The 41,598-nt window shown below is 66.8% G+C and carries 39 protein-coding genes, 2 tRNA genes and 1 pseudogene; 26 read left to right on the top strand and 16 right to left on the bottom strand.

The annotated features are described in order from the left end of the window. The first annotated feature begins 195 nt into the window (after positions 1-195). Together ACFQPD_RS07620 and ACFQPD_RS07615 are read left to right on the top strand one after the other, a co-directional pair. A tRNA-Gln gene (locus tag ACFQPD_RS07620) sits at positions 196-267 on the top strand. 29 nt (positions 268-296) lie between these two features. Further along, positions 297-369: transfer RNA gene (locus tag ACFQPD_RS07615), tRNA-Glu, on the top strand. A 76-nt stretch (positions 370-445) separates the two neighbouring features. Here ACFQPD_RS07615 and ACFQPD_RS07610 read toward each other — a convergent pair. Continuing rightward, positions 446-1,171: an IclR family transcriptional regulator gene (locus tag ACFQPD_RS07610; protein WP_068750238.1), complete on the bottom strand. Its 726-nt coding sequence runs from the start codon at positions 1,169-1,171 to the stop codon at positions 446-448. 108 nt (positions 1,172-1,279) lie between these two features. Between ACFQPD_RS07610 and leuC the strand changes: the two genes are divergently transcribed. From leuC to ACFQPD_RS07595, 3 genes are all read left to right on the top strand, one after another. Then, positions 1,280-2,683, top strand: coding sequence for a 3-isopropylmalate dehydratase large subunit (gene leuC / locus ACFQPD_RS07605; RefSeq protein ID WP_385899854.1), 1,404 nt, complete (start codon positions 1,280-1,282; stop codon positions 2,681-2,683). Positions 2,684-2,696: 13 nt separating this feature from the next. Then, positions 2,697-3,314, top strand: a complete 618-nt coding sequence (gene leuD, locus ACFQPD_RS07600) for a 3-isopropylmalate dehydratase small subunit (RefSeq protein ID WP_385899853.1) — start codon at positions 2,697-2,699, stop codon at positions 3,312-3,314. Positions 3,315-3,398: 84 nt separating this feature from the next. After that, the gene (locus ACFQPD_RS07595; protein WP_385899852.1) at positions 3,399-4,664 is read left to right on the top strand and encodes an MFS transporter; all 1,266 of its coding nucleotides are present in this window, start codon (positions 3,399-3,401) and stop codon (positions 4,662-4,664) included. A gap of 510 nt (positions 4,665-5,174) precedes the next feature. Here ACFQPD_RS07595 and ACFQPD_RS07590 read toward each other — a convergent pair. Further along, the gene (locus tag ACFQPD_RS07590; protein ID WP_385899850.1) at positions 5,175-6,173 is read right to left on the bottom strand and encodes a YeiH family protein; all 999 of its coding nucleotides are present in this window, start codon (positions 6,171-6,173) and stop codon (positions 5,175-5,177) included. A gap of 70 nt (positions 6,174-6,243) precedes the next feature. Here ACFQPD_RS07590 and ACFQPD_RS07585 point away from each other — a divergent pair, with 70 nt between their 5' ends. Further along, positions 6,244-7,167, top strand: coding sequence for a LysR family transcriptional regulator (locus tag ACFQPD_RS07585; protein WP_385899849.1), 924 nt, complete (start codon positions 6,244-6,246; stop codon positions 7,165-7,167). Between the two features lie 645 nt (positions 7,168-7,812). On the opposite strand, the gene ACFQPD_RS07580 is transcribed toward ACFQPD_RS07585, so the two are convergent. The 5 genes from ACFQPD_RS07580 to ACFQPD_RS07560 all read right to left on the bottom strand — a co-directional run bounded on the left by ACFQPD_RS07580 (position 7,813) and on the right by ACFQPD_RS07560 (position 10,536). Beyond that, positions 7,813-7,947, bottom strand: a complete 135-nt coding sequence (locus tag ACFQPD_RS07580) for a hypothetical protein (protein WP_385899848.1) — start codon at positions 7,945-7,947, stop codon at positions 7,813-7,815. A gap of 536 nt (positions 7,948-8,483) precedes the next feature. Continuing rightward, positions 8,484-8,741 (bottom strand): Txe/YoeB family addiction module toxin, encoded by a 258-nt coding sequence (locus ACFQPD_RS07575; RefSeq protein ID WP_385899847.1) that lies wholly within the window; start codon positions 8,739-8,741, stop codon positions 8,484-8,486. Between the two features lies 1 nt (position 8,742). Next, the gene (locus ACFQPD_RS07570; protein WP_182784931.1) at positions 8,743-9,000 is read right to left on the bottom strand and encodes a type II toxin-antitoxin system Phd/YefM family antitoxin; all 258 of its coding nucleotides are present in this window, start codon (positions 8,998-9,000) and stop codon (positions 8,743-8,745) included. Between the two features lie 60 nt (positions 9,001-9,060). Beyond that, the gene (locus ACFQPD_RS07565) at positions 9,061-9,960 is read right to left on the bottom strand and encodes a hypothetical protein (protein ID WP_385899846.1); all 900 of its coding nucleotides are present in this window, start codon (positions 9,958-9,960) and stop codon (positions 9,061-9,063) included. Between the two features lie 216 nt (positions 9,961-10,176). Next, positions 10,177-10,536 carry a DsrE family protein gene (locus tag ACFQPD_RS07560; RefSeq protein WP_385899844.1) on the bottom strand — a complete coding sequence of 120 codons (360 nt, stop codon included), beginning with the start codon at positions 10,534-10,536 and terminating at the stop codon, positions 10,177-10,179. Between ACFQPD_RS07560 and ACFQPD_RS07555 the strand changes: the two genes are divergently transcribed. Next, positions 10,520-11,236: a TetR/AcrR family transcriptional regulator gene (locus tag ACFQPD_RS07555; RefSeq protein ID WP_385899842.1), complete on the top strand. Its 717-nt coding sequence runs from the start codon at positions 10,520-10,522 to the stop codon at positions 11,234-11,236. The genes ACFQPD_RS07560 and ACFQPD_RS07555 overlap by 17 nt on opposite strands. A 340-nt stretch (positions 11,237-11,576) precedes the next feature. Here the strand turns inward: ACFQPD_RS07555 and dhaK are convergent, their stop codons facing one another. The 5 genes from dhaK to ACFQPD_RS07530 all read right to left on the bottom strand — a co-directional run bounded on the left by dhaK (position 11,577) and on the right by ACFQPD_RS07530 (position 16,755). Beyond that, positions 11,577-12,572, bottom strand: a complete 996-nt coding sequence (dhaK, locus tag ACFQPD_RS07550; protein ID WP_385899841.1) for a dihydroxyacetone kinase subunit DhaK — start codon at positions 12,570-12,572, stop codon at positions 11,577-11,579. Between the two features lie 45 nt (positions 12,573-12,617). Next, entirely contained in the window at positions 12,618-13,253 is a 636-nt protein-coding gene (gene dhaL / locus ACFQPD_RS07545; RefSeq protein ID WP_385899839.1) for a dihydroxyacetone kinase subunit DhaL, read from the bottom strand. 2 nt (positions 13,254-13,255) lie between these two features. Then, positions 13,256-14,029, bottom strand: coding sequence for an HAD-IA family hydrolase (locus ACFQPD_RS07540; protein ID WP_385899838.1), 774 nt, complete (start codon positions 14,027-14,029; stop codon positions 13,256-13,258). A gap of 3 nt (positions 14,030-14,032) precedes the next feature. Next, on the bottom strand, positions 14,033-14,890 hold the full coding sequence (locus ACFQPD_RS07535; protein ID WP_385899837.1) for a class II fructose-bisphosphate aldolase: 858 nt from the start codon (positions 14,888-14,890) through the stop codon (positions 14,033-14,035). Between the two features lie 101 nt (positions 14,891-14,991). Next, positions 14,992-16,755, bottom strand: a complete 1,764-nt coding sequence (locus tag ACFQPD_RS07530; protein WP_385899836.1) for a LuxR C-terminal-related transcriptional regulator — start codon at positions 16,753-16,755, stop codon at positions 14,992-14,994. A 218-nt stretch (positions 16,756-16,973) separates the two neighbouring features. Here ACFQPD_RS07530 and ACFQPD_RS07525 point away from each other — a divergent pair. From ACFQPD_RS07525 to ACFQPD_RS07475, 11 genes and pseudogenes are all read left to right on the top strand, one after another. Next, positions 16,974-17,720, top strand: a pseudogene (locus ACFQPD_RS07525) (SNF2-related protein); the annotation flags it as partial. A gap of 11 nt (positions 17,721-17,731) precedes the next feature. Beyond that, a complete protein-coding gene (locus tag ACFQPD_RS07520) occupies positions 17,732-20,629 on the top strand; it encodes an SNF2-related protein (protein WP_385899834.1) in 2,898 nt (965 codons plus the stop codon). A 60-nt stretch (positions 20,630-20,689) separates the two neighbouring features. After that, a complete protein-coding gene (locus ACFQPD_RS07515) occupies positions 20,690-22,516 on the top strand; it encodes a site-specific DNA-methyltransferase (RefSeq protein ID WP_385899832.1) in 1,827 nt (608 codons plus the stop codon). A gap of 206 nt (positions 22,517-22,722) precedes the next feature. Next, positions 22,723-25,500, top strand: a complete 2,778-nt coding sequence (locus ACFQPD_RS07510; protein ID WP_385899830.1) for a DEAD/DEAH box helicase family protein — start codon at positions 22,723-22,725, stop codon at positions 25,498-25,500. Next, positions 25,497-27,383, top strand: a complete 1,887-nt coding sequence (locus ACFQPD_RS07505; protein WP_385899829.1) for a P-loop NTPase fold protein — start codon at positions 25,497-25,499, stop codon at positions 27,381-27,383. Before ACFQPD_RS07510 ends, ACFQPD_RS07505 begins: the two co-directional genes overlap by 4 nt. Then, entirely contained in the window at positions 27,373-28,212 is an 840-nt protein-coding gene (locus ACFQPD_RS07500) for a hypothetical protein (RefSeq protein ID WP_385899827.1), read from the top strand. Before ACFQPD_RS07505 ends, ACFQPD_RS07500 begins: the two co-directional genes overlap by 11 nt. Then, a complete protein-coding gene (locus ACFQPD_RS07495; protein ID WP_385899825.1) occupies positions 28,209-29,507 on the top strand; it encodes a hypothetical protein in 1,299 nt (432 codons plus the stop codon). Before ACFQPD_RS07500 ends, ACFQPD_RS07495 begins: the two co-directional genes overlap by 4 nt. Continuing rightward, positions 29,507-30,295, top strand: coding sequence for a TatD family hydrolase (locus tag ACFQPD_RS07490; RefSeq protein WP_385899824.1), 789 nt, complete (start codon positions 29,507-29,509; stop codon positions 30,293-30,295). Before ACFQPD_RS07495 ends, ACFQPD_RS07490 begins: the two co-directional genes overlap by 1 nt. Continuing rightward, positions 30,292-31,749 (top strand): hypothetical protein, encoded by a 1,458-nt coding sequence (locus tag ACFQPD_RS07485; protein ID WP_385899823.1) that lies wholly within the window; start codon positions 30,292-30,294, stop codon positions 31,747-31,749. The genes ACFQPD_RS07490 and ACFQPD_RS07485 overlap by 4 nt, the downstream gene beginning before the upstream one ends. A 305-nt stretch (positions 31,750-32,054) precedes the next feature. Beyond that, positions 32,055-32,936 (top strand): 3'-5' exonuclease, encoded by an 882-nt coding sequence (locus ACFQPD_RS07480; RefSeq protein WP_385899822.1) that lies wholly within the window; start codon positions 32,055-32,057, stop codon positions 32,934-32,936. A gap of 222 nt (positions 32,937-33,158) precedes the next feature. Then, positions 33,159-34,385: an ATP-binding protein gene (locus ACFQPD_RS07475; protein ID WP_385899821.1), complete on the top strand. Its 1,227-nt coding sequence runs from the start codon at positions 33,159-33,161 to the stop codon at positions 34,383-34,385. 85 nt (positions 34,386-34,470) lie between these two features. Here the strand turns inward: ACFQPD_RS07475 and ACFQPD_RS07470 are convergent, their stop codons facing one another. Further along, entirely contained in the window at positions 34,471-34,938 is a 468-nt protein-coding gene (locus tag ACFQPD_RS07470; RefSeq protein ID WP_385899855.1) for an isochorismatase family protein, read from the bottom strand. Between the two features lie 220 nt (positions 34,939-35,158). Here ACFQPD_RS07470 and ACFQPD_RS07465 point away from each other — a divergent pair, with 220 nt between their 5' ends. Next, the gene (locus ACFQPD_RS07465) at positions 35,159-35,338 is read left to right on the top strand and encodes an AraC family transcriptional regulator (RefSeq protein WP_385899819.1); all 180 of its coding nucleotides are present in this window, start codon (positions 35,159-35,161) and stop codon (positions 35,336-35,338) included. A gap of 170 nt (positions 35,339-35,508) precedes the next feature. Next, positions 35,509-36,108, top strand: a complete 600-nt coding sequence (locus tag ACFQPD_RS07460) for an AAA family ATPase (RefSeq protein ID WP_385899817.1) — start codon at positions 35,509-35,511, stop codon at positions 36,106-36,108. On the opposite strand, the gene ACFQPD_RS07455 is transcribed toward ACFQPD_RS07460, so the two are convergent. Further along, positions 36,087-37,670 carry an SDR family NAD(P)-dependent oxidoreductase gene (locus ACFQPD_RS07455; protein ID WP_385899815.1) on the bottom strand — a complete coding sequence of 528 codons (1,584 nt, stop codon included), beginning with the start codon at positions 37,668-37,670 and terminating at the stop codon, positions 36,087-36,089. The two genes, ACFQPD_RS07460 and ACFQPD_RS07455, sit on opposite strands and share 22 nt — an antisense overlap. Before the next feature lie 275 nt (positions 37,671-37,945). Here ACFQPD_RS07455 and ACFQPD_RS07450 point away from each other — a divergent pair, with 275 nt between their 5' ends. Beyond that, a complete protein-coding gene (locus ACFQPD_RS07450) occupies positions 37,946-38,176 on the top strand; it encodes a hypothetical protein (protein ID WP_385899813.1) in 231 nt (76 codons plus the stop codon). Then, positions 38,163-38,564, top strand: a complete 402-nt coding sequence (locus ACFQPD_RS07445) for a type II toxin-antitoxin system VapC family toxin (RefSeq protein WP_385899811.1) — start codon at positions 38,163-38,165, stop codon at positions 38,562-38,564. The genes ACFQPD_RS07450 and ACFQPD_RS07445 overlap by 14 nt, the downstream gene beginning before the upstream one ends. Before the next feature lie 42 nt (positions 38,565-38,606). Here ACFQPD_RS07445 and ACFQPD_RS07440 read toward each other — a convergent pair whose 3' ends face one another. Then, the gene (locus ACFQPD_RS07440) at positions 38,607-39,260 is read right to left on the bottom strand and encodes a hypothetical protein (RefSeq protein WP_385899810.1); all 654 of its coding nucleotides are present in this window, start codon (positions 39,258-39,260) and stop codon (positions 38,607-38,609) included. 188 nt (positions 39,261-39,448) lie between these two features. On the opposite strand from ACFQPD_RS07440, the gene ACFQPD_RS07435 reads away from it, so the two are divergent. The 3 genes from ACFQPD_RS07435 to ACFQPD_RS07425 all read left to right on the top strand — a co-directional run bounded on the left by ACFQPD_RS07435 (position 39,449) and on the right by ACFQPD_RS07425 (position 40,519). Further along, the gene (locus ACFQPD_RS07435) at positions 39,449-39,727 is read left to right on the top strand and encodes a type II toxin-antitoxin system RelE/ParE family toxin (protein WP_129459402.1); all 279 of its coding nucleotides are present in this window, start codon (positions 39,449-39,451) and stop codon (positions 39,725-39,727) included. Positions 39,728-39,743: 16 nt separating this feature from the next. Continuing rightward, positions 39,744-40,031 carry a HigA family addiction module antitoxin gene (locus tag ACFQPD_RS07430; protein ID WP_385899808.1) on the top strand — a complete coding sequence of 96 codons (288 nt, stop codon included), beginning with the start codon at positions 39,744-39,746 and terminating at the stop codon, positions 40,029-40,031. A 122-nt stretch (positions 40,032-40,153) separates the two neighbouring features. Next, complete coding sequence (locus tag ACFQPD_RS07425) at positions 40,154-40,519, top strand: hypothetical protein (RefSeq protein ID WP_385899806.1); 366 nt, start codon at positions 40,154-40,156, stop codon at positions 40,517-40,519. Positions 40,520-40,558: 39 nt separating this feature from the next. On the opposite strand, the gene ACFQPD_RS07420 is transcribed toward ACFQPD_RS07425, so the two are convergent. Beyond that, entirely contained in the window at positions 40,559-41,074 is a 516-nt protein-coding gene (locus ACFQPD_RS07420; protein WP_385899805.1) for a hypothetical protein, read from the bottom strand. A 145-nt stretch (positions 41,075-41,219) separates the two neighbouring features. Here ACFQPD_RS07420 and ACFQPD_RS07415 point away from each other — a divergent pair, with 145 nt between their 5' ends. Beyond that, the gene (locus ACFQPD_RS07415) at positions 41,220-41,354 is read left to right on the top strand and encodes a hypothetical protein (RefSeq protein WP_385899803.1); all 135 of its coding nucleotides are present in this window, start codon (positions 41,220-41,222) and stop codon (positions 41,352-41,354) included. Positions 41,355-41,598: the final 244 nt, after the last annotated feature.

Below are 41,598 nucleotides of genomic sequence, written 5' to 3'. Positions count from 1 at the left end.
CGCCAGCTGAGCCTGCGTGACCGCTCTACGTGTCGCCATCGTCAACTCCATCCCCGAGTCTGACCCACGCGGGCATCTTCAGATGAGTCAACGACTCCAGCTACGCGGGCATCTTCGATGAGTCAACTCGCCGGTTTGCGGGCCGTGAGCGCGATCGTGTACTGTTCCTACTCGTGCCCGGCTCGCCGGTAGCACAGGGGTATGGGGTAATTGGCAGCCCGCCGGATTCTGGTTCCGTCAGTCTAGGTTCGAGTCCTAGTACCCCTGCGGAAGGTGTTAAGCTTTCCACTCGCTAGGGCCCCGTTGTGTAGCGGCCTAGCACGCCGCCCTCTCAAGGCGGTAGCGCGGGTTCGAATCCCGTCGGGGCTACAAACAGAAGGTCCCCCAGTCGATATCGGCTGGGGGACCTTCGCTGTTGTCGGCCGGTCGGCCGGTCAGCGCGACATCACTCGGGCGCCCCGCTGCGGCGCAGCACCTCGCTCAGCCGCTCGGCAGCCGCGAGCACCGCCGGAGCGTGCAGCCGGCCGGGGGAGCGCGTCAACCGCTCGATGGGCCCGGACACGGACACCGCCGCGATGAGCTTGCCCGACGGCGCCAGCACCGGCGCCGACACCGACGCCACGCCCGCCTCCCGCTCCGCGACCGACTGCGCCCAACCGCGACGCCGCACGCTCTGCAGTGTCGACATCGTGAACGACGCGTGCTCCAGCAGCTTCTCAAGCTTCTCCGGCTCCTCCCATGCGAGGAGCACCTGCGCCGCCGACCCGGCCGTCATCGACAGCTGCGCGCCGACGGGGACGGTGTCGCGCAGGCCCGTGGGGCGCTCGACGGAGGCCACGCAGATGCGGATGTCGCCCTGGCGGCGGAACATCTGCACCGACTCGCCCGTGATGTCGCGCAGGCGCGTCAGGATGGGGCCGGCCGTCGCCAGGAGCGGATCCTCGCCGGCCGACTCGGCCAGCTCGATGAGCCGCGGTCCGAGCACGAACCGGCCCTGCAGGTCGCGCCCGACCAGCCGGTGATGCTCGAGGGCCACCGCCAGGCGGTGAGCGGTGGGGCGGGCGAGGCCGGTGGCCGAGACCAGCCCCGCGAGGGTCAGGGGATTGCGCTCCAGGGCGGCCAGCACGGCGGCCGCTTTGTCGAGTACGCCGACGCCACTTGTATCGTCCATATCGTGAGATTAACAATCCACATTGTGGACATGCAAACTGGATCCGCGCGTGTCCTCGGACATACTTGACGCAGCTTTTGAAGGCATCGTTTGTCGAGAAGAGGACCCATGGGCAAGACCCTGAGCGAGAAGGTATGGGACGCGCACGTCGTCCGCACGGCCGAGGGAGAGCCTGATCTGCTCTACATCGACCTGCATCTGGTCCACGAGGTGACCAGCCCGCAGGCGTTCGAGGGGCTGCGGCTCGCGGGCCGCCCCGTCCGCCGGCCGGACCTGACCCTGGCCACCGAGGACCACAACACCCCCACCCTCGACATCCTCAAGCCCATCGCCGAGCCCACCTCGCGCAAGCAGGTTGAGACGCTGCGGCAGAACGCCAAGGACTTCGGGGTCCGCATCCACTCGCTGGGTGACCGCGACCAGGGCGTCGTGCACATCATCGGCCCCCAGCTGGGCGTCACCCAGCCGGGCATGACGATCGTCTGCGGCGACTCGCACACCTCCACCCACGGCGCGTTCGGCGCGCTGGCCTTCGGCATCGGCACCTCCGAGGTGGAGCACGTGCTGGCCACCCAGACGCTGCCGCAGAAGAAGCCCAAGACCATGGCGGTCAACATCAACGGCGAGCTGCCCGACGGCGTCACCGCCAAGGACGTCGTGCTGGCGCTGATCGCGAAGGTCGGCACCGGCGGCGGCCAGGGCTACATCGTCGAGTACCGCGGCTCCACCGTCGAGGCGCTCTCGATGGAGGGCCGCATGACGATCTGCAACATGTCCATCGAGTGGGGCGCCAAGGCGGGCATGATGGCCCCCGACGAGACGACCTTCGCCTACCTCAAGGGCCGGCCGCACGCGCCGGAGGGCGAGGAGTGGGACGCCGCCGTCGAGTACTGGAAGACGCTGCGCACCGACGACGACGCGACGTTCGACGTCGAGGTCGACATCGACGCCACTCAGCTCACCCCCTTCGTCACCTGGGGCACCAACCCGGGCCACGGCGTGCCGCTGGGCGCCGTCGTCCCGAACCCGGAGGACTTCGAGTCCGACGTCGAGCAGGCCACGGCCCGCCGCGCGCTGGAGTACATGGACCTGACGCCGGGCACCCCGATGCGCGACATCAAGGTCGACACCGTCTTCCTGGGCTCCTGCACCAACGGCCGCATCGAGGACCTGCGCCTGGCCGCGTCGGTGCTCAAGGGCCGCCGCATCGCCGACGGCGTGCGCATGCTGGTCGTGCCGGGCTCGGCCCGGGTGCGGCTCCAGGCGGAGTCCGAGGGCCTGGACAAGGTGTTCCTGGACTTCGGCGCCGAGTGGCGCGCCGCCGGCTGCTCGATGTGCCTCGGCATGAACCCCGACCAGCTGCAGCCGGGTGAGCGGGCGGCGTCGACGTCGAACCGCAACTTCGAAGGCCGCCAGGGCAAGGGCGGCCGCACGCACCTGGTGTCGCCGCCGGTCGCCGCCGCCACCGCCATCACCGGCCACCTGTCCGCCCCCGCCGACCTCTCAGCCTGAGGAGACCCGCATCATGGAGAAGTTTTCCCGTCACGTCGGCGTGCCCGTGCCGCTGCGCCGCAGCAACGTCGACACCGACCAGATCATCCCCGCCGTCTACCTCAAGCGGATCACCCGCACCGGCTTCGAGGACGGCCTGTTCGCCGCCTGGCGCAACGACCCCGAGTTCGTGCTGAACCAGGACGCGTTCCGCAACGGTTCCATCCTGGTGCCGGGCCCGGACTTCGGCACCGGCTCGTCGCGTGAGCACGCCGTGTGGGCGCTGCAGAACTACGGCTTCAAGGCGATCATCGGGGCCCGCTTCGGCGACATCTTCCGCAACAACGCCGGCAAGGCCGGCCTCGTCGTCGGTGTCGTCTCCGAGGAGACGGTGGACCAGATCTGGGACTACATCGACGCGAACCCGGGCCAGGAGATCGAGGTCGACCTCGTCGAGCGCCGGGTCGTCCTCGGCGACGGCACGCAGATCCCGTTCGAGATCGACGACTTCACTCGCCACCGCCTGCTGGAGGGCCTCGACGACATCTCGATGACGCTGCAGCACGAGGGCGACATCGCGGCCTACGAGGCCACCCGGCCGTCGTTCAAGCCGAAGACGCTGCCGGCCAGGACGGCCGACACCGTCGCCTGACGAGTCACCCACAACGCGCGGCGCGGGCATCAGCGAGACTGGTGCCCGCGCCGCGTCGCTGTCGGCGGTCCCTACACTTCGACTGTGACCCTCCCGGATGACGTGCCGACCGCCCTCGCGAGCGCGACAGAGCCCCGCCGGTTCGACCGCTTCAGCCTGGGCATGTACGGCGCGTTCCTGCTCTGGGGATGGCTGCTCTACGCGTTCGGACCGGTGATCCAGATCCTGGGCCGCGAGGTGGGATTCACCGCAGCCCAGATCGGGCTGCACGGCACGGCCATGGCCGCGGGCACGGCCCTGGCGGGTGGGGCGCTGGCCGCCGTCGTCGGGGTGCTCGGGCGGCGTGGGGCGCTGGTGCTGGGCGCCGCGCTCGTGGCGGTGGGCGCGGCGGGGTTGGCGCTGCTGTCGTCGCTGCCGGGGACGCTGACCGCGACGGTGGTGCTGGCCGTCGGCGGGAACATGGCCATCGCGGCGGCGCAGACCGGGCTCGTGGTGCATCACTCGCCGCGCCCGGCGGACGCCGTGACCACCGCGAACGGCCTGGGCACCCTGGTGGGGCTGCTGGGGCCGGTGGCGATCGGCGCGAGTGTCGCGGCGGGCTTCGGTTGGCGGCCGGTGGTGCTGTCGACCGTCCCGCTCGGTGTCGCCGCGATCGTGATCTGGCTGCGGATGCCGGCGTCGCGCGGCATGACTCCCCGGGGTCCGCGGACGGCGGCGGCCGGGCCCGGCCCCGCGGAGGCAGGACCGGCGGGTGGGGGAGTGCTGCGGCGCGCCATGCGGCAGCTGCCGCCGTCGGGCTGGTGGTTCCTGCTGGCGGCGCTGCTCGGCGTGGCCATCGAGAGCGCCACGACGTTCTGGGCGCTCACCCTCATCACGGAGCGCACGTCGGCGGGCACGGCCGTCGCGGCGGCCGCGACGGCGGCCTTCGTCGGCGGGATGGCGACGTCGCGGCTGGTTTCCTGGTGGTTCACGGCGAGGTGGGCGCCGGCCAGGCTGGTGGTCGCGGCCTTCGGGGTCAACGCGCTCGGCTGGCTCGTGTTGTGGCTGGCGACCGCCCCGACGGTCGCGGTGCTGGGGCTCGCCGTCGCCGGGATGGGCTGCGGCCTGCTGTATCCGTTCGCGGCCAGCCTGATGCTCTCCACGGCGAGCGGGTCGAAGGACTCGGCGCAGGGGCTGATCATGGTGTCCCTCGGTGTCGCGGTGGCGGTGGTGCCGTTCGTGCTGGGCGTGCTGGCGGACGCCGTCGGGGTGCACCTGGCGTTCACGCTCATCCCCGCGTTGGCGGCGGTGGGCGCGGTCGCGGCCGCACTCGGCGCGGCGACCCACCGGCCGTCCGCCCCCGGGGCGTGACGAGGCGGCTCAGCGCTTCGGGCTCCTGATCGCCAGCATGAACAGCGACGAGAAGCGTGGAGCTTCCGGAGGCCGACCTGGATCTGGCGGAGGTGGCCCGCTTCGTGCCTCCCGAGGCGTCCCTCTGAGCCGGTGCGCCCCCGCCGGCGCGGTGTCGAGGCATGTCAAGCGACACTCCGGACAGGGTAAGAAAATCTCAGGAGATTCTTCTGTTCCGCCTCTTGTGCCGGTGCCGCGGGAGGCGTCTAATGGTGGGTACGCAGAAGCCAACGAAGCAGATCCGCTGGGAGATGTAGAGATGGACGAAGCGGTCGAGTGGTTTCCAGATGTATTGCCGACGATCATCGCCGACACCCGCCGAGACGGACGGGTAGGTCTCAGAGCCATTCGAGTCCGGGAGCCGTCCTCCCCCGAACACATTGCGGAGGCCGGGCATTGAATCAATCAATGCTCGGCCTTCGTTCGTGTCCGCAGGCGTTCGGTCCCGGGCGGGCTCCCCGCTTCGACCAGCTAGGCGATCGCGACGGCGCCGGCGAGCCCGATCGAGCCGATGAGGAGCGTGGCAGTCGCGCCGAGCAGGAGCGGACGTCGCCCCACGGTCGCCAACGCGCGCAGGTCCACCCCCAGCCCGAGGGCGAACATCGCCGCGGCCAGCAGGAGCTGCTGGACCTGGCCCAGGACCGTGAGCGCGGACTCCGGCACGAGCCCGACGGTCCGTGCGGCCATGGCCGCCAGAAACCCCACGACGAAGAGCGGGACGACGGGCGGCAGCCGCAGGTCGCGGGCACCGGCGCCCGGCAGGGTGCGCAGCCGGCGCCGCTCCCGGCCCGCGAGGACCCCCATGACCGGCGCCAGCAGCGCCACCCGGGCGAGCTTGACCGTCACCGCCACGCCGAGGGACTCCGCCCCCACGAGGCCCGCGGCCGCGACCACCTGCGCCACCTCGTGCGTGGAGGCGCCGATCCACAGCCCGGCTGCCGTCGGAGTCAACTCCAGGACCGCGGCGAGCAGCGGCAGCGCGACGATCATCCCCGTCCCGAAGACCACCACCAGGGCGACGGCGGTGGCCACCTCCTCCTTGTCGGAGTCGGTCACGCCCTCCGCGGCCGCGACCGCAGCCGCCCCGCAGATCGAGAAGCCCGCGGCCACCAACAGCGACTGCTCGGCGCCAAGCCCGAGGCGTCGCCCCAGCCAGGCGGTGGCGGCGAAGGTGACGCCCACCGCCGTCGCGACGAGCACCAGTGTCGCGGGGCCGAGCCCGGCCACGGTCAGCAGCGACACCTGCAGCCCCAGCAGCACGATCCCCACCCGCAGGAGCTGCCGCCCGGCCACGCCCACCCCCGAGGCCCAGGACGCCGTCGTGCCCCGGGCCGTCCGCCACGCGATCCCGGCGAGGATCGCCACCAGCAGCGGACTGGCGAGCGGGACGACCCTGCTCACCGCGACGGATGCGACGGCGGCCGCCAGACAGGCGGCGAGGCCAGGGATGGCGGCGCGGAAGCTGGTCACGCACCTACCGTGCGCCCGATCGCCGCGCGGCCGGTAACCCGATCAGCGCAGCAGGTCATATGATCGCGATATGACCATCTTTCCCGATGAGCCCGGCCTCCCGGCGCTGCGCCTGCTGGTCGCCGTCGCCGAGCACGGATCGCTGGGCGCGGCGGCGCGGGAGATCGGCATGGCGCAGTCCAACGCCAGCCGCGCCCTGGCCGGGCTGGAGCGGCGGCTGGGCTTCGCCGTCGTGCGGCGCAGCGCGGCCGGCTCCGACGTCACCCCCGAGGGCGCGCTGGTGGTGGGCTGGGCGCGGGAGGTGGTCGAAGCCATGGACCGGCTCATGGCGGGCGCCGGCGCGGTGACGGCCACCGCCGGGGGAGCGGTGACGGTGGCGGCGAGCATGACGATCGCCGAGTACCTCGCGCCCGTGTGGCTCGCCGCGCTGCGGCGCGCACACCCCGACGCCGCCGTCTCACTCGAGATCCTCAACTCCGACGCGGTGATCGAGGCAGTCCGTCACGCGCGGGTGACGGTCGGCTTCGTCGAGTCGCCGGATGTGCCCGACGACGTGTCGAGCCGGCTGGTGGGCCGCGACCGGCTGATGGTGATCATCCCGCCGGAGCACCCGTGGGCCGAGCGTCGCGGGGCGGTGACGGTCTCGGAGTTGGCCGCCATTCCGCTGGTCGAGCGGGAGCCCGGCTCGGGGACCCGTCGCTTCCTGGACCGGGCGGCCGCGTCCGCGGGGGTGTCGGCGCGCGCCACCCCTGTGGCGCAGTTGTCGAGCAACGCCGCCATCGTGGCTGCGGTTGCCGCTGGGCTCGGCCCCGCCGTGTTGAGCAACCACGCCGTCCGCGGCGCGCTCATGGACGGCCGGGTGCTCGCGGTCCCCGTCGAGGGTGGGCAGATCGAGCGGGAGCTGCGCGCGGTGTGGATGGGCCAGGACCCGCGCGGCGTCGCCGGGCGCCTGGTCGACGTGGCCGCGTCAACGCAGACCTCCACCGGTCCCTGAGGAGGGCCGTCCCCCCGGTCCCTGAGGAGGGCCGTCCGCGCAGCGGCGTTGTCCGTGTTGCCGTTCCCTGAGGAGGGCCGCCCGCGCAGCGGCGCGGCTCGTTTCCCGTTCCCTGAGGAGGGCCGCCCGCGCAGCGGCGCGGCTCGTTTCCCGTTCCCTGAGGAGGGCCGCCCGCGCAGCGGCGCGGCCCGTCTCGAAGGGTCGTGACCGGCACCTTCGAGTGCGACCGCGTGTCAGGCTGGGTTACGACCCTTCGAGACGCCCACGCGCCTTCGGCGGTGGGGCCCTCAGGGAGCGGGGGGACGCCGCCCACGCGCCTTCGGCGGCGGGCCCTCAGGGAGCGGTAACCGACGCCCGACAACCTGGGCGGCGCGGCCCGTCCATCGCTCCCTGAGGACGGCCGTCCGCGGAGCGGCGTGGTCCGTTTCCCGCTCCCTGAGGAGGGCCGTCCGCGGAGCGGCGCGGCCCGTCTCGAAGGGTCGTGGCCTACTCCTTCGAGCGAGGGGTCACCACCATCCTGTCAGGCGCGGTACTCGTCGTCGGTGACATGCTCCAGCCCTAGATTTTGTTTAGTTCATTTTCCTGTTCGTCGAGTGAACAAAGTCAGGAGGCGATGGCCCGAGGTCGCCCGTCGCGGGCCACTGTCTATGCCCGGCTCACGGTCTCGCCCTGGTCGTCGGCCTCGTGGATGGCGACGTGCGCCATGAACCGGTCAGCGGTGGCGCCGTGCCAGTGCTCCTCGTTCGGCTGCCGACAACTACTCTCGTCGCATGAGACCACTGGCACCAGGGGAGCCCGCTTCATGAGCCACACAGCGGAGGTGTCTCGCCGCCGGCGACCCGTCGTCGTTGCGGTCGTCGGCACCGTCGTGGTGGTCGCGTACGCGCTGCTCGCGGCCGTCCAGATCCTGGTGCTCAACCCGCTGGCGGCGGTGCCCGGTGCCGAGCTCTCCCAGATCTACGCCGACGTCTCCGCGGCGGGGGAGTCCATGGGCGCGCCGCTGGTCCTGGCCGGCCTGGCGGTTGGTCCCGTCGTCGCGGTCGGCCTGCTGTTGCGCACACGGAGGCGGCCCGACGGTGAGGCTCGGATTGTCGCGGTGCAGTACCTGGCGCTTGTGGCGCTGGGGGCGTTCGGCTACTTCTGGGCCAGCTTCGGACCCGGCATGGCGCTAGCCGACACGTATGGGATCAGTGGCGGAGACCACGCCACGGACTCTCTCGGACGACCGGTGTCATGCGACCACAGAATGCGCCTGCAGAGACGCGTTGAACCCGTCCATGACCCCCAGACAGGCACGTGGATCGCCTCGTGCTGCGCTACCCGTAGTGGTAGCGGCAGGCGGCGATCCGGACCTCGTCGCCGGCGATCTTGTAGACGAGGCGGTGCTCGTCGGTGATTCGTCTGGACCGGTAGCCAGCGAAATCGTGCTTGAGCGCCTCCGGTTTACCGATGCCTTCGTTGCCGTTGCGTTGGATGTCAGCAAGGAGCGCATTGATCCGCTTGAGGAGCTTCCGGTCCTGCTCCTGCCACCAGAGGTAGTCGTCCCAGGCGTTCTCATCCCAGACGAGCAGCACGTCAGTCGGTCTCGATCAGATCGTGGGCCTCACCGCGCCCGGCTTCGAGCCGCTCCATGGCGTCCAGCAGCCGGCGGGCGTTCGCGGGGGAACGCATGAGGTAGGCGGTCTCGCGCAACGACTCGTAGTCGTCGAGCGACACGATCACCACGGGGTCGTGCCCGGCGCGGGTGATGACCACCTCTTCGCGGTCGTTGACGACCGAGTCGAGTACCTCTGCGTATCGTGCTCGGGATTCTGTGTAGCTCATTGTCTTCATGGCAGCCTCCTGTACAGAAAAATGTACGTCCCTCCCGGAGGTCAGGCAACCAGTGCCAGGTCAGTGGCTCGTCGACGAGCGGCGAAGGTCGTACGTGGACAGCGGCTCGGGTCCCGCCACCACCCGGCGGGTCACCTGCAGGATCGCATCCTCGTTGGGGTCCACACGCCACCGGACGAGTGCGATGGAGCCGTTCTCGATCTCCAGCGCCGTGATGTGCGACGGGTAGACGCAGCTGCCGGAGTTGAAGTAGGGCATCTGGCCCGGGCGCGGGAACTTCTCGCGATGGGTGTGGCCGCAGATCAGCGCGATGCCGCTCTGGCGGATCCACTTCACGTAGTTGCGCTCCACCTTGTGTCGCTTGTCGGTGTTGGCCACGGGGCTCGTGGGGCTGTGGAACCCGAACGCGTGGGCATACCTCCAGAACGCGCGCATCATGAACCGGCTGAACCGCCAGACCTGGTCGTTGGGGAAGTCGCCCTGGTGGCCGTGCACGAGCAGGACATCCTGCCCGGTGTCCCGGTGCCGGAACACGACCGCCTCCACGGGCTCCAAGCCGTCGAAGAACGGCTCGATCTCGCCGCTCTCCGCGTTCTTGGCCGTCCACAGAAATCGGCGGACGTAGCTGGGCTCTCTCAGGTCGAGGTCGTGGTTGCCCCACATCCGGATCATCCTGCCCGAGTGGTGGAACCGGAGCAGGTGCTCCCACACGGCGCGGTTGGCTCGGATGATGTGCTTGAAGTCGTGCTCCCAGAGTTCGTCGCCGTCGCCGGCCTCCACGTAGGTGAAGTTGTTCTTCCAGTAGTAGTCGAGTGCGGCGGTGAACGAGTTCTTGTTCTTAAGGAACTCGTCGGATTTGGAGCCGTCCCCGCGGTGGCAGTCGCTCATGATGACGTAGCGGGAGGTGTCGTCGATGAGCTCGACGCGGGCATCTCGGTAGGCCTCTGTCAGCCGTGTCATCGTCTTCACAGCAATCACCGCCATGCACAGTCGTGTGTCTTCCGAGCATAGGTCGGTGTCGCCAGGGGCGTCCGCTAATCGCCTGACACGACGACATCCCGCGGGGCGGCGGTTCGGTCCGCTCGCCCCGGACGGCAGAGCTCTGGGCCGCGCGGTCTGACCGGCGACGCCCGCCTGGTACTAGGGGCAAGGGGATGGTTTCGTCCCCCCGCCCAACTAGAAGCTGAAGGTGGTGGCGCCCTCGCCGATCCATTCCCACAGCTGCACCGTTCCTGCCACTTCTGCGTTGGGCAGCAGCGTGCCGGCGTCGATGGCCTTGGCTTTTACGCACACATCGCACGCGATGTAGCGACCGCCAGCTGCGGCGTAGCGGTCCATGAGATCGGTCAGCGGAGGGCAGCCGTCGCAGGCGGTGGCTCGGGCGAACCCTGACACCGCCAGCCGGACCGCTTCCTTGGTGAGGAACATCAGGGTCTCCCGGCCGGCTTCTGCGGCTCCGACGGCGACGAGGAATGCCACAGTGACCTTCTCGGCGTCCTCCAGCCCCGTGGTCAGGGAGATGGCTGCCTTGTTCATGAGCGCCTCCTTTGGCGACGTGTCCCGGGAAAAAAGTACGATCGTTCGTGCTAACTTGTCAAGGGTGAACCCAGAGTCGTCCCCCCCGCCGGTCCGTGCACTCCGCGCTGACGGGCGTCGCACCAGAGCCGCAATCCTGCAGACCGCAGCGCGGCTGGCATCGGTCGAGGGGATCGACGGCCTCACCATCGGCGGCTTGGCCGCTGAGCTGCACATGAGCAAGAGCGGGTTGTATGCGCACTTCGGCTCCAAGGTGGAGCTCCAGCTCGCCACCGTGGCGGAGGCCGCAAGAATCTTCGACGACGTGGTGGTGACCCCGGCGATGTCCGCGCCCTCCGCGCACGAGAAGCTCCTGGCGCTCTGCGATCGGTACCTCCAGCATCTGCGCGATCGGGTCTTCCCGGGCGGCTGCTTCTTCGCCAGCGCCGCCCTTGAGATGGGGAGCCGGCCCGGGCCAGTGCGAAAGGCGATTGCCGATTTCCAGCGGCGCCTCACCGGACTCTTCGCCGAGCTCGTCATCGCCGCCCAGGGCGAGGGCCACCTCCGGGGCGAGGACCCCAGGGCGCTGGCCTTCGAAATCAACGGGCAGTTCCTCGCCGCCAGCGCGGGCTTCGTGCTGACGGGCGACGCCGGGGTCCTCGACCTCGCCGAGCACGTGCTGTTTCGCCGGCTGGGCCATGGTGTGGCGCCCCAAGCCTGACTCATCGGCTGACCGGACGCGTCCAGACGACCCGGTCATTGCAGGGTCAGGGTCCCTCGGGAGCTGGGCGGCGTCGATGTGAAGTCACCTTGAGCGCACCGTCGGTGGTGGTCTCCGCCAAGGGTGGTGCGACGGAGCCGTGTCTGTTCACGGTTGACGGCAAGCCCTGCACTTCCGAGTAGGGCCGACGTACTGAGGAGGGGCACCAGAGGATGTCTGGTGCCCCTCCTTCGTGGTCTCAGGTGGCGGTCATTGTCGCGGCATGCGCCCGTTCCTCGCGTGGCTGCCTTGCTGGGCAGCCCGCGAGGAACGAACGGCGGCTAGAGGCGAGCCAGGGGGATCAGAAGATTCGGTTCACAATCTCCGCTGGTGCGTCTAGCAGGCGCTCGATCTCATCGTCGAGCTTCACCAGGGTGATCGATGCGCCGGCCATCTCCAGGGAGGTGCAGTACTCGCCGACGTAGTTGCGGGCAATGGTCAGGCCCTTGGCCTGGAGCTTCTCCGCGGCGATGCCGTAGAGCAGGTACAGCTCGCTGATCGGGGTGCCGCCCAGGCCGTTGACCATCAACGCGACGCGGTCGCCGGACTCGTAGGGCAGGTCGGGCACGATTGCATCCAGCATCTCCTCGACGATCTCATCGGCAGAGACGAGCTTCGCGCGACGACGGCCCGGCTCGCCGTGGATGCCGACACCGAGTTCCATCTCGTCGTCTCCGAGCTGGAACAGCGGCTCACCCTTGGCCGGCGGGGTGCACGCGGTGAGCGCGACGCCCATCGTGCGTGTCACGGCGTTGACCTTCTCACCGATCGCCTTCACCTCGGCCAGGCTCGCGCCCTCCTCGGCCAGCGCACCGCACGCCTTCATGACGAAGAAGTTGCCGGCCACGCCGCGCCGTCCGACGGTGTAGAGCGAGTCCTGCACGGCGACGTCGTCGTCGATGAACAAGGTGTCGCAGGTCACGCCGTCGGCCTCGGCCATTTCCTGTGCCATCTCGAAGGCCATCCGGTCACCGGTGTAGTTGTTGACCAACAGCAGGACGCCCTTGTCAGAGGCGAGGAGCTTGGCGGTCTCGTAGACGTAGTCGGCCGGTGGGGCCGAGAACACGTCACCGGGGCACGCGGCGTCGAGCATTCCCTTGCCCACCACCATCACGTGCGCGGGCTCGTGGCCGGAGCCGGAGCCCTGGACGATGCTGACCTTATTGTTGGTGGGCGCGTCAGCGCGCATGATCAGGTTGTACTCAGGTACGTACTTGATCGTGTCCGGGTTGGCGAGCGCGATTCCCTTGAGCATCTCGGGAACGAACTGCTTCGGATCGTTGACGAACTTCTTCATTGTCTCCCCTTTGCTGGTGGCTGCTGGTGGTGGTGTGGTTCTGAGTCAGTCGGTGGGCCAGGTGTCGGCGAGCCGCTCGGCGAGGACGGCGATAGCCATCGCCCCCGCGTCCACGGATCCGATGCTGCGTTCTCCGGTGTAGCTGGCGCGGCCGCGGCGGGCCTGCAGTTGCGCGGTGGCTTCGGCCTCGCGTCGTGCGGTGTCGGCGAACGCACGCATCGCCGCGGCGGCCGTGGCCCCCTTCTCGATCTCGGCCTCCAACGTGTCGATGGCGGGGGACAGGGCGTCGAGGAGGGTCTTCTCTCCTAGCTCAGCGTGGCCTCTGGCCTTGATCCCTTCGACGGCGGCGCGCAGCCCGCGCACCACGTCGGCGGCGGTGAACTCGTCGGAGCCTTTCAGGGCGCTTCCCATCCGGAGGAAGGCAGTGCCCCAGATCGGTCCGGAGGTGCCCCCGACACGCGCCGAGAATGCCATCGCGACCTTGGTGATGAGCACTCCGGGGTCGGTCCGGTCGAACTCGTCCCACTTCTCCAGGACGATCTCGAATCCGCGGGCGAGTGAGTAGCCGAAGTCGCCGTCGCCGACGACCGCGTCCAGTTCACCGAAATACTTCTCGTTCTCACAGATGGCTTCCGCGAGGGTGTGGACGACGCGCTCGACGTCGGCGATGGTGCCCGGCATTGCTACTCCTTCTCGGTGGTGGGGATGAGGCGGACGATGTCGGAGAGCTCGACGATGCGCCCCCCGAGATCGCCCGCCGAGTTGGTGGCGGGGACCGGGTTACCCGGATCCCCAAGGTGCTCCACCACGCGGACCGCTCCGGTGAAGTCGTCGCTGTGGGTGTAGGTGCTGATGGTGACCAGCGTGGTGAGGCCGGCGGCGAGTGCCGACGCGCAGCCGATGCCGCTGTCCTCGACCACCAGGCAGTCGGCCGGGTCCAACGCCAGGTCATTGAGGACCTTCAGGTAGATGTCCGGCGCCGGCTTCTTGTGAGCGACGATGTCGCCGGCGAAGACGTGACACTTCGCAGCTGCCTCCGCGCCGACGGCGTGCTCCAGCACGGCACGCACCGACGGCTCAGCGGAGGTGGAGGCGACGGCGACAGTCCAGCCCTCGGCGAGCGCTTCCGTGATGATGCGGTGGATCCCCGGCCGGGCGGGCAGCTCACCCGCGCGGGCCCGTTCCTGGAAGAGGGCCGACTTGCGCTTGTGGAGCTGACCGATCAGCTCAGCGCGGGCCTCCTCGCCGGCGCGGCCGTGTTCCGCGGCGAACTCGGGGGTGATCTCGCTGGCCATGCGTTCCTTCCCGCCGCCGATCTCGAGGAGTTCGCCGTAGCGCTCCTGGGACCAGGTGATCGGGAGGCCGAACTCCCGGAAGGTCTGGTTGAACGCGGGCAGGTGTCCGTCGCGCTCGGTGTCGGCGAGCACGCCGTCGCAGTCGAAGATGAGGGCGGTCATCGCTCAGGCCTTCCCGGCGCTTCCGAAGATGGTGGCCATGTCGATGGCGAGCTTGCGCATGGCGTCGGCCTGCACGTCGAAGAGCTTGACGGGTTCCCACTTGTCCTTGCTCTCGCACTCCTTCAGGTACTCCAGGCCGGACTTCATGAACGCGTGCTTGAGAGCGGTGGAGATGTTCACCTTCGCGCACCCGCGCGCGATCATCTCCCGGAACTGATCGTCAGAGAGCCCGCTGCCGCCGTGCAGCGCGATCGGCACCGGGTGGGCTTCGACGATGGCGCTGACGCGTTCGAAGTCCAGGACCGGGGCTGTCTTGTAGGCGCCGTGCGCATTCCCCAGCGCGGGCGCGAACACGTCCACTCCCGTCGCCTCGAGGTAGCGCAGCTGCACGTCTAGGGTCTGCCGTTCGCTGGGGGCATCACTGCCGAGCCCGTCCTCGACGCCCATGATGGCTTCGATCTCGCCTTCGACGGCGGCCCCGTGACGCCGCGCCTCGGCCACCACCTCGATTGTCTGGCGCTGGTTCTCCTCCACCGGCAACTCGTGCGCGTCGAACAGCACCGCGTCCCACCCCGTCTCCAGGCACTCGGTGATCACTGCGCGGTCCGGGCAGTGGTCGAGGTGCAGCGCCACAGGGATGTCGATGTTCCTCGTGAGCGACTCCCAGATCGCGAACAGCACCGGCGCGCCGACCTGTTTGACCGTCTTGACCGACGTCTGCACGATCAGCGGGGAACGCGCTTCCACCGCACCGGCCAGCACGCTGGCCATGCTCAGCTCGTTGAACACGTTGATGGCGGGCACGCCGTAGCGCTCCTTGAAGGCCGGCGCAAGGATCTCGGGCAGAGAAGTGGTGGGCATCGTTGCTCCTGGGTAGAACAGGCGGTCCTCTCACCCTAGGCAGCGGCGCGGCTAGGCGATATGGGGAGTTCCCCCACCCCTGTATGGGGGGCCTGGTGGGGTCAGGCCTGCACCAGGAGCTCGGTGCGGCTGTGCACGCCGTTCTTGCGCAGCACCGAACCGACGTGTTTCTCCACGGTCTTCACCGAGATCTGCAGCCGAGTGGCGATCTGCTTGTCCGCGAGCCCTTCGCGCAGCAACTCCAACACCTCGTGTTCCCGCGCGGTCAGGCGGTTGGGCCTCGCCGGCGTGGGCCGCTGGTCCAGTTGCTCGAGGATGCCGCTGAACACCAGCACGTCGCCCTGAGCGGCGGCCACGACGGCCCTGCCGAGCGCGGTGCCGTCCGCGTCGCGGGGCACTATGCACTTCACCCCGTCGGCGCTGAACTCGCGCATTGCCTGGTCTCCGTCGTCGTCGAGCAGCACCACCACCGGAAGTTCGGGGTCCACCTGGCGCAGCTCCGTGATCAGCCCCGCGCCGTCGGTGCGGCAGACACGGCTCCCGGCCAGCACGACGTCGGGCGCCAGCAACCTCACCGCATCGGCCGCGGCGCGGGGCTCGGCGATCTCCGCCACCACTTGGACACCGGGCTCGCCGAGGTCGAGAAGCCGCACGACGCCGGCCCGGAGCGCCGGCTGGTCATGGACCACCACCACCCGCAGCCTGGCGGCATCGGCCACCTCGGGGGCGGCGCGGTAGGGCAGGTCCGCCCGGACGCGGGTGCCCCAGCCGGGCGTCGAGTCAAGGTGCACGCGCCCGCCCATCTGGGTGGCGCGGGAGACCAGCCCGGACAGGCCCATGCCGGTGCCGCTGCGGTCATGGGGATCGAACCCTCGGCCGTCGTCCTCGACGATGACGGCCACTCCCTCGCTCAGGTAGACCAGCCCGAGCCGGACGGTGCGAGCATCGGCGTGCTGGGCGACGTTGGTGAGGCTCTCCTTGACGATCCGCACCAGCTGAGTGGCCACCTCGGGGCGCAGTGGCTGCGGGTCGCCGAAGGTGCGGAACGACGTCGCCACCCCGGCGATGGCCTCGGTCCACTCCAGTTCCAGCGCCAACGCCTCCTCGACCGAGCGGCCGTCGAACGAATCTGGCAGTCCCCAGACCGCGCGCCGACCGTCGCGCAGCACCCACTCCACCTCTCGCCGCACCGCCTTCAGGGCGGCGCCCACCGGTTGCTCCGCGAGGGCCAGCTCTTCCGCGTGGGCCAACTCCAGCAGCACCGTGGCGAGCCCGCGCCCGAGGGCGTCGTGGACGTCGAGCATCGAGCGCTCCCGCTCGGCCCACACCGCGGCCGCCTTCGCGCGGTCCGCCGCCTCGGCGTGTAGGCGGGCATTGGCCATGGCGATGGCCGCGTGGGTGGCGAAGCGTTGCAGGAGTTGGGCGTCGGCTTCGCCGAAGCAGTGCTCATCGTCTGGGGCGAAGACGACGAGGGAGCCGAGCAGGTCCGATCTGAGGCGGATGGGGACGCCGATCACCGACCTGTTGTACAGCGGGCTGTCGGCGGACACGTGGCCACCGGGTACGTCGGCGTAGTGGCGGAAGGTGACCGGCCGTCCCGCGCGAGCGACGGCGCCCGTCACTCCCTCGTCGAGCGGGAACACCCGCCCTGCTTGGCATCCCGCCTGCATGTCGATCTGCTTGCGGTAGGTGTGGGTGTGCGGCTCCACGAGGCAGAGGGAGCCGCTCTCACATCCCAACAGCGTGACCGAACTGCGCAGGATGAGTTCCAGCAGTGGCTCCAGCCGGAACTCGCCAGCCAGGTCGTTGGCGACGCGGCTGAGGGTGTCCAGCGACGCCAGGTCACGCTGCTCCGGGTGCCTCATTGCGCTCCTGGTGATCAGGGGATCGTGTCAGTCTACGCGGGTCCGCTGCACGTAGGGGCGTTCGCCGACGGCTGGTGGACCATGGTGCCGCTCGCTCGTCATGACGGCCGGTCCTCAATCGTGGAGGAGTCAGACCGCTTCAGTGATCCCGCAAGGCGGGCGATCTCCTGACCCGCTCTACTTGTGCGGACCCCGAGGCCGATAGGCTCCATCCCACGATGAGTAGCACGAACACCTTCGCACCCGGCAACGTCGTCGTGGTGCGCGACGAGGACTGGCTGGTCACGTCAGTCGACGAGTCGTCCGACGGACCTGTCCTCAACGCCCAGGGCCTCTCGGACCTGGTCCGCGGCCAGGACGCCGTCTTCTACCCCTCGCTGGACCGGATCAAGCTCAACGACCCCCGCGACACTCAAGTCCGCGCCGACGACTCACCCAAGTACCGGCGCTCCCGCCTCTGGGTGGAGTCCACGCTCCGCAAGACCGCCGTCCCCCTGAGCGACGACTCGCTCACCGTCTCGCCCCGCATGCTCGCCCGCCAGCTCGGCTACCAGCACAAGGCCGTCGCCAAGGCCCTCGACCCCGCGACGCTGCGGCCCCGCATCCTGCTGGCCGACGCCGTCGGCCTCGGCAAGACGCTCGAGATCGGCATGATCCTCTCTGAGCTCATCCGCCGCGGTCGCGGCGAGCGGATCCTGGTGGTCACCCCGCGGCACGTGCTGGAGCAGATGCAGCACGAGATGTGGAGCCGTTTCGCCATCCCGTTCGTGCGCCTCGACTCCCAGGGCGTGGCCCGCGTCAAGCAGAAGCTGCCCGCCAACCGCAACCCGTTTTCCTACTTCCGCCGCGTCATCATCTCCATCGACACGCTGAAGCAGGAGCGCTTCGTCCATGACCTGCGCCGCCACCACTGGGACGCCGTCGTCATCGACGAGTCGCACAACGTCACCAGAATCGCGACGCAGGCGAGAGCGGCATGACCCCGCATCTCACCGACTACCAGGCCAAGTACTTCGCCTATGAGTTGCAGCGCAGCTACGCGAACGACCACGTTGGCAAGCTAGCCGGTCTCCTGTTCGACGCCCAGGTGGAGCCTAAGCCGCATCAGATCGATGCTGCCCTGTTCGCACTGCAGACACCCTTCCTGCCGGGCGTGATCCTCGCTGACGAGGTAGGCCTCGGAAAGACTATCGAGGCGGGCATAGTCATCACGCAGTACTGGGCGGAGCGACGTCGCAGCATCCTGATTGTCGCCCCGTCGAGCCTGCGCCAGCAGTGGCAGCAGGAGCTGTACGAAAAGTTCCTCATCCCGTCCGCCATCCTCGATCCGAAATCGAAGGACTCGCTGCTTGCTACAGCAGGCGGACGCTCGGCGCAGGTGTTGATCTGCTCGTATGAGTTCGCGCTCCGGCACGAGACGTCGCTGCTCAAGGCGTGGGATCTCGTGGTCGCGGACGAGGCGCACCGGCTACGGAACTACTGGACGGGGAAGACCAAGGCCGCGGAGGCGGTGGCGCACATCGTGGCGGGCACGCATAAGTCCGTACTACTGACGGCGACGCCGCTGCAGAACAAGCTCGAGGAGCTGTATGGGCTGGTGTCGATCTTCGACCCGGACTATTTCTATTCCCTTGATGCGTTCCGGGAGCGGTACGTCAAGAACCGAGACCTGGGCGGTGACGACCTGGTGGAGCGTGTCGCGACAGTCTCGAAGCGCACCTTGCGGCGTGACGCGGACAAGTACATCCACTTCACCAAGCGCCTGCCGCTGACCGTTGAGTTCACCCCGTCGCCGGACGAGGCGCGGCTCTACGACCTGGTGAATGACTACCTGCAGCGCGACGAGCTGTTCGCCTTCGCCGGGAGCCAGCGCCACCTCTCTGCCCTGATCATCCGCAAGCGTCTCGGCTCGTCGACCTACGCGGTCGCGAGCACGTTGGAGAACATCGCGAATCGTCTGGCCGATGAGGTTGCCGCTGGGCAGCGCCGCGACGGCCGCGGCGGTCTGGTGGCGGCGGACTTCGCTGTCGACGACGAGATCACCAGCGAGGAGCTGGAGGAGGCCGACGAGATCGACGGCACGGATACCGGTGCCCGTGCGTCGTCGTTGCCACTGGACGAGCCGTTGCTGGAGGCGATGCGCGCCGAGGTTGCGGAGCTGCGCGAGTATGCGGCGCTGGCCCGTTCGATCACCGAGAACCAGAAGGCGGTCAAGCTCGGAGAGGCGCTCGACCTCGGCTTCGAGCGGCTCCGTGAGCTGGGCGCTCCCGAGAAGGCCATCATCTTCACGGACTCGACGAAGACGCAGGAGTACATCGCGCGCTCACTGCGGGAGGCCGGTCGTGGCGCGGGCCTCGTCCTGTTCAACGGCTCGAACAACGGGCCGGAGCAGACCGCGATCTACCAGGCGTGGCTGGAGAAGAACAGAGACGGCGACCTGATCACCGGCATCGCCGCCGTGGATCGGCGCAAGGCGCTTGTGGACTACTTCCGCATTGAGGGCACGATCATGATCGCGACCGAGGCGGCTGCCGAGGGCATCAACCTGCAGTTCTGCTCGATGCTCGTCAACTATGACCTGCCCTGGAACCCGCAGCGCGTCGAGCAGCGCATCGGACGTGTGCATCGCTTCGGGCAGAAGCACAACGTCGTGGTCGTGAACTTCTCGAATAAAGGCAACATCGCCGAGCAGCGCATCCTGGAGTTGCTGACGAACAAGTTCCAACTGTTCTCCAGCGTCTTTGGCGCCAGCGACGAGGTGCTCGGCGCGATCGAGGACGGGCTGGACTTCGAGAAGACGATCAGCGACATCCTCACCCGCTGCAGAACCGCTGACGAACTGGACTCCGCGTTCAAGGAGCTGGAGGCGCAGTACGCGGGCGAGATCTCGCGCGAGATGGCCAGCGCCAAGGCGAAGGTCTTCGACAATCTCGACCCCCACGTCCAGGATCGCCTCAAGGCCTACGACACGCAGTCCGGCGAGGTGCTCAACAAGTTCGAGCGCTTGCTGCTCGCGGTAACCCGGCACGAACTCGACCAGCACGCCACCTTCGAGGGCGACGGGCGCACCTTCGTGCTGAACCGGACCCCGGTGAAGGACGCGCCGACCGGGCGCTACTTCTTCAAGTCCCAGCCGCTGGAGAACGCCCACCAGTACCGTTACGCGAGCCCGCTGGCCCAGCACGTCGTTGAGACCGCCAAGACCCACGACACCCCGGCACGCGAGCTGACGTTCTCTCTCGGCCAGTCGGAGCGTGTGAGCAGCGCGATTCGTGCGCTGGAGGGCACCAGCGGCGAACTCACCGTCAGCGTTGCGACCTTCCGTATGAGGGCGCGCGACGAGGATGTCTCCGAGTCCTACATGCTCGCCGGCGCCCTGACCGATGACGGCCAGTGGCTCGACGAGGAATACGTCGCAGACATCCTCGAGCTCGCCTGCATCGAAATTGGCGAGACGCGGGACGCGATCGACGCGGCACGCTTCACGCCGCACCTGGACACTCGACGGGCGGAGCTGGAGAAGGAAGTCCAGGGCCGCAACTCCCGCTACTACGACCAGCAGGAGGAACTGCTCTACCGCAATCAGCAGGATCGCAAGGCCGAGCACGAAGGCAAGATCCGCGAGTACCGAGCCAAGGAAAAGGAAGCCCGCAAGCTCGCCCGGCAGGCCGACGACCCGATGGAGCAGCTACGACTCAAGAAAGAGGCCCGCAAGTGGGAGCAGCGTGCCGAGGAGGCCGACGAGGACTTCCGGGACGCGCGCAAGAAGCTCCGCGCCGAGGCCGACAAGTACCTCGAACTGATTGAACAGTCGCTCCAGGGCACCCAGGAGACCGAGCACCTGTTCACGATCCGATGGCGGATCGCCACATAGACCACCGGGCATTCACAAACCCGACGCAAATTGTTAAAATCATGAAAGAGAATCACCCGAATGACTGACGAGATCTACGAAACACCATCCACCACACCGAACTTCCAGACCGAGCTGGCAGCGCAGCTTGCCGATCTGATTCCCGAGGCTATCGCCGACGGCAAGGTGGATGTCGAGAAACTCAAGGAACTGCTCGACGGCGACGTAGCCGATAGCACCGAGCGTTTCGGACTGTTCTGGCCCGGCAAGAAGCGCGCCCTGCGAGCAGCGCAGGAACCGACAACGGCGACGCTGAAGCCGGACTTCGAGAACTCGAAGGACTGGGACACGACGAAGAACATCTTCATCGAGGGTGACAACCTCGAGGTGCTCAAGATCCTGCAGAAGCACTACCACGCCAAGATCAAGATGATCTACATCGATCCGCCGTACAACACCGGCAAAGACTTCGTCTATCCGGACAACTACAAGGAAGGCCTCGACACCTACCTCGAGTGGACGCGCCAGGTCAACGAGGAGGGCAAGAAGCTCTCGACCAACGCCGACACCGAGGGGCGCTACCACTCCAACTGGCTCAACATGATGTACCCGCGGCTCAAGCTCGCGCGGAACTTGTTGACCCAGGACGGCATTATTTTCGTTTCGATCGACGACAACGAACAAGACAACCTGCGAAAGCTCTGCAACGAAGTGTTTGGTGAGAGCAACTTCATTGCCTCCTTTATGTGGAAGCGAAAGAAGGAGATCTCGAGCGACACGAAGAACGTCGCTGTCCAAGGAGAGTACATCCTTGCGTACGGCAGAAGCTCAGATGCGCTCGTGAACCCTGAGCCAATCTCTGAAGAGTATGTGAAGTCCGCGTACAAGGAACCTACCGCTGAATTTCCTGAAGGTCGGTGGCGACCTGTGCCGATCACGGTGTCGAAGGGGCTCAAAGGCGGGGGCTATGAGTACGATATCCATACGCCTGGCGGCACCGTGCATCGTCGGCTTTTTGCGTACCCCAAGAAGAGTTATGAGGAGCTCGTCGCGCGCGGGCGCGTCTACTTTGGAAAGAATGGGGATGGCGTGCCTCAGCGAGTCATTTATGCGCACGAGAGCAGAGGGCAGCCAACGACAAACTATTGGGCGGATGTTGCAACGAATAAGGAGGGGAAGAAGGAGATAATTGACCTATTCGGCGATAATGTTTTTGACACGCCAAAGCCGACGGCATTGGTGCAGAAGATGCTCTCACTTGCGGTGGGCCCGGAGGACATTATCCTCGACTTCTTCGCAGGATCGGGAACAACTGCTCATGCCGTGATGCTCGCAAACGCTGCGGACGCTGGTCATCGGAGCTTCATCTCAGTCCAACTCCCTGAGCCCACGCCTGAAGGGTCTGTGGCCCGTCGAGAGGGTTACGCGACGGTTGCTGATATCGCGCGGGACCGTATTCTGCGTGTTGGTCAAACGATGTCGGGAGACAGCGGATTCCGCTCGTACCGGCTCGCTGACACCAACTTTTCGAAGTGGAAGCTCTCGAGTGACGTCGACCGGACCGAGCTCGAGCAGCACCTGTTTGACCTGCGCGAGTCGAGCAGCTCAGACGACGCTTCGGCAGACGATCTCCTCGCGGAGATTCTGCTCAGGCAGGGCTACTCCCTGACGGAGCGGATCGCTTCGGTTGACGTGGCCGGCCTTGACCTTCGCTCGGTGGGTGATGGCATCGTGCTCGCCTACCTGAACGAGCACGTCAAGCCGACGCTCGAGCAGTTGCGTGCCGTGGTCGACGAGGACCCTGCCCGTCTGATCGTCCTAGAGGACGCGTTCCAGGGTGACGATCAGTTGAAGACCAACCTGGCTCAGCTCTGTAAGAGCAAGGGCATCGAGCTCTGGACGGCGTGATGAGCAGCGGGTTCAAGTTTGACGCGAGCCAGCCCTACCAGCTCGACGCGATCAAGTCTGTCGTCGATCTGTTCGACGGCCAGCCGAAGGACGCCGAGAAGCTGGAGACGACGCTGCGCGGCCAGGTGGCCGCGTTCGACGAGACGGAGAACGCCGCGCTCGACCTCGACCTCTCGCAGGAGGTCGGCGCCGTCGGAAACCGCCTGGTGCTCGACCGCGACACGGTGCTTGCCAACTTGCAGCGCGTGCAGGACAAGAATGGCCTCGAGGTTGCCTCGAAGCTGTTCGATGACTCCGGCCTGGACTTCGATATCGAGATGGAGACGGGTACGGGTAAGACCTACGTGTACCTCCGCACCATCTTCGAGCTGGCCGCACAGTACAACTTCACGAAGTTCGTCATCCTGGTGCCGAGCGTGGCGATCCGTGAAGGTGTGAACACGAGCATCCGGCTCATGCGCTCGCATTTCGAAGATCTCTACAAGAAGCGCAACATTACCTTCGACTCGTCGGTCTATAGCGGTAAGACGGCTGAGGAGGTGCAGTCGTTCGCGACGTCGACCAACGTGCAGATCATGGTGATGACGATCGACTCGATCCGTGGCAACGCGAATACGCGCATCATCCACCAGACGCGGGACAAACTGAACGGTCTCAAGCCGATCGACTACCTGAAGGCGACGCACCCGGTCGTCATCATGGACGAGCCGCAGAACATGGAGTCCCTGCTCTCTCAGTCGGCCGTGAGCGAGCTCGACCCGGTGTTCACGCTGCGCTGCAGCGCGACCCACAAGAAGCAGCGCAACGTCGTCTACCGGCTCGACCCCGTTGACGCTCATGACCTTGGGCTTGTGAAGCAGATCGTTGTAGCCGAGGTGGCCCAGCAGGGTGCCGATGCGACGCCGTATATCAAGCTGGTCGAGGTGCGGCGTGAGCCGTCGTGGTCGGCCCGTCTGGAGCTTTCCTGCCGCAAGGCCGATGGCTCGCTCGAGCGGCGCATCGTGAGCGTGAAGCAGCACCAGGAACTGTCGGATGCACGCCTGACCAACAACCCCATCTACGAGGGCTGGCGCATCAACGAGATGAGCATCGAGCCCGCCTACGTGGACCTCACCTCGCACGGCTTCCTCTATGAGGGGGAGAGCATCGGTGCCTCGGCCGGCGCGATCTACAAGGAGATGATCCGCGAGACCGTTCGCGAGCACCTGCGCAAGGAGTCGATGCTGCGCGCTAAGGGCATCAAGGTGCTCAGCCTCTTCTTCGTCGATAAGGTCGCCAGCTACTTGGGTGATGGCACGAACAATGACGATGCCAGCGGTGACTTCGTGCAGTGGTTCGACGAGGTCTTCGTCGAAGAGCGCGCCAAGTCAGCGCGCTACCAGGAGCTGCTGCCGCAGGCGCCGAGTGAACTTCGCCGTGCGTACTTCTCCCAGATCAAGCGCGGAAAAACGACCACCTTCCAGGATTCGTCCGGCACGACGAAAGCCGATGACGACGCCTATGAACTGATCATGCAAGACAAGGAACGGCTGCTCGACGAAAACGAGCCCGTGCGCTTCATCTTCAGCCACTCTGCCCTGCGCGAGGGCTGGGACAACCCGAACGTCTTCCAGATCTGCACCCTTCGTGAGATGGGTGCAGAAACCGAACGGCGCCAGACCCTCGGCCGTGGACTGCGCCTCCCCGTCGCCAAGACCGAGGACGGCTACACCCGCGTGGCTGACCGGGGCGTCGCGACGCTGACGGTCGTGGCGAACGAGTCTTACACGAAGTTCGCGGATGCGCTCCAGCGCGAGTACAAGGACGCAGGTGTCGAGATCGGACGGGTGCGCCGGGCCGAGTTCTCGAAGATCCCGCTGCAGGACGAGAACGGTGCGCTCACCGACGACCAGTTCGGCTACCAGCGCTCCGTCCTCGTGTGGGAGCACCTCAAGGACAAGGGCTTCATCGACAAGGACGGCGCGGTCACCTCGAAGTTCCAGCCGAACCAGCTCGGCTTCGACCTGGGCCTCCCCGTCGACTTCGTCTGGGCTGAGTCGATCATCATCGAGCTGGTCGAGCGCGCGAACATCGGCCAGTACGTCAAGCCGGTCAGCAAGCGTCAGCCGCGCGTGCTCAACAAGCAGCTCTACTCCACCCCGGAGTTCGAGGAGTTCTGGGAGACGATCAGCCAGAAGACCACATACCGCGTCCGGGTCGACCGCGACCAGCTGATCGAGGACGCTATCCGGGCGATCCGTGAGGCACCAAAGATCGACGCGCTGCGCATCCAGGTCACCCGCGCGGGAGTCAAAGTGCTGCGGGGCGGTGCCAAGGGCCAAGAACTCGGCACCCGCTCGGCCGATCTCAAGGGCAGCTACGACCTGCCAGACATCATCACGGAACTACAGGAGGCGACCTCCCTCACTCGCAAGACCATCGTCGACATCCTGATTGGCAGCGAGCGGCTGGGCGAGTTCATCGGCAACCCGAACGATTTCATCGCCATGACCAAACGTGCCCTGCAGAGCGAGCTGGCGAAGATCGTGGTCGAGGGCATCCAGTATGAGCGGATCGCAGGTTCGGTCTACGAGCTGCGCGAGTTGCAGAAGGATGGCGAGGAGGAGAAGGAGCGCTTCCTCGACCAGATGTACAAGGTGCAGCACGCCCAGAAGACCGACTTCGATTACGTCGTCTTCGACTCGGACGTGGAGCGTCAGTTCGCGGAGCTGCTTGACTCTCGCGAGGACATCAAGCTGTTCATGAAGCTGCCCGCCAAGTTCAAGATCGACACCCCGGTCGGCCCGTACAACCCCGACTGGGCGATCATCAAGCAGGAGGACGGCGAGGACCGGATCTACATGATCCGCGAGACGAAGAGCACCCTCGACGACTCGAGGCTCCGCCCCACCGAGCTCGCCAAGATCAAGTCCGCCAAGCGCCACTTCGAGGCCATCGGCATCGACAACTACGCACGAGCTGTACCGGGAGCGTGGAAGCTATGACCTCCTCCTACCCGCTCTGGTCAGACGAGCCCGCGACCCAGGATCTGCTGGCCTTTCGTGCCGTGGCGGAGACTGCCGCAGACGCCATCTTCGACGATGGACTCGACCCTGTGGCGATTGGCCTGTCCGGCGCTTGGGGCAGCGGTAAGACCAGTGTGCTGGAGCTGATCAAGTCCGAGATCACGGAGCGCTCCAGGAACGCAGATGCTGGCAAAGTTCTAGTCATCCCGACACAGCCGTGGCTCTATGACCCGGCGGTTGGCCCGAAGGAGAGCCTCATTGCTGAGGTGCTCGGCGCACTCAGCAATGAGTTCAAAGAGTTAGATCCGGTTGGCAAGGCTGGCCTCGAAGCCTTCAAGAAGCTCGTTCGCAAGGTGAACTGGTCGAAGGCGGTCAAGATGGCCGCGAAGACCGCCATAACGATGCAGCTGCCGAGCATGGATGACCTCTTCGGGCTGGTGAGCGACGAACCCGATAGCCTCGACAGCGAGAAAGGCATGGCCGCTTTCCGTGAAGAGTTCGAGACGTTGTTGGCCGATCCCGCGCTGGCCCACCTGTCGCGTGTGGTGGTGCTCGTCGATGATCTCGACCGCTGTCTGCCCGACACCGTGGTCGAGACGCTCGAGGCGATCAGGCTGTTCCTCTCAGCCAAGGGCATGTCCTTCGTCATCGCGGCCGATGAGGATCGCGTCGCCGAGGCGATCCAGCATAAGCTCAAGACTGCGGTTCCGAAAAACGAGGATGAGGATCCGGCCAAGCTCTACCTGCACAAGATCGTCCAGACAACCATTCCCCTTCCTGCGCTGAGCCGATTCGACACCGAGGCGTATCTTTTCCTCTTGCTCGCTAAGTCCGAGCTGAGCGGAGAGGAGGCGGCGTATGCGTCCTTCGTCACGAAGTGCGACGAGCTGCGCATAGGTGGCGGCAGCCTGGACGATCTAGAGGTCGAGGATGGCAGCCTGCTGGCGGAGCACCTTGTCACGGCTATACGCCTGACTCCAATCCTTTATGAGAAGTTCCACGGCAATCCGCGCCGTATCAAGCGGTTCCTCAACGACCTGAACGTACGCCAGGCCGTTGCCCGGCGTCGTGGGTTCGAACTGGAGCCGGATGAGGTTGCCAAGCTGATGGTGCTGGAGCGCATCCTCACCGATGACTTCGAAACCGTGCTCGGCTGGCTCGCGTCGAACCAGTTGCGCGACAAGCTCGACGCGCTCGACGTTGCAGCGAATGGCCGCGTAGAGACGACTGAGAAACCAGCGTCTGAGACCTCCGAGGATGAGGCGCCGAAGGAGCGGGGCGCCAGGAAGAAGCCCGTCGTTACCGAGGCGGAGCCAGAGCCCGCTCGTGATGACGACTTCAGCGACACTCTCCGGCGCTGGGCCAAACTGCCGCCCGTACTTGATGCATCCGCTATCGCCGGGTACCTCTACCTCGCTGCCTCGTTCGCCAAGATCGAGGTCATCGATGCCGGACTCCCTGAGCGTCTCCGCGACCTCGCGGTTGCGCTGACCTCCAGTCTCAAGCTTGACCGCGCAGGCGTCACCGACGAAACCCTAAAGCTGCTACGAGAGAGTGACGCTCAGATCCTGGTCGGCCATCTCGGACGCCGCACTCGCGATCAGCCCGGGCTGCAGAAGTTCACGGTCGAGAGCCTTCTCCGCCTGGCTGTGCAGCAGCCCACCACCCAGCCGAACGTTGTGGCGGCGCTCAAGAGTCTTCCTGCAGCCCACGTCGAACCGGCGACGATCATCAAGCTTCGACCACTGGATCAGGCGGTCTATCGGCCGGTGCTTGAGACCTGGCGGGCTGGGTCAGACGACCAGCAACTCCAGCAATCTGTGGGCGTTGTCGAGAAGGCGTGGAGCAGCAATGGGAACTAGCGGTTCATTCGGCGGCAGCGGCGGCAAGGACGCACGTGACCTGCGCGACAACATCGCGGCTTGGCTTGATACACCAGGTGGGACAGGCGGCGCCGATGGTGCTGACACGAGCGGCGCGGACGGAGCCGACCACCCTTCTGATCCGCCGCGACCCGGAACGCCGGGGCAGCCGCGAGTAGACCTCGGGCCGGCGCTTCGCGTACTGCTCAACTCGCGCGGACGCGGTGGGCGCAGCGACGGCCCGGGCGGTGGCGGTGGCGGTTCCCGAGGTGGAGGCGGTGGCCGCTCATCGGGTGGCGCCAACCGCTCCGTCGGTCGGGTATCTCGGGCAGCTGGGCGAGCTGGGCGACTTGCGCTTGACTACTCGTCTGGCAACCGGGAGGCCCTGCGCGAAGCTGGCCTCGACTATGACGAGCTGCAGGCGCTTGGTGACCCTGTCGCTATCGGGCTCAGGATCATCGAGACCGCCTTCGAGTCCCAGGCCGACAGCACAGTTGCGGATGCCGAGGAACGCGACATCGTCGCGACCGTCGTCGAGTGGATCCTGGAGCAGCCTGCGGATCATCAGCCAACACCAGAGGATGTCGTTAGGAAGTCGATCGAGACAACGATCGCGGAGACCGCGCTTACCGAGGTGTCAGCAACCATCTACGCCAAGGACGCCAGCTTCGAGAAGCGCCGCAGCCTAGAACGCCAGATCCGTGATGTGGCAGCGGAGTACGCGGCCCAGGCAATCCTGAACCCGGCAGGCGCGACCGAGCAGCAGATGGCGCAGGCCATCGAGAACGGCATCCGCGACATCGGGCAGATCTTCGGAGTCAAGTCATGACCCGGCTACTGCTCACACTCTCCGAGACAACTGCTGATACGGCTCTGCAGAACGGCAGCTTCGACGAGGTCTTCCTCTGGACGCGCAGCGGCCGCACCACCTTCACTGGCGGTGTCGATCCCCACCTGGCGGGCCTTGGAGTGGTGAACCCGCGTAACGTCGACCTCGTCCGGATTGCGCTTGGTGTTCTTGCCGCTGACCGATCAGTGCACCGTGAGGCCGGAGGCTCGAGTTGGAACGCCCGGAACTTCGATCTCACCGTTGAGGTGACCGATCCCGCAGCCTGGGCGCCGCATGCCGAACAGCTGTCCCGCACGGTCGGGTTCCTGTCCGGTGATCACTGGGCATTCTGCTTCATGCAGGCACCCGCAGCCGAGGAGACCGGCTTGCCGATCGAGGAGCAGCACCACGACCGGACGGTGCTTCTGAGCGGAGGTGCTGACTCAGCCGCTGGCGCGCTGTTGTCCGCGGTCGAGCTGGGCGGGGATCATTCCCACTCGCTGGTGTCTCAGTACAGCTCCACCGCGATCTCCCCGGTGCAGCAGGGCATCGTCAGCGCGATCACCGAACTGGTACCCGGCATCCGGCAGGTGCATCATCAGTTCCACCTCCATCGTGGATCGAGACGCTTTGACGGTTCATCGTTCCGCAGCGAGACATCGACGCGCTCGCGCTCACTGCTCTTTCTTGCGCTCGGGCTTGCTGTCGCTGAGCGTGCTGGCTCGCCGCTCTGGATCGCCGAGAACGGCTTCGCATCGCTCAACCCGCCGCTCGGCCCCGATCGCCGAGGCAGCCTGTCGACGCACACCACCCATCCGCGCTTCGTACGCGAACTGTCTGCGCTGATGCAGAGCGTGGGTGGTCATGGCCTTATCGAGAACCCCTTCGAGACGCTCACGAAGGGCGAGATGTTCCGCCGTGTGGCAGATGCCGTTGGCATCGACGCCGCCTCGACGTACCTCAGCAGCACAAACTCCTGTTCACACACCGATGGGCGCTACAGCGGCGCGCCAGCCCGTTCTTCCTGCGGCGTCTGCTTCGGGTGCCTCGTCCGTCGAGCAGCATTCACCGCCGCCGGGATTCCAGATGTCACGACCTATCTCTCCGAAGATGTGGGTGGCAGGTACAGCGCGTTCGTCCGGCAGAAGACGATCGTTGAGCCGCTCCGTGACTTCGTCGACCGGGGTATCCGCCCGTGCGACGTGATGGCGATGTCGCTGCCGGAGGGCTACACCGCGCAGGACGCGCTTGCGCTGTCCCAGCGCGGAGTTGACGAATTGCGGGGACTCTTTTGATGGCACCCCAGCTTCCCCCGCTCGATCTGCATGCGCATATCAACACGAAGACCCGCCCCGCCGACCTCGAGCGGCTCGGCGCGGTCGTATTCGCGGCGACCCGGTCGTTGGATGAGTACGAGTCCGTCAGAGCTCGCCGCGATCAGGTCACGATCTGGGGCGTTGGTTGCCATCCAGGCGTAGGGCAGGCGCAGCACGACTTCGATACCGAAAGGTTTGCCTCGCTACTCACGTCGACAGCTTTCGTGAGTGAGATCGGGCTGGACGGGCGCTCAAATGTGCCCCTTGTGTATCAGGTGAAGGTGCTCACCTCGGTGCTTGGCGCGCTTCAGAGCACGCCCCGCATCACCTCTATCCACAGTTCGGGGATGTCGGGGCGCATTCTTGACGCGCTCGAGCGCACGCCGATCAAGGGTGCTGTGCTCCATTGGTGGCGCGGCAGCGAGGCCGAGACGTTGCGGGCGATCCAACTCGGCTGCTGGTTCTCGATCAACGTGGCAGGTATGAAGTACCCGGCCGACGTCTCGCTGATCCCGCTCGAGCGGATTCTTACCGAGACCGACCATCCGTCTGGCGATCGCGCATCCACTTTGCCGCGACAGCCGGGTTCCGTCGACGATGCCGAACAGGCGTTGGCGAGGATCTACAGCATCGACGCCCGAGCTGTCCGCGGACAGGTCTGGGCGAACCTGGCGCGCCTTGTGGGCGAGACAAACGTTGAAGACCTTCTCCCTGCCGCTGTTCGACGGATGATCGCCTTTGCGCGTGCGAACGGAGCGCCCCGATGAAGCCAGCCAGGGAGACCTCAGCAGTCAAGCTGCCATTTGAGACCGGCGAGTACCTCATCACATGGCAGGTGCCCGATCGTAAGAGCGGACACCTGGCGATCCCGGGACTCCTGACCGTCGAGCCGGGGAAGTACCCGACCGGGATTCTGTACGGCGATCTACCGATCGAGTGGGTGTCCGAAGGGGCGACCGGAGTCGCCTCGTTCCCGCAGCGGCACACCTTTGACGTCCTCACGGGCCGACTCTCAAGCGGGGCGTACATGGCCCTGATGAACGGCGAACTCAGCTACAGTTTCCCAGGAAACGGCCGAGCCGTGGGAGCCCTGGCAGCACTGTCGCTTGACGCATTCGACACGTCGGAACACCGGAAGTACGCCTCCATCGAACTCCAGATCGAGGGGCTGGAATCGGTCGCGGGGATCGCCCCAATCTCGCGCGTCAAGATGCCTATGAAGGCCGGCGACGAGCCAGTCTGGGAAGTCACCGTCGACAAGGACGCCAAGTTCACCTGGAGCGTCGGCGGCCAGTCGATGACTTTCAGCTACGACTACAGTGCGCGGGCGCTCGACGGCTACGAGTTCAGGATGGCCTTCGGCCCCGTCCTACGCCTCACCTCAGAAGAGCCGCTGACGGTTGTCGATTGGTGGCTTGAGTGGGTGCGGCCTCTCCGTCAGCTCATCTCGCTCCTGACGGGTGCCCCCCGCGAGATTCGGTACCTTCTCGCGGTGGTCGACGAGGCCGCGCCGCGCTCGCACCGCGACCAGGTGTTCGGCTGGGACATCACCCACCTGCCCGTCAACTCAACCCGCGCTGCAGTCGAGGTGACTCGTTCGGCGGTCAACCTTGCGAGCGACGACCTGAGCCTGCTCGACCTACTGCATGCCTGGCAACAACAGGTAGCGGCTAGGCATCCCCTCTTTGAGACCTACGGTGCGATGGCAACCGCCACCGGCCAGCATCCCCGTGCGAGGTTTCTGCTTCTACTGCAGGCGCTGGAGGGGTCGTACGGCTTCGAGAACCGCGCCAAGCATGAGGCGGACAAGGAGAAGTACGGCGTCAAGCGGGAGGGCGTACTGGCGCGTGCCCGGTCGCTTCTCGAGAGGGCCGACTTCACGTTCATTGACAAGAACCTCCGTCGGGAGGCACAGCAGGGCCTTGACTCGGCGCTTGCCGACCTGCTGAATCGACTGCCGGACGAAGTTTCGGAGCAACTCACGAAGACCGAACTGATCAAGGCCGTTCGCAAAGCGGACACCGGTAAGGGAGCGCTCCCGCTTCAGACGGCACTCACGAGAGCACGGAACACCCTGTCGCACGGCTCAGGGTCATTCGAATCCCAGCACCTCGCGATCGTGGCCGACATTCTCGAGCGGGCGGTGCGTTCTGAAGCCATCCGATTGCTTGGTGCTCCGCTCGGCGCGCAGGAGCGCGCAGCCAAGCAGGACGAGCGCTGAGGTCATGCTGACGGGTTCCAACTGGGTGATTGAGCTTACCGATCGACTCGTGTCCGCCGTCCGATATGGAAACCTAACGCGAACGTGGGCGACGAGGCCTGTCAGCTCCGAGAGAGGCTTGGGAGACGAAACCAGGCCATGCCGCGCGCCGGTGGGGACCTCGACGAGAAGCTCCGCAAGCCCGCGTTCCTGGTCGCGGAGTACGAGATGGTGATCCTGCCGCACCGCATCACGCAGCTGTCCGACTACCTGAAGGTGGCGCGGACGGGTCGCGGGGTGCGGCTGTCGCGGGCGGGGCGCAAGCGGTGTGGGCCGTCGTCGAGGCCTACCGCGGCGCCGCGCGCGAGGCGGGCACGCTCGACTTCGCGGAGGCCGCCTCCATCGCCCCAGCCCACCTCGAGGCGACGGGGCAGCGACCCGCCCGGCACGTGCTGGTCGACGAGGGGCAGGACTTCAAGCCGTGCCACTGGCAGCTGGTCCGGGCGCTGGCGGCCGAGGCAGCCAACGACATCTTCATCGCGGAGGACGCCCACCAGCGGATCTACGGGCAGAAGCTGATGCTCTCGGCGTATGGGATCCGGACGCAGGGGCGGTCGCGGGGGTGGAAGCTCAACTACCGCACCACGGCGCAGAACCTGGCGTGGGCCGTCGGCGTGCTGACGGGGCAGGAGGTCGTCGATTCCGACGGCGAGGCCGAGACCATGGTCGGCTACCTGTCGGCGCGCACGGGTCCGAAGCCGGAGGTGCGGTCGTTCCCGACACTCACGGCGGAGCTGGACTTCGCGGCTGACCTCGTCGGGTCCTGGGTGGGCAGTGGGGACGTTGCGCCGGAGACGGTCGCGGTGTTGGTGCGCGACCGGGTGACCCGCGACCGCGTCGTCGACGGGCTGGGGGAGCGGGGCGTCGAGGTCCGGGCGCTGGAGGCCGGCACCGTGAAGCCCGGCTACCCGGTGGCGTTGACGATGCACCGGGCGAAGGGCACGGAGTTCGCGCGGGTGCTGCTGTTCGGGCTGAGCAAGGACTCGATGCCGATGGGATTGAAGGCCTACGACTACGACGACGAGGAGCTCAGCGAGGCGCAGCTGAGGGAACGGTCGCTGCTGTACGTGGCGGCGTCGAGGGCACGCGACGAGCTGGTCGTGACGTACAGCGGCACGCCGTCTTCGCTGCTGCCAGCCTCCGCCTGAGCGGTGTTGCCACCAGTCCGGGGCCTGGTGAGGGACTGGCTCACGGTCCGGATCTGCCTGGCGATCGGTCGAACAAGATCGCGCGTTGATGTGCTCACGTTTGCTGAGCTCAAGCCCTCACGTTTGTGTAGTTGCAAACTTCATGTCTGCTAGGTTTGATCCATGGTCCTCGACACTCTCGTCCCGCGTAGGGTGGGTGAACTCCTGACGGGGCTGGTCGCGGTGGAACCCGTGATCGCTCTGCACGGCCCCCGCTCGGTGGGTAAGTCCACGGTGTTGCGGAGGTTCGCCACCGATGCAGGAGGTTCGGTTCTCGACCTGGACGATGTCGAGGTGCGCGAGGCGGTCGTGGGGAATCTGGCCTCGGTCGTCGTTGGTGCGGCACCGGTGTGTGTCGACGAGTATCAGCGGGTGCCCGACATCCTGGACGCGCTCAAAGCGAGACTGAATCGCGAGGGCAGCCTACCCGGAACCGCCGTGATCACGGGATCGACCCGGCAGGACGCCCTGCCCGCAACGGCGCAGGCCCTCACGGGACGGTTGCACTCCCTGACCATCTGGCCGCTGTCCCAAGGTGAGATCGCGGGGGTGAGCGAGAACCTCATCGAGGTGTTGCCTGCCGATCCTGCGGGTGTGGTCGGCCGGATTCCCTCCTCGACGACGACGCGTCAGGACTATGTGGAGCGTGTCTGCGCCGGGGGCCTGCCCCTGGCCCTGCGACGCTCCGGCGCGGCCCGAGCCCGATGGTTCGATGACTTCGTGCGGGCATCGGTCGAGAGGGACGCTCTGGAGCTGAGCCGAATCCGTGAACGACAAGCCATGACCGACCTGCTGGGTCTGATTGCGGCACAGACCGGGCAACTGCTCAACGTCTCTGCTGCTGCTGAGAGGCTCGGCGTCAGTCGAGCCACCGTAGAAGGTCACCTGCGGCTGCTCGAAGACCTTTTCCTCGTGGTCCGGCTGCCAGCGTGGGGCAAGACCCTGCGCTCACGGGTCAGCGTCAAACCCAAGGTCCACGTCGTCGACTCCGGACTGGCCGCCCGGCTGCTTCGACTGACGCCAGACAAGCTCACCCGACTCGACCCGGCATCACTCACCGACTTCGGCCACCTGCTGGAGACCTTCGTCGTCGGCGAGATTCGCAAGCAGGCTTCCTGGCTCGACGAGCCCGTCGCCCTTGGCCACTGGAGGACCAGCGATGGTGCCGAAATCGACCTGGTCATCGAGTACGACGACGGCACTGTCATTGCGTTTGAGGTCAAGGCCAGCGAACGCGCACCTGGCGGCGACTTCCGCGGTCTCGGTCAACTCCGCGACGCCCTCGGGTCCAGGTTCGCCGGGGGGATCATCCTCACGACTGGAACCCGTTCCTACACCTATGCCGACCGGCTGCACGTCATGCCCATCGACCGGCTGTGGACTCCCGTCACACCCGGGGCCCCGCAATGACTGTCGCAACCACAACATGCCGCGAGGTGTCGGCGCGCCCAGCCTCTTGGCGCTGACCGGCCTTGTGGTCGAGGCTGGGATACGCTCATGCGCCGAAGGCAGCGCGACCCTGTGTCGCGGAGGTACCCAGATCGCTCTTGGGAAGGGCGTGGCGGGCGGTGACGGCCGTAGCCCATGCCTGGGTGGTGGCGACGGGGGCGAAGTTGGAGTGCAGGAGCACGAGCAGGGTCTCGTGGAGCCGTTCCGCGGAGACCCGGCCGGCCTCGTTGGCCAGGTGGATGGCGCCGGTGGCGTCGGAGAGTATCTCTGCAGCCAGGCCGAGCTCGTCGGCGCCCACGGCCGTGGCGATGTCGCAGTTGTTGGTCATGTAGCCGACGATCGTGATGGTGTCGACGTCACGTTCGGCCAACCACTGGGCCACGTCGGTGCCGGCGAAGACACTGCCCTTGTCCTTGCTGACGCGTTTCCACGTCGGGTCCATGCGTCGCTCGATCTCGGAGTGCAGCGACCAGCTCACGCTGCCGACGGCGAAGACTGGTGCGCCCTGCGGCAGCTCGTGCTACACGACGACAACGGGCAGCTCCTGCTGCTCCGCCACCTCGAGTGCGGCCACGATGTTGGCGAGCGTCTGCTCGCGCGGCGGGGGCGCTCGCCCGCCGTCGCCCCGAGGTGACGGTGCAGCCAGCCGGGCTCTACGTCGACCACGGTGACGTCCTCACCTCGGCCGGCACCGCGTCGGCCATCGACGCCTGCCTGCACATCGTCCGCTCCCAATGGACTCCGCCGCCGCGGCGACCGTCGCCCTCAACCTCGTCGTCGCGCCCCACCGCGACGGTGACCAGGCCCACCTCGACCACGAGCTCACGGTCGACGATCTCGCGGCACACGCGCGCATGAGCCGTCGCAACTGCACCCACCGGTTCGCCGCGGCCACGGGCACCACAGCGTCGTGACGTTCAGGCAGAACTTCAGCGCCACCTACGCGACCACGCCGACCTCCTACCGCCAGCGATTCTCGGCCTCCTTGACGTGACACGCTTCCGGCCGGCCAGACTTCGGTCTACGGGTCGTCCCTAGCGTGTCCGGGCGTCGCGTGCGCCGTGTGATGTGTCAGGCTGGCGGGGTGCCTGTGCTCACCTTCGATCAGTCACTTCCGTGGCGCCCGCAACGCGTGCTGGTGGCGGGGACCTCCGGGTCCGGGAAGACGACCTGGGCCTCTCGCATCGCACATCAGTTGGGCGTCGGTCATGTGGAGATCGACGCGCTCTATCACGGCCCCAACTGGACTCCCCGGGAGTCGTTCGTGGAGGACGTCCATGCGCTGGTGGGGGAGGAGCACTGGGTGACCGAATGGCAGTACAGCAGCGTCCGCGCCGTCCTCGCCTCCCGGGCCGATCTGATGGTGTGGCTGGATCTGCCCGTCGCCACGGTGATGCGGCAGGTCACGATGCGGACGCTGCGCCGTCGGCTGCGCCGCGAAATGCTGTGGAACGGCAACCGCGAGCCGGCGCTGTGGACCGTGGCGACCGAACCCGACCACATCGTCCGCTGGGCGTGGAAGACCCGCCGCCGGACGGCCGAACGAATCGTCGCGCTGATGAACGAGCGCCCCGACCTGCCCGTTGTCCGGCTGACCTCGCACCGTGAGGGGCGCGCGTGGTTCGCCGGGCCGCTGGCGGCGTCGTCGCCCGGAGGCATCGCCTACCAACGTGAGGGCGCGTAGTCCTTCAGGAAGACGCCGAACAGGTCGTCGCCGGCCTGCCCGCGAACGATCGGGTCGTAGACCCGGGCGGCTCCGTCGACCAGATCCAAGGGCGCATGGAACCCCTCCTCGGCCAGCCGAACCTTCGTGGGGTGCGGGCGCTCGTCGGTGATCCATCCGGTGTCGACGCTGGTCATCAGGATGCCGTCGGACTCGAACATCTCCCGCGCGCTCGTCCGGGTCAGCATGTTGACCGCCGCCTTCGCCATGTTGGTGTGCGGGTGGCCGGGACCCTTGTAGCCGCGCTCGAAGACCCCCTCCATCGCTGACACGTTGACCACGTACGCCCTGGCGGGACCCCTCGCCACGCTTCTCGCCGCCTCGGCCAGGCGCGGCCGCAGGCGGCTGATGAGGATGAACGGCGCCGTCTCGTTGCAGAGCTGCACCTCGAGCATCTCGAGCGCGTCCACCTCACCGATGCCCTGGACCCAGCTGTTCGAGTGGTGAAGGTCGGGAACGAGCCCTCCCGCGTCGATCGCTGAGCCGTCGGCCAGCCGCGCCAGCGACGACGAGCCCGGTGCCAGGGCCATGTCTGTCAGGTGCTGGGCGTGGCGGGCCGCGGCCTCGGCATCCGCGTGAGTTGACTCCGAGCCGGTGACCGACGCGTCCACCGCTGCGAGCAGCGGGTGCGCCTTGACCGACTCCGCCAGTGCCAGAGGATGCAGATCCCGTGCGTGCCCGAACGTCAGGAGTTCTGCGCCTTGGCCGTCGGGCCACAGTCCGTCAGGGATCGGGATCGACTCGGCGTCGACGAGGGGCGCGTACGCACCAGGCGAGCGTCGTACGGTCTGCGCCGCGTTGTTGATCAGGATGTCCAGCGGGCCCCGGGCTGCCACTGCGTCGGCCAAGGCGATGACCTGTGAGGGATCACGGAGGTCGATGCCGACCACATGGAGCCGATGCAGCCAGTCGGCGGCGTCAGGCATCGCCGCGAAGCGTCGCACCGCATCGCGCGGGAACCGGGTGGTGATCGTGGTGTGGGCACCATCGCGCAGCAGCCGGAGCGCGATGTGCATCCCGATCTTGGCCCGACCTCCGGTCAGTAGCGCGCGCTTGCCCGTCAGGTCCGTCCGCGCCGCGCGCTTGGCGTGACTCATGGCCGCACACGCGGGGCAGAGCTGGTGGTAGAACGCGTCCACCAGGGTGTAGCGCTGCTTGCAGATGTAGCAGGGCCGGGCTTTCATGAGCGTCCCGGCCGTCGGCGCCTCGACGCCTGACGTGAGCGCAAGCCCCCGCGTCTCATCGTCGATGCGGTCGGGTGCCCCCGTGGCTGTCCCGGCGACGATCGCCTTGTCGTTGTCCTGGATCGCCGCTCGCCTGACGCCTCGGCGGTGGCGCTTGACCGACTTGAACATCCTGCTGGTCGCCCGTCGGACGGCCACGAAGTCGGGGTGGGCCTCGTCGAGCTCGTGGATGGTGCCCAGGACCCGCAGTGTCGCGGCCAGGTCGTCAGCGTCGACTCCGCGGCCGGCCGACGGCGTGGCGGGTGCTGCAGTGGGCTCGGGCGCTGACGAATTCGACACGGCGCTCAGCGTACTCAGGGTTCGGCGATAGGCACTTCACAGCCTCGTGGGTAAGTCGAAGCCAAGGCATCCATGTGGGTGGCGCATGCGCGGTGCCTGGAGTCCCCATCCCCCTGCCCTCGTTAATCGGAGGCGCCGACTTGGGAGACAACACGAGCATGAGCTGGCGCATCTGCCCAGAGTCGGTCGTGAGTTGACGCCCAGGGTCATGATCTCGCTCAACTGCCGAATAGCGTGCGCTTCCATAACGGCGCGAATGGCGCCATAATGGCTCCATGCCGAACATTCAGATCAAGGACGTGCCGGACGACACGCACGCCGTGCTGCGACAGCGGGCGGCCTCGGCGCACCAGTCACTGCAGGAATACCTGCGCTCGAAGCTGATCACCGAAGCCGCCCAACCGACGCTGGACGAGGTGTTGGCCAGGGCCGGCGGGCGCGCCGGCGGATCGCTGCCACTGGCCGACGCGGTAAGCACGTTGCGGTCCGATCGTGCTCGTCATTGACGCCAGCGTCCTGGCCGTCGCCCTTCTCGATGACGGCCCGGACGGTGACACAGTGCGGGACAGGCTGCGCGGTGAACAACTCGCCGCACCCGCACTCATCGACCTCGAAGTGGCCTCGGTGTGGCGCGGCCTGGCCCGCGGCGGCCACCTGGACCCGCGCCGGGTCAGGCTTGCTCTTGACGACCTGCAGGAGCTGCCACTCCAGCGCGTCGAGCACACCTCGCTGCTGTGGCGCTGTTGGGAACTTCGGGACAATCTCACCATCTACGACGCCGCCTACGTTGCCCTCGCCGAAGCACTCCAGGCGCCCCTGCTCACCGGCGACAGGCGCCTCGCACGATCCACCGGCCCACGCTGCACCATCGAGGTCGTCAAGACCCATCGTTGACGTCGCGGTTGCCGCGCAGATCGAGGATCTGATGCTTGCGCTTCAGGCATCCTCGGTGGCCCTTGGGGCACCGCCATGGATCCCGCGCGGAAGCGGCATGTAGATGACTTCTTCGGTCGACCGAGAACCAGCGTCGTTGAGTGGTGCGTCCACCTCGTCGCGGTAGAGCGGAGCCTCTTCCCCGTACCGCACCCGTCGAACCCTGCCCGGGAACGCGCTGGCAAGGGCATGGGCTACCCGATCGGAGCAGCCGACGGTGAACTCGATTTCCTCGTCGACCTCGCACGCCAAGCACCAACTTTGATCCGCGGGCCACACCAGGTGAGGCGGGACATGGATACCTGGCGTCTCTCCCCAAGCCAGCGCCGGAGCATCACGCAGCATCTCGAGAGGGCCGGTGAAGAGCAGCATCTTTCGGTTGGGAATCTCCAGGCGCGGCGCTGAAGGTGGGTTCGGGTGGCCGTTCCAGCCTTCCCACACGGCCACGTTGCCCCTGTCCGGTGTGGACGTGTGGGAGGCCAAGGTGACCAGAGCTGCGCGGACGGTGTCTTCTTCCTCGTCGTCTTCTGGGAAGGCGACGCGCACATAGACGTCAAACCCCGGCGGCCCATAGCGCACGAGATGCCACCACTCAGCACCTGGTTGCAGCAGCCACTCAGCCGACTTCGCGTCGCTCGCGGGCACTATGTTCGTCACCCCAACCAGTCTGCCCCAGACCGTCGTGCGCTCATGATGCCGCAAGGCGCGATCCCTACTGGGAGCCGGACCTTAGAAGGCGCCACGTGCGGGTTGGGCGGCCGTGCGCACTCGGTGTGGTCGGCTCAGGGACGAAGTCACATGGGCGGGGCTTGTATCGTGTAGCGCTACGCGATACGATGGTTTTTGTGATCGTCAGCTTCCGGCACAAGGGTCTGGAGCGGCTGTATCGCGACGGTTCGAAGAAGGGTGTTCAAGCGACTCACATCCCCAAGTTGCTTCGCATCTTGTCGCTGCTGGACGTGGCACAGACCCCCGACGACCTCGCGATCCCGTCGTTTCGGACCCACCCCCTCAAAGGGGACCTGGCCGGGCACTGGTCGATCTGGGTGAACGGCAACTGGCGAGTGACGTTCCGCTTCGTTGAGAGCGACGTCGAACTCGTCGACTATCAGGACTACCACTGACCAGGAGGTGGACAACATGGTGATGAAGACCCCGGTCCATCCCGGCGAGATCCTTCGCGAGGACGTGCTGGCCGACCTCGGGCTGAGTGTCGGGGAGGCCGCGTCCAGGCTCGGGATCTCCCGGGTGACGTTGAGCCGAGTCCTGCACGGCCATGCCCGCGTGAGCCCCAACCTTGCTGTTCGACTGGAGGGAGCAGGCGTTGGTACCGCCCGCGTTTGGCTGGCCCTGCAGTCGGCTTATGACCTCGCGGCCGAGCGTGCCGCCGGAATACCCACCGTCCGCAGGCTCGACCCCGTCGCCTGACAACATCCGCAAATGCCGCGGGTCACTCGTGCCTTTGGCGCTGATCCGATCGCTTTCACCCCGCCATCAGTGCGGTAGCGCCCCCAGGGCCCGGTCGCAGATAGGTTTCGATCATGTCAAGGGTGGATCCGCAGGACGATTCGATGATGCGGTGGGTTGTACACCACTACCGCTACGACCCGCTCCGCCGAGAACGCCGTCATGTGCTGGTCAGCGCCTTCGACAATGAGCGGGAGTTCGATGAGTGCATGAGCGAGCTCTCGAGGGAAGTCGAGAATCGGCGACGTGCTGAGCATGGAGATCAGCGCGAGCGTGTCACCGGAACGATTTGGGAGCCTGGTCACCTCGCGAGGGCAGCAGCTGGACATCTGGTGCGCCGCGCGATCGAACACGGTGCGGATCCGAGCAGACTGCTCGACTCCGGCGAGTTGCCCGACAACATGGCGTTGCTGCACTTCGCCGACGGCGACTCTGAGGAGAAAGCCTAATCCTCAGCGGGCATCCGCCTATCCCGCTGGTTCCACGCTTTACTCCTCGCTGAGAGGCGCGGGCTCCAGCACAGCCCAGGCTTCTTGGTTGGTGAAGAGCTCCTTGAAGCGGATCTCCACTTCGTCGCTGCTATCAAGTGGCGGCACAGCCGCATCAACGTTGACTGCGGCGGGGAGTTCATCCGAACATTCCCAGGTCGCGCTGTCGGCGACCTTGACGCCCTTGACCCAAAGTTCTGGGGTGATCGAGCCTTCTCCGACACAGGACGCCCGCATCTGGTAGGCCAGTTTCGGGTCAGGGGTGGCGCCCTGTGCGGCTACTGCAGCGTTATCGAGGTAGGTAATCCGGGCGACCTCGCCCTCGAGTTTCTCCGGCGCTACGAACGTCTCCGTCGCCGCGGACATCGAGGGATCCGGTGCTGCCGAGAGGGTGGACGTCGGGCTGGTCGGGGCTGGGTTGTTCTCCGTCGGGGAGAAGGTGGGTTCGGGTGCCGGGTCGACCGTGCAGCCAACAGTGACGAAGACGGTGGCGACAACAGCGAGGCGCAGCTTCATGAACCATGCATACACCACGAGTCCGCTGCGGGTCCGAAGTCGTGCCCTGCAATCCTCCTCCAGCGCCCCGTCAACCCGAATTGTTCGTCGTGGAGCATGTGGTCAACGCTGAAGGCTGACCATCACCGGCCAGCGTGGCAACGCGGTGCTCATCGGCGAGGAGGACTGGCTCGCCATCCAGGAGACGCTGTTGCTTAAGTCGGTACCGGGGCTGGCCGATTCGATCCGGCGCGCCCTCGCGGAGGGCGTCGACGCGGGCTCGACCGAGCTTGACTGGTGAGTCCCTGCACTCTGGTGTACCCACGCCAAAGAACGCCAAGAAGGTGGCCTCCAGAGGGCTGAAGACGAAGACGCCGCACCTGCCGCCAGTAGTCCCTCACCGAACATCCGCTTCTAATGGGTTCCAGCCGAGCTTCTGGCAGGCTCGGTCCTGTAGCGGCTGGCGGGTCAGCACTCTCCTCTTCTGATCGCTGTTTGAGGTCTTGCGGCAGACCGTGCGCCCGCTGGTCGTGGGGAGGCAGATC

It is taken from the genome of Tessaracoccus sp. O5.2 (assembly GCF_964266725.1).
GTDB lineage: Bacteria > Actinomycetota > Actinomycetes > Propionibacteriales > Propionibacteriaceae > Arachnia > Arachnia lapidicapta.
The sequence above is the reverse complement of the archived record's forward strand: the minus strand, read 5'-3'. Positions and strand labels throughout refer to the sequence as shown.

What these genes read in the sequence shown, in the direction of transcription:
- leuD (WP_385899853.1), top strand. Translation starts at nt 2,697, where the DNA reads ATGGAGAAGTTTTCCCGTCACGTCGGCGTGCCCGTGCCGCTGCGCCGC.
- ACFQPD_RS07490 (WP_385899824.1), top strand. Translation starts at nt 29,507, where the DNA reads ATGGCACCCCAGCTTCCCCCGCTCGATCTGCATGCGCATATCAACACG.
- ACFQPD_RS07555 (WP_385899842.1), top strand. Translation starts at nt 10,520, where the DNA reads ATGGCTGCCTTGTTCATGAGCGCCTCCTTTGGCGACGTGTCCCGGGAA.
- ACFQPD_RS07485 (WP_385899823.1), top strand. Translation starts at nt 30,292, where the DNA reads ATGAAGCCAGCCAGGGAGACCTCAGCAGTCAAGCTGCCATTTGAGACC.
- ACFQPD_RS07585 (WP_385899849.1), top strand. Translation starts at nt 6,244, where the DNA reads ATGACCATCTTTCCCGATGAGCCCGGCCTCCCGGCGCTGCGCCTGCTG.
- dhaK (WP_385899841.1), bottom strand. Translation starts at nt 12,572, where the DNA reads ATGAAGAAGTTCGTCAACGATCCGAAGCAGTTCGTTCCCGAGATGCTC.
- ACFQPD_RS07515 (WP_385899832.1), top strand. Translation starts at nt 20,690, where the DNA reads ATGACTGACGAGATCTACGAAACACCATCCACCACACCGAACTTCCAG.
- ACFQPD_RS07540 (WP_385899838.1), bottom strand. Translation starts at nt 14,029, where the DNA reads ATGACCGCCCTCATCTTCGACTGCGACGGCGTGCTCGCCGACACCGAG.
- ACFQPD_RS07520 (WP_385899834.1), top strand. Translation starts at nt 17,732, where the DNA reads ATGACCCCGCATCTCACCGACTACCAGGCCAAGTACTTCGCCTATGAG.
- ACFQPD_RS07500 (WP_385899827.1), top strand. Translation starts at nt 27,373, where the DNA reads ATGGGAACTAGCGGTTCATTCGGCGGCAGCGGCGGCAAGGACGCACGT.
- ACFQPD_RS07565 (WP_385899846.1), bottom strand. Translation starts at nt 9,960, where the DNA reads ATGACACGGCTGACAGAGGCCTACCGAGATGCCCGCGTCGAGCTCATC.
- ACFQPD_RS07530 (WP_385899836.1), bottom strand. Translation starts at nt 16,755, where the DNA reads ATGAGGCACCCGGAGCAGCGTGACCTGGCGTCGCTGGACACCCTCAGC.
- ACFQPD_RS07610 (WP_068750238.1), bottom strand. Translation starts at nt 1,171, where the DNA reads ATGGACGATACAAGTGGCGTCGGCGTACTCGACAAAGCGGCCGCCGTG.
- leuC (WP_385899854.1), top strand. Translation starts at nt 1,280, where the DNA reads ATGGGCAAGACCCTGAGCGAGAAGGTATGGGACGCGCACGTCGTCCGC.
- ACFQPD_RS07560 (WP_385899844.1), bottom strand. Translation starts at nt 10,536, where the DNA reads ATGAACAAGGCAGCCATCTCCCTGACCACGGGGCTGGAGGACGCCGAG.
- ACFQPD_RS07420 (WP_385899805.1), bottom strand. Translation starts at nt 41,074, where the DNA reads ATGAAGCTGCGCCTCGCTGTTGTCGCCACCGTCTTCGTCACTGTTGGC.
- dhaL (WP_385899839.1), bottom strand. Translation starts at nt 13,253, where the DNA reads ATGCCGGGCACCATCGCCGACGTCGAGCGCGTCGTCCACACCCTCGCG.
- ACFQPD_RS07535 (WP_385899837.1), bottom strand. Translation starts at nt 14,890, where the DNA reads ATGCCCACCACTTCTCTGCCCGAGATCCTTGCGCCGGCCTTCAAGGAG.
- ACFQPD_RS07450 (WP_385899813.1), top strand. Translation starts at nt 37,946, where the DNA reads ATGCCGAACATTCAGATCAAGGACGTGCCGGACGACACGCACGCCGTG.
- ACFQPD_RS07495 (WP_385899825.1), top strand. Translation starts at nt 28,209, where the DNA reads ATGACCCGGCTACTGCTCACACTCTCCGAGACAACTGCTGATACGGCT.
- ACFQPD_RS07430 (WP_385899808.1), top strand. Translation starts at nt 39,744, where the DNA reads ATGGTGATGAAGACCCCGGTCCATCCCGGCGAGATCCTTCGCGAGGAC.
- ACFQPD_RS07465 (WP_385899819.1), top strand. Translation starts at nt 35,159, where the DNA reads ATGGACTCCGCCGCCGCGGCGACCGTCGCCCTCAACCTCGTCGTCGCG.
- ACFQPD_RS07505 (WP_385899829.1), top strand. Translation starts at nt 25,497, where the DNA reads ATGACCTCCTCCTACCCGCTCTGGTCAGACGAGCCCGCGACCCAGGAT.
- ACFQPD_RS07570 (WP_182784931.1), bottom strand. Translation starts at nt 9,000, where the DNA reads ATGAAGACAATGAGCTACACAGAATCCCGAGCACGATACGCAGAGGTA.